Below are 41180 nucleotides of genomic sequence, written 5' to 3'. Positions count from 1 at the left end.
GTGGTCAGCACCGCGCATCCGGCGCCCGTCTACACCCCGAGGCATACGGCACCGCCGTCGAGCGCGCCGCCGACGACCGCGCCGCCGATGACGACGCCGCCGCAACCGGCGGTCACCACGACGGTGACGCCGCCTTCGATGGAAACCACCACACCGCCGCCTCCGCCGCCGACAACCACCACTACGACGGTGCCGATGACGACGGAATGGATCCATGTTCCGCTGCTGCCGGTTCCGATTCCGGTTCCGGTTCCGCAGCAGCAGGCTCCCGCGACTCCGCAGTATCCGCAGTACCCGCAGTACCCGCAGTATCCGCAGTACCCGGAGTATCCCCAGTACCCGGGGAACGCGCAGAATCCGTACTTCGGGCCGGGGTATTAGCGTCCTTCCTGCTTACGCGCATCGCCTGCGCGACTAGCCACACGCGCGTAACGTTTATGTCACCAAGTTCGGGCGGGGATCATCCCGTCATGCCCTCGCTGAGGGCGTTGAAAAGGACCTTGGAGGCGTTACGTGGACATCGTGCTTGGGGTGTCGATGGCTCCCAGGACAGTCCGCCTGGTGGCTATCGAGGGCCAAAATGCTGACGGCGTGACCGTCGAACAAGAAGAGTTCGAGGTTGGGGCCGCAGGAAATTCGGCCGATTCGCCGGCCGACGCTCTCGATCAGGTGATCGATGCGATCATCGGCAGCCGCGAAGGCGTGTTGGAGGGCGGTCACCGATTGACCGCCACCGGGGTCACCTGGAGTGATCCTGCCGGCGTCGGCGCGCTGCGGGAGGCGATTGCCGGCCACGAGCTGGACGGCGTGATGTTGGTCGCACCGTTGCTCGCCGCGGCAGTGCTGGCCCAGACCGTGGGTTATGCGCTGGGCTACGAACGCCTCGCGATGCTGTTCGTCGAACCGGCGAATGCGACGCTGGCCGTTGTCGACGTCGCCGACGGCTCCATCGTCGATCTGCACCGGCGCCAGATCGGCGACGGTAGCGCGGGAGGCCTTGCCGCCGAACTGGCGGCGATGGTCTCCGGTCTGGACGCTCGTGGCTCCCGGGCCGACGGGGTGTTCCTGATCGGCTGCGGAACCGACATCGTGGCGCTGAAATCCACGGTCGAGGCCGCCACCCCACTCCCGGTCACCGGCCCCGAAGAGCCGGACATGGCATTGGCCCGCGGCGCGGCGCTGGCCTCGGCGAACGCCCCGCTGTTCGCATCGTCGACCGCCGCCCTGGCCTATGCGCTGGACCCTGGCACCGGGGAGCTGAGTCTCCCCGCGATCAGCCCGACCTACCTGGACGACTGGGACGATGCCGACGTCGGCACCGACGCGCGGGCCTACAGCGCCGTCCCGGACTACGACGAGAGGCCTCCAGGCCGGCCCAGGTCCATGCTGCTCGCGGGTAGCGCCCTGGTCGGCATCGTTGCCGCGATCGGCGGGGTGGTGCTGGTGACGTTGACATCGGATCGCCCGGGGTCCGACGGTCGGCACAATCCGGGCGTCAGCGTCGCCACGCCGGCCGTCCAGCTGCCGGCGGCCCCGCCGAGCAACCCGCCGCAGGCGCAGCTGCCCGCCCCGAGCGCGGCGCCACCTCCGCCGGCGCCCCCGCCGAGCCCGTCCGGGGTGGCCGCCCCGGCGCCGGCACCGTCGACGGTGCAGCAGCCCGCACCGCAGACCGCGGTCACTCCGCCGCCCGCGGCACCGGTCCGTCGTGCCCCCGCCCGGTCGGTGCCGCAGTACGTGCCGCCACCCGTCCAAGAGGCGGCGCCGCAGCACGTGCCGCCGCCCGTCCAAGAGGCGGCGCCCCCGCCGGCCGCGGTGCCCGCGCCCGCACCGGCCGCACCACCACCGCCGCCGCCCGCGGCTCCCCCGCCCGCGGCGCCGCAGCTGCCACAGCAGCCGCCGGTGACGATGTATCTGCACTTCCCGTTCGTCACGGTGCCGATCCCGATCACCCCACCGCCGCCGCCTGGGCAGTAAGCACGTGGCAAACCACCTCCACTGAGCGCACACTGGCAGTTACGAACAAGCGCCAGGGAGGTCGCGTGGGCGAGCACAGTGGATTCGGATTCGATCCAGAAGAGTTCGATCGAATGATCAGGGAAGGCAGCGAGGGGCTGCGCGACATTTTCGAGCGGGTCAGCAAGTTCGTGGTCGCTCCCGGCGCCCGCGCGGGGTGGTCCGCCGTTTTCGATGACCTGTCGCGGCGCCCGCGCGGTGCCCCCGAAACCGCGGGCGAGGCCGGTGAGGGCGTGTGGGCCATCTACACGGTGGACGCCGACGGCGGCGCGCGCGTCGAACAGGTCTATGCGACCGAACTCGACGCGCTGCGGGCGAACAAGGACAACGTCGATCCCAAACGCAAGGTGCGGTTCTTGCCCTACGGCATTGCGGCCAGCGTCCTCGATGACGACGACACCGAGAGCGTCCGCGGCGGCGACGACACCGAAGAGCCTGCATAACAGTCGGTTAGCTCAGCCCTGCTCCACCACGTTGGACCCGCCGGAGTTGCTGATCTTCGGCGCGCCCGAGCGGTAGGTGACTTTATTGTTGAAGCCGGACGCCTCGATGCTGTCGACGGCCTCGACCGTGACCGAATTCTGGACTCCGGACACCGACAGGCGGGTGCAATGGCCGGTGATGGTGACCGTGTTGGATACCCCGCTGACGCGGACGATGTTGTCGTTGCAGGCGATGGTCCGGTTCTCGTTGATACCGGCGACGCTGAGTTCGGAGCCCGGGGGTGCGGCGGGCGAGGTCGACGGCGAGGGTGATGTCCGGCGGGTGGTCGATGGGCCGGGACTTGTCGAAATGTTCGGTGAGCTGAACGTTTTGGAGATGGTCGGCGGCGAGGCGATGACCGACTTCACGCCGGAAAGCTGGTGTGCGGCGAATGCCGCGATGCCACCGGCGAGGGCCAGTACGCCGATCACGACGACGGTGCCGAGGATCCACCAGACGCGGTTACTCGAGGGGCGTTGCTGGGGCAACCCGGGCATCGGTCCGCCGTAGGTCCACGGGGTCGGCGGCCCGGGTGGCGCGCCGGACGTGCCGGGCTGAGAGTACTGGCCGGCGGCCTGCGAGCCGCCCTGCTCTGACGCCCGCGCCGCATCGGCGAGCGGGCGCTCGAGTTCCCGGATCCGGTCTTCCGGGTCTTCGTTTGCTGCCATGCATTGAATATGCCATTCGCTTCTGGCTTTTCGGGCCGTTCGGTAGTTTTTACGATCGTGCCCGATTTGCCGAATCGCCAGGTCCTGTTGCGTCGCCGTCCCTGCGGGCTGGTCCAACCGGAGGACACGGAAGTGGTCACCACGCCGGCGCCGGAACCCGCCGAGGGTGAGGCGCTGTTGCGCACCACCTACGTCGGCATCGACGCCGCCGCCCGCACCTGGCTCGACGACCAGCCCAGCTACCTTCCGCCGGTACAGCTGGGCGAGGTCATCCGCGCGGCCGGCATCGGCGAGGTGGTCGCGTCGCGGTGCGACGCGTACGCCGTCGGCGACGTCGTCACCACGTTGACCGGTTTCCAGGAGTACGCGATCATCCGCGACGACCTGTTCAGCACGCCGATCCCGGGCGAGAACGACCAGCTGGCGATCATGTCCGTCTACGGGCCGACCGGCGCCACCGCCTATTTCGGGATGACCGACATCGGCCGGCCGCAGCCGGGAGAAACGGTGGTGGTGTCGGCGGCCGCGGGCGCCACCGGATCGGTCGCCGGCCAGATCGCAAAGATCGCCGGCGCCCGGGTGGTGGGCATCGCAGGCGGTCCGCAGAAATGCCGGGCGGTGGTGGAGGATTTCGGGTTCGACGCGTGCATCGACTACAAAAACGAAGACATCGCGGCGGCGCTGAAAAAGCACTGCCCGCAACGCGTCGACGTCTACTTCGACAACGTGGGCGGGCCCATCCTCAACGCCGTGCTGGGCCGGCTGGCCGCCCGCGCGCGCGTCGTCCTGTGCGGCGTCATCTCCAGCTACCTGACCGGGGAGCATCCCGGGCCGGCCAATTACGTGAACCTGCTGTCGAAGACCGCCCTGATGCAGGGGTTCAACGCGCTCGATCAGTGGGGGCGCTTCGACGAGGCGTTCGCCGCGTTGCGCCAGTGGGAGGCCGAGGGCCGACTTCACCACCGGCAGACCATTTTTGAGGGCATCGAGTCGTGTGTCGATGCCCTCAACGGCCTGTTCACCGGCGTCAACGTCGGCAAGACCCTGGTCAGGCTGAGCGAACCCAGTCGCCGCTAGGCGCGTGGATGGGGATGACGATGGTCTTGCCGTGCAGGTGGCCGCTGTCGGAATCGGCGTGCACGGCCGCGGCCTGGTCCAGCGGGAGGCGGTTGGCGACCTCGATGCGTAGCTGCCCCTGTTCGACGCGAGTGACCAGCTCGGCAAGCTGGGCGGCGTCGCTCCGGACGAAGACCCGCTGGCTGCGGACCCCCCGGCCCGGGTTCTGCGGCCCGAAAACCATGGTGCCGACGTGGAAACCGCCGTCGGCGACCACGCCAATCAGGGCTTCGGTTTGCTGGTCGGTGGTGGTAACGAGGTTGAGCACCACATCGAACGGTGCACCTTCCACGTCGATCGGCGAATGCGTGTAGTCGATGTAGTCCACGATTCGATCCGCACCCAAGCCGCGCAGCCGCTCGGCGTCGCGTTCCTTGGCCGTCGCGGTGACGACCGCCCCGGCCCGCTTGGCCAGCTGAACCGCGTAGCCACCGACCGCCCCGGAGGCGCCGTTGATCAGGATCGTCTGTCCGGCGGTGAGATCCGCGATCTCGAACAGCGCCTGCCACGCCGTCAGCGCGGCCTCCGGCAGCGCCGCCGCGTCGGCCAGGTCGACCGACCGCGGTGCGGTGGCCAGCGATTCGGCCGGCGCTATGGCGTACTGGGCGGCCGCTCCATCGGCATCCAACGGCAAGAACGCCACCACGGCGTCACCCACGTTCCAGCCGTGCACGCCCTCGCCGATTTCAGCGACGGTTCCGGCGACGTCGACACCGGGTATGTGCGGGAAGCCGATCTCGTACACCTGCGCCAAATAACCGCCACGGATGCCGGCATCGACCGGATTGAACGAGGTGGCGGCGACCTTTACCAGCACCTGGTGCCGGCCTGGCACAGGTCGTGGGGCCTCCTCGTACCGTAGAACGTCGCTACCGCCGTATTCGTGGTATCGCACAGCCTTCATGATGTCCTCCTCAGTTATTTGCTTCAATTTCGAAGCAGTTATATGGCCTGCAACCCGCTTCGATGTCGAAGCAATTCCAGGGCGCCCTGTGATCGTCGTCATACCGCTGAGTGCCGGACGATCGCCGGCGTCAACGCCCGATGCTGCACGGGTGACGTCCGCGGAAATCGGGCGCAGAGGTCTTAGGGGATGAGCAGGAGCGCGGTCGTGACGAGCATGACGGCCGCGGTGCCGCCGTGAACTCCCCAAGCAACCGACTTGGAGCCGCCATTGCGCAGCACGATGTTCGCGTCGACGAGCGGAATGATGGTGGCGGCCAACATCACCCAGCCGACGAGGTAGGTCGCACCCGCGATCATCAGGATGATGACGAAAAACCCCGTGGCGATGTCGCGTACGCCCTTGACGCTCAGGTAGGCGCCGGAGCCCGGCTCGTTCAAATCGGCCGGCACACCGTAGCCGGCGGCGGCGACGCGCGGCGCGACGAGGAAGCGTGCGCCGATGAAAATGATGGCCGCGGCGAGCAATCCGGCGAGGACGTAGCCGACGGTGGTGGTGATCGTCATGTCGAGCGCTCTCTAGGTGTCGTTAACGAATCGGTGAAAACGGAGCCGGGTCAACGAGTATCGATTCCACGTCGATGATGTCGTCGACGTCGAAGCCGGCCATGTCGGCGCGGAATTCCGCGCTGGCCATCACCCGTCGCGTCAGTTGTTCCGGGTCGACACCTTCTGGATAGCCGACCAGCGCGACGAGCCGAGTGGCGGTGGCGCCCTCGTCCTGCTCGGTCCACACACCGTGGGTGGTGACCCCGAACGCCCGGAAGGTGTCCAGGTGACGGGCCCAGTGGACCGTCGCATACTGCCGGAGGGCTTCCGATGATCGGAGGGTGTAGATCCTGAGCTGAAGCATCAAAGTCCTTCGAGTTGAATTCGGCCGGGGAATCTGTGGGGATGCGTCAGATCATCAACACCGCGCAGAGGACGACCACTGCCAGACCCTGCAGTGCCGCGCGGGCGTCGATGACCGAGTCCCACTTCGCTTGCAGCGCACGTCCATTCGGGAGCGCTTGACCCGCATCGGCGGCAGTCGTCAGTTGCCTGTTGATGGGCGCGCTTATCCGGGTGTAGAGCACGAGCCAGATCACCAGCAGAACCAGCGCGACGCCCGCCGCGATCGCCTGCGCCCAGTGCGCGGTGAGCGCGGCCAGTGCCGCGCTCACCGCGGTAGCCACTATCCCGAGCGCTCCGGGCACCGGCATGCGCCGGTCTCCGTATCGGTGTACGCGTCCCATGACCGCGACCAGAGCATCGTTGTCAACCGACGCCAGCGCCGGCCGCATGGCAATCGCGCAGAACACGTCGGTGCCGTAAACCACCGCGGTGCCCAGGACCGCGACCAGTGCGGCGGCGCGGGTGATGAGGTCCGAAAACATGTCGTGACTCCCCTCGTTCGCAGGTGTTAGCAACGCTAACCCCCGCTGGTAGCGGTGTCAATAGCAGCGCTATTTTTCCTAGCTGTGATACGTTGGGGTATGTCCATGGAGGATCGCCGCGAACGCGATCGGGCCGCCCGCCGGCGGCTGATCATCGGGACTGCCCGCCGGCTGGCCGAGACCGAAGGCTGGGATGCCGTCACCACCCGTCGGCTGTCCACCGAAATCGAATACAGCCAACCCGTCTTGTACAAGCACTTCGCCGGCATGGAACAAATCGCGGACGCCGTGGCGCTCGACGGGTTCGCCGAACTCGCCGAAGTGATCCGGGCCGCCCACTCCGACGCCGGCGCCGCCGGCGACACCCTGACCCGGATCGGCCGCGCCTATTTGGACTTTGCCCGCGACAACCCTGCGGTCTACGACGCAATGTTCACCCGCGCGACCAGTCTGCAATTTGCGGCGCAGGACACGCCTTCTCAGCTCTCGGCGGCCTTCGCCGCGTTGCAGCAAGGGGTCGGCATGGTCGCCGGCGAACAGGACGCCGACACGCTCACCGAGGTGTTCTGGGCCGCGCTGCACGGGCTGGTCACACTCGGCCGTACCGGCCGGCTGCGCGCCTCGCACGACTTGGACCGGCTCCAACTGCTTGTCGACGAGTTCACCGGCACCCGACGAACCGGCCGCTAGACGATGTTCTCGAGGCGGAAGTATCGCTCCCGTTAGGCATCGTGTCTACCAATGACGAAGTCTCGCATATTGTTTCGAGTACGCGGCATCATCCGCGCGGGCGTTGTCGCGGCCGCTTTGGCTCGGTCGTCGCGCGCTTCCACTGCGAAGCAATCGGGGCCGAACCGGGAACTCGCTGCGATGTCGAAGCATTAGGATGGCCGCATGGTCAAAGGCCTCAAGCCTGCGCAAATGCGCACGTACTTCGCCCTGACGGAGGCGGCCAGCTTGCTGCAGTACGCCGTACGAGAGCAGTTGCAGGCCGAGGGTGACCTCAGCTACGTCCAGTTCGAGGTCTTGGCCAAACTGGTCGACGCCGACCGGCCGCTGACGATGACCGAACTGGCCGACGGTGTGGTCTACAGCCGCAGCGGCCTTACCCATCAGGCCGGACTTTTGGAAAATGCAGGCCTGATCACCCGCGAAGGCAGTACCCATGACAAGCGCGCCACGGTAGTCGAGATCACCAAGGCGGGCCGAGCCCGCGTCGACAAAGTCCTTCCCGGTCACATTCAGATCGTGCGCGAGCTGTTGTACGGCTCGCTTTCCGACCAGGACGTGAACACCCTGGGCGACCTCATGGCTCGTATCCGCGACCACATGCGTGGCCGGCCACCCCGCTCGGCCGCGCCGCGTAACCGTCGCAAAGCTGCGATCAGAACAGCGCGCCTATGATGGCCGGCTCGCACTCATAACCGTTGTGCGGGCTGCTCTTTCGACGCAGCCTGCTGCCGGCGGTCTACGCCGCGCCGAGCGTCCGGTGCAGCGCCTTGCGCGCCTCCGTTAGCGCCTCCAGCACCTTGGTCCGGGTCTCGGCGAGCTGCCGCTTCTGCTCGTCGGTGCCCGCCCACGCGATGGTGCGCGCCAACCCGGCGATCTCGAAGAACTCCTTGCGGATCTTCACGACATCGCCGAACTTGGCAGCGCGCCCCAGGAAGGCGTGCGCGGTCTCGCTGCTGATTCCGCGCCAGGCCAACAGGTTTCGTCCCAGCTCGGTCAGCGTCGCCACGCCGCCGTCGACGGTGACCACGCCGTGGCCGGCGAGAATGCCGATCGCCAGCTCGGCCACGTCCTGCGGCGGGGTGAACGCGCCGCCGGTCGCGTCGGACACCCGCTGCACCACTTGAGCGGCGTCGGCCGGCCCGTCCAACAGCAATGCCGCGGTGACGAATGCCGCGCGCTTGAGGCCGTGACGACCCCTCTTGCCGAAGGGTCCGAAGCCGGGACCACCCGCACCCGGGCCACCAAAGCCGGGACCACCCGCACCCGGGCCACCAAAGCCCGGGCGGCCGAAACCGGGTCCACCAAAGCCCGGAGCGCCGAAACCGGGTCCACCGAAGCCGCCGAAGAATCCATGAGACATGGTCGTTTTCCTTTCTCAATCCATCAACCTCCTTGATACCAGCGCTCTGGAGTATGTCAACGTGGTTGATGGTTAGCGCGGGAAATCCCAGGAAATCGCGGTCGCTGCTGCTATCGTCGCTTGCTTGTGCCAGCGGAATGGCAGCGACGGACCGGCGCGCGGGTCGTGACCGGGAATGCCGCGCGCGGATCCCGATCGCGGGATGCGGGCCACCCCACCGCGTGGTTTCATAACACCGTTTGCGAGAGTTGCCTGGGGAGATCTCGCCGAGCTTGACGAGCCGGCTTTGAACGATTGGTGGTTTAGATGGATCGTCGCAGCATGATGTTGATGTCGGGCCTCGGCATGATCGGGGCTGCGATGCGCTTGCCGGGTGCCTGGGCCACTCCGTCGGCGCCCGCAGCGCCGCCGTCAGCCGGGGGTGGACCGTTCATCTTCGCCGACGAGTTCGACGGCCCGGCCGGTTCGGCTCCCGACCCGGGCAAATGGACCATCCAGACCTGGCAGGACGACGTCTTCCCGCCGGTCGCGGGCATATACCGCGACGACCGACGAAATGTGTTCCAAGACGGCAACTCCAACCTGGTCTTGCGCGCCACCCAGGAGGGGGACACCTACTACGGCGCCAAACTGCGGGGCAACTTCCGCAGCATGATCAACCAGACCTGGGAAGCTCGGATAAAGCTGAACTGCTTGGACCCGGGCCTGTGGTCCGCATTCTGGGGTGTCAACGAGGATCCGCTGCCCGACGGCGAGGTTGACCTCTTCGAGTGGTACGGCAATGGTTCGTGGCCTCCGGGAACGACGGTGCACGCCGCATCGAACGGCAAGACCTGGGAAGGCAAGTCGATCCCCGGAATGGTCGACGGCAACTGGCACACCTGGCGAATGCACTGGGGCGAGGAAGGGTTTGAATTCGCCCGGGACGGGGCGCAGTACTTCAGCGTTCCGAACAAACCCATCCACGTCCACGGCGGCGCTCCCGACGACTTCCGGTGGCCGTTCAACAACCCCGGCTACTGGATGACGCCCATGTTCACCCTCGCCGTCGGTGGTGTCGGCGCCGGCGATCCCGCCGCGGCGACCTATCCAGCCGACATGCTCGTCGACTGGATCCACATCTGGTGACTATCGCTCCGCTTTGAGCACCTGAACCAGGTTGAACTGCCAGCGCTCGACCAGTCGGAAGCCCAGGTCACGCGGCACCGCGAAGGCGGTCGATGCCCAATAGACCGGGCCCGGCGGCAAGGCCGGGCCCTGCTCGTGCGCCGGCTGGGACGGGTCGGCCTGAGTGATGATCCAGACGACGCCGCACTGGCTCAACGGTCTGGCCACCACCTCGGGGATCAGATTGGTGTCGAACACGTCGTTGCGGTCGGTCGCCCGCTGCCAGAGCGTGAGATCGATCAGCTTGCGGTAGGCATCGGGGCGCGCCGCCAGCAGTGGGCGCATGGGAGCCGGCATGAACGTCACGGTGTCGTTCACCAACAGGCAATCGCCCGGCGCCGCGTTCGCGCTGATCAGATCGGCGACCTGGCTGTAGTCCATACCGTATTTGGCATACGGGTTGCGCTGCACCCGAACATAATTCGGCGCGGCGGCCACTGCGAACAGGCCGACGAGCGCCGTGGCCACCCACGGTTTGGCGGTCACCGCGCCACTGCAGACGCCCAGTATCAGCGCCACCGCGGGCGCGGTGAAGCACAGGTAGCGCGGCGTATAGATCGGGTGAACCAGCGCCGAATACGTCACGATCGCGGCGGTCGGTGCCGCGAGCCACCCCGTCGCGAGCACCAGCAGTTGGCGCTGCGACCCTGTCAGACGCGCGGACCCGCTGAGCCACAACGCGATTGCCGCGCCGATCAGCAGCGTAGACAGCACTGCGAACGGGGGGCATCGCTCGAAGTACTGCTGCATCAGCACGTCTTCGATGGTGCGGTGACCGATGGGTGCGACCCAACTGATCTGGTGCGCCTGGCCGGCGACCGTCATCAGGAACGGCGACAGCGCGGCCACCGCAGCGGCCGACGCGATCGCGAAGCCCAGCAGCGTCATTCGGCTCCGGTGGTACACGCCGACGAATACGGCATATGCCACCAGCAGCAGCGCGAGGTAGGCGTCGAGCCCGATCGAGCCGGCCAGCGCGACGGCATACGACACCCACAGCCACACGCTGTCACGGCGCGCGGCGCAAATGAGCAGGACGGTCAGCCACGCGGCGGCCATCATCGACATCGCATAAGGGCGAGCCTCGATGCCCGCCCACGTGGCCCGGGGCAGGATCGCGCAGAATGCACCGGAGGCCACCGCGACGCCGCGGGACGAGAACTGCTTCCCCAGCACCACGACGCCGGCGGCGGCGCCGCCCACCGCCAGGGCGCTGGGCGAGCGCGAGAAGAACTCGGTGGGCGGGAAGACCTGAAACCAGCCGTGCATGAGGACGTAGTACAAACCGTGGACGGCGTCGACATTGCCCAGCATGTGCCACAGCTGGGCCAGTGACCGGCTATACGCGGCCGAAATGGTTGCGGCCTCGTCGTACCAGAACGACGGCCGGGCGGCACCGGCCAGGCTCACCGCGGCGGCCACAACCGCGACGACCAACGGGTCCAGCACGGCCGGCGCGGCCATTCGGCGACCGCCCGGTGCGCCGCGGCGACCCCGTGCTTCTTCGGTGGTTTCGATGCTCACCGAACCGCCCGGGACGTCGCGGTTCGGCTGAGCACACCGCTATGTTGCCAGAGGCCAACCGGGCCGATCAGGGGACTCAACCGAGCGACCATTCGAACGTATGATCGATCAATGGGTTCGCTCGCATCGATCGGGTACAACGGCCAACCGGTCCGCAGCCCGTTCCGGGTGGTGCGTCCGGCGATCGCGGTCCTGGTCGACCTCACGGTTCTGTTCCCGCGCGAGCCGCACCGCTCGGGGCGGTATCAGCCCAATGGTCTGCAGCTGCACAAGGTCGTCGAGGGGTGGCTGAGCTGCTGGGGTCTGTGCGAGCAGGGCGACTGGTGGGGGCTGGTGACCTATCCCGTCGCGTACGGATCCAAACGCAGAACCGTGACGCACTGGGTGCCCGCGTGGACCCTGCGCCGCAAAGGCTGACCGGACGTCAACCGCCGCGTGGGCGTGACGCCAGTGCGATGATTGCTGCCCGTGGACGCAACTTGGGCCTCGGTGCTGAGCAAACTCGTCGCGTTGGCGGCGGTCATCGCGCTGTCACCGATCACGGTCATTCCCGCTGTGCTGGTACTGCATGCGCCCCGCCCGCGTCCGTCCAGTCTCGCCTTCCTGGGCGGCTGGCTGCTGGGCCTGGTCGCCCTCACGGCCGCTTTCGTCAGCGGCTCGGAGCTGCTCAGTGGCTTTCACGCGACCCCACCGAAATGGGCATCCTGGGTGCGACTGGCCTTCGGTGCGGCGCTGATCGCCCTGGCCGCCTACCACTGGTTCACCAGGCATCGCCAACGCGACATGCCGCGTTGGATGCGTTCGTTCGCCACGCTCTCCCCGGCACGTGCCGGGCTGATGGGGGCGGTGCTGGTGCCGGTGCGGCCCGAGGTATTGATCCTGTGCGCGGCCGCCGGCCTGGCCGTCGGCAACAGCAGCCTGAGCGCCGGAGCCCAGCTGATCGCGGCCGCGATCTTCGTCGTGCTCTCGGCATCGACGGTCGCCATCCCGATATTGGCTTACGTGGGCGCCGGTGATCGCCTCGACGATGCCCTGGAACGTCTCAAGGCCTGGATGGAGGCGAACCACGACGCGATGATGGCCGTCATCCTGTTCCTGATCGGGTTGATAGTGCTCTACAACGGAATTCGCGCCCTGGCCTGACCCGGTTCGGGGCGAGTACGGCGCGTTTCGGCGCCGCACCGGCACCGCAATGGCAGGATGCCGCCCATGGCAGGAAGCTGGGGGACGGTGCTGACGGGGCTCGTTCCGCTTGGACTGGTCATCTCGCTCTCACCGCTCACGGTCATTCCGGCGGTGTTGGTGCTGCAGGCGCCGCGGCCGCGGCCGAGCAGCCTGGCGTTTTTGGCGGGCTGGGTGCTGAGCCTGTCCGCGCTGACGGCGCTTTCCGTCGCGGCCTCTGGCCTGCTGGGTGGCCTGGACAAGGCGCCTCCGCGGTGGTCATCGTGGCTGCGCGTGGTGTTGGGGTCGGCGCTGATCGTGTACGGCACCTACCGATGGCTGAACCGGCACGGTCAAGCCGAATCCCCGGCCTGGATGCGCTCGTTCGCCAGCATCACACCGGCCCGCGCCGGGATCATCGGGGCGGTGCTGGCCGTGGTGCGTCCGGATGTAGCGCTCATCTGCGTCCCCGCGGGATTGGGCATCGGCACCAGCGGGCTCGGCCTCGCCGGCGACTGGGCGGCCGCCGCGTTCTTCGTGGCCATCGCCGCCTCCAGTGTGGCGATCCCGATATTGGCGTACGTGGCGGCCGGTAGCCGACTCGACGACACGCTGGCGCGGCTCAAGGACTGGATGGACCGCAACAACGGCGCCCTACTCGCGGCGGTCTTCGTGGTGATCGGTGCGATGGTGCTCTACCACGGGATTCACGCCCTATAGCCACCGTCGGCCAGGCCCGCGTCCTGTTCGAACCTGTTCACCGCGCCAAAGACCAACTCGCGGAACAACTCCCGACCGTAGCCGACCAGCATGCCCAGGTAGCCGCGGTCTGCCCATTGCGCGGCGTGGCGCTCTTCGTGATGCAACACCCGGTCCAGGTCCAGGCGGCTCGCGCGGGGTATGCCGCTGCCGTCGAGATACCAGGCATACCCAGAGGCGACGACTTGGCGAAGCTGCCCGCCGGGGTCGGCGGGCCTACCCGTGTTCATCATGAAGATGTCACCCCAGGTGGTGCCGCCGCGCTGGCTGAACAGCCGCTGAATCCAGTTGCCGCCCAGACCCATGAGCATGCCGTTGGGGGTCGCGACCAGGCGCCCCCCGTTGCGGTGTACGAAGGGGACGTCGCGGCTGTAGCTCCAGCGGTTTGCGTTCTGCCGGGACATGATTCGCCCCACCTCGACGGCACTGTAGGGAGCTGCCGGAAAGTCGGTCGGCGGCCGGTCCGGCTTACCGTAGCCGGTATCCGCGTTGAGGATGTAGGTCATCAGTGCGGCGTCGCGGGCCCGGGCGCCGTCGGCGTACGCCGGGATCAGGAAGAACGACTTGCCGTGCGGGTCGTTGAGCTCGGCCATGCCCTCGAGGGCTTCGAAGCGCGCGGCGGTGACGCCGTGCCGGCGGGCGATCTCGGCGACGGCGTGCGCCGCCACGCCGCGGCGTTCGGCGTTGTCCTGCCACCTCATGCAATAGCCCTGTGCGTCCATGTCTTCGGACCAATTTAGGGTGTAGCGAATGAACAGGGGGCGCCGCCAACGCGCACGCGGCATCAACCAGATCACCCGGGGCTTGGGCACGCTGGACCAAGAGCTGTTCGATGCCATCGCCGAGACGGACACCCCGCTACTGGACGCGGTCATGCCGCCACTGACCCGGGCGGCCGACCATTCCAAGCTGTGGGTCGGCATCGGCGCGGCGCTGCTCGCCACCGGCAGGCAAAGCGCGCAGCGCGGCGCGACTCGCGGTTTGATGACGTTGGCCGCCACCAGCCTGGTCACCAACCAGGTCGCCAAGCGGATCCGGCGGCGGCCGCGGCCCAGCTATGACTTGGTGCCCTTGGTCAGGCAGGTCCGCCGACGCCCGACGTCGAACTCGCTTCCGTCCGGGCACGCCGCCAGCGCCGCGGCGTTCGCCATCGGGGTGGGCCTGGAGAACCCACCGCTGGGCTTCGGGCTGGCGCTGCTGGCCGGGCTGGTGGGTCTCTCTCGGGTGGCGACCGGCGCGCACTACCCGGGCGACGTCATCGCCGGATTCGGCATCGGCTCCGGCTTGGCCGTGTTGGGCGGCCGGCTCGTCCCGCCGATCATCGAAACAGCCCTTCCGAGAACCGAACCGCTCCGTGTCGCCGCGCCGGAGCGGCCTGACGGCGCCGGCGTGGTCTTGGTCATCAATCCGGAGTCGGGCAGCGGGACCGGCGCCCGGGTCGTCGACGCGGTGCGCGCGGAACTGCCCAGGGTCGACATTCGCGAACTGGGCCCCGACGACGACCCGGTGCAGGTGTTACGCAGCGCGGCCGAGCGCGCCGAGGTGCTGGCTGTGGGCGGCGGTGACGGCACCGTCGCGGCCGCCGCGGGGGTGGCTATCGACGCGGGACTCCCCCTGGCGGTCTTTCCCGCCGGAACATTCAACCACTTCGCCAAGGACATCGGCTGTGACAGCGTGGCCAAGACGGTAGACGCGATCCGGCGCGGCCACGTGGCGTGCGTGGACTTGGTGTGCCTCAACGAAACTCAGATGATCCTCAACACCGCCAGCATCGGCGCCTACCCGACCTTCGTGCAGCAGCGCGAGAAAGTCGAGAAGCGCATCGGCAAGCCGCTGGCGGGTTTCTACGCCATGCTGCACACGCTGCGCAAAGACCAGCCAGTGCGCATCAGCTATGACAACAAGACCCTGCTGACATCGCTGTTCTTCCTGGGCAATTCGCTGTACCTGCCGACCGGTTTCGCGCCGGCCCGGCGAACCCGCATGGACGACGGCTTGATCGATGTCCGCATCCTCGAGACCGGCCCCCGCTGGGCGAGGGCCAGAATTCTGACCGCGCTCGTCTTGGGGCGCCTGGAGCGCAGCCCGCTTTATCACGAATTGCAGGTGCCGGAATTCAGCTTCAGCGCCGTCGACGGTCCCACGGTCATCGCCTGCGACGGCGAGGTAGGCGACGAATACGACAAGGCAAGCTTCAGCGCGAAGTATCGGATCCTTCCGGTGTTTCGTCCGCTTCCCGACGGCCAGTGACTCCCTCGGTCAGGTCGCGCACCCGTGCATAGTGCGCGGGAACCTCGGGCGCGGGGTCGGCGGTGTATTCGTTGGTGGGCGGCGGATCCCACGCGGGGGGATGGGGCGATCCGTTCAACGCCCAGGCCGCCTGCCGCGCCGCGCCCAACGCGACGTATTGCGCCGGCGTGGGTGCGAGCACCGGCATGCCGAACACCGCGGGCGCGATCTCGCGCAGCGCCCGTGATTGCGCCCCACCCCCGACCAGCAGGATGCGGCGCGCTACGACACCGTGCGCGGCCAGGTGCGCGATACCGTCAGCGAGTGAGCACAGCAGTCCCTCCACCGCGGCCCGGGCCAGATTGGCCGGAGTCGCGTTGGAGACCCGCAGACCGTGCAATGCTCCAGTTGCGTTGGGCCGGTCGGGAGTTCGCTCGCCTTCCAGGTAGGGAACCAGCACCAGGCCCGCGCTGCCGGGAGGCGCCGACAGCGCGAGCCGGGAGAGCTCGTCGCGGCCGACTCGCAGCATCGCGGCGGCGGCCTCCAGCACTCGCGCGCCGTTGAGGGTGCACACCAGCGGGAGATAGCGCCCGGTGCCGTCGGCGAATCCGGCGACGAATCCCGCGTCGTCGCGGACCGGGTCCGCGGTGGCCGCGGCCACCACTCCTGAGGTCCCGATGGAGACGATCACATCGCCCTCTTCGGCACCCAGGCCCAGCGCCGCGGCGGCATTGTCGCCGAGTCCGGCGCCGAATGTGCTTGTGCCGCTGTCGGTTCGACCCGAAGGGCTCAGCACTGTCGGCAGCCGGGGGCGGCGGTCGCGCAGTGCCAGCTCTAGCAGATCGAAGCGGTAAGCGCCCGTTGCGGCGTCGTAGTAACCGGTGCCGCTGGCGTCGCTGCGATCGGTGGTCAGCGCCGCGATATCGGACTCGCCGCGCAGCCGCCAGGTCAGCCAATCGTGCGGTAGGCAGACCGCAGCGGTGCGGTCGGCGTGCTGTGGCTCGTGGTCGGCCAGCCAGCGCAGTTTCGCCACCGTGATGGCGGCCAGTGGCACGACCCCGACGGCCTGGGCCCACGCCCGCGCGCCACCGAACTCGCCGACGAGTGCGCGTGCGGCGTCGGCCGATCGCACGTCGTTCCACAGCAACGCGGGGCGCACCACCCGTCCCGTCCCGTCCAGACACACCATGCCGTGCTGCTGGGCACCGACGGCGACCGCCTCGACGCCATCGAGGCCACCCGCGTCGGCGATGGCCTCGTGGGCGGCGATTTCCCATGCCGTCGGGTCGATTTCGGTACCCTCGGGGTGACTGGCGTGTCCCTCGCGCACCACCCGGCCGGTGGCGCCATCACAGACCAGTACTTTGCAGGATTGTGTCGATGAGTCGATGCCGGCGACCAGGGTCATGATTGGCCGGCACCGATCAGTGCCCGCAGCGTTGCGCGTGCGCCGTTGCGGTGCAGCGAGTCCAACGCCCACAGGTAGGACTCGCGGAAGCGCTCGTGGTCGACGAGATCGCCGAATATCGAACGGTTGGCCAGGAATGCGACCGGGTCGTCGCGCTGCGTGCGGGCGATCGGAACGAGAGAGTCGGCGAGCCGGTCCACCACCTCGATCGGCTGGCCCTGCTCGTCGACTCCCTCGGCGTAGCGTGCCCAGCTCGCGACGATCGCCGCGGAAAGCCGCACCGCACCGCCGGAGCGCAGGTTGTCGCGTACCACGGGCAACAACCACTTCGGGATGCGATCCGAGGACTCGGCGCACAACCTGGCCACGGTGTCGCGGATGTAGGCGTTGGCGAAGCGCGGCAAGAGGCCGTCCCGGAACTCGTCCAGCCCCGGGATGCGCTGCAGCGTCGGCATCGCCTCCGAATTCATATAGCGCGCAAGGAACTCGGCGATCAGCGGATCCTGTGCGGCCTCGTGCACCAGCCGGTATCCGGCGAGGTAGGCGAAGTAGCACAGGCCCTGGTGCGAGGCGTTGAGCAACCGCAACTTCATCGCCTCGTAGGGTGCTACGTCGTCGACGAGTTGCACGCCTGCTCGATCCAGCGGTGGCCGCCCGGCGGCGAAGTTGTCTTCGACCACCCACATGGCGAAGGGCTCGGCGATCACGGGCCAGGCGTCGCCGACACCGAATTCGGAGTCCAGTCGCTCGAGCACATCGGGCGTGGTCACCGGCGTGATCCGATCCACCATCGAGTTCGGAAAGGTGGTATTCGTGCGCATCCATTGCGCGAGTTCGGGATTGATCCCTTCGGCGTACGAAGTGAAGACGCGTCGCGCCATGTCTCCGTTGCCCGCGATGTTGTCGCAGGAGACGATCGTGGGGGAGGGCAGGTCTCGCTTGCGACGCCGGTTGCACGCCTCGGCCACCAACCCGAATACCGCGCTCAGCGGTGGCTGATAGCCGCCCTCGGTGATGGTGAGCGAGATGATCCGGGTGGCAGGATCGGCGAGCAGATCGATCACGGAGTCCGGATCGTCGGGCGCATAACGGTAGTCGATGATGGAGCCGATGACCCGCGGTTGCCGGGTGCCATCGGGGTGTTCGAGGATCAGCGTGTAGAGCTGGTCCTGGCCGCGCAACGCCTCACGCATCAGCCGGTCGCGCGGCAGCACACCGATCCCGCAGATCCCGAAGTCCCGGGCGAGTCCGTCGCTGAGCAGCCGATCGATGTACATGGCCTGGTGGGAACGATGGAACCCACCGACACCGAAATGCGCTATGCCGACGCCGATTTGGCTGCGGTCATATGTCGGGACCGGGATCTTGAGGCCGGCCAGGTTCCGTGCGTTCAGCTTCACTCGAATGTCACCATAGCGCGGACCGCCGAGCGCGGGGGCTGATCCGCCTCAGGCGTTAGGGCACAGATCGCGCAGGGCGAAGATCACCACGTCCGCGGCCTGTCGGCCGTTGATGCCGCCGGTGCCCTGGTCGGCGTCCGAGCGTTGCAGCGCCAAACCCTCCAGCTGTTGCGGAGAAGCGCCCCACGAAAGTTGTTGGCAGAGGTCCGCACCCATCTGCAACAGCTCCGCGTCGCCGCCGTTCACGGCGTGGATACCGGCGTTGTGCAGGTCGTTGATGAAGGCGTCCTGATCGGCCCGTGCCGGGCCGGCGCAAAGGACCCCGGCGAGTGCGAGCGGGCCGGTCGCCAGGGCCGCGCCCACGAGCCGGCCGAAATGCCTGCGTGCCGCCATCAACCTTCTCCTTGTCTGCGCCCGATGCGGATGATGCACTTTTACACAAGAGTGCGAAGATCCGCTGCGCAAGCAATTCGGGATAGTGAACGGCCGGCCAACAACGGGCGGCGCCGCCGGTGGACCGGCGTGCGAACAATGGACCGCTCTCGCGGCCCGCCGGACTGCGGGAGCGTCAGATCGGCGTTAGACGTTGGGGCAAAGATCGCGCTCCGCGTAGCCGACGATGTCGTTGGCCTGCTGCGGACTGAGCCCGCCGGCCCCTTGCCGTTCGCTGGAACGTTGCAGCGCCAAGCCAACGAGCTGGGATTCGGGAGCGCCCCACGACAGCTGCTGGCATACGTTCAGGCCTGCCTGCAGCAGCGCGGCGTCACCGCCTGCGACGGCGTGGATCCCGTCTCTGTGCATGTCGTTGATGAAAGCGGTCTCGTCGGCCTGCGCTGGGCCGGCCAAGACGATGCTGGCCAGAAGCGGGCCGCCGAGTAGGGCTGAACCGATGAGCCCGGTGGTGAGACGATGCGAGCACATAGCCTCTTCTCCTCTTTGCGTCAACCGTTCTAATCTCGATGTTAACTTTTATGTAACCTCCAGCGCGATAACTGTTCATCAACAATTTCCTGTGAGGGCCCTGCGCGAGAATGAGCTCCGTGGGCTCCGGAGCCCCCTGGCAACCTTGATCCTCGCGTTTCGTGGCGTTTCGCCGCCGCCAGTAATGTTTGGCTCGATTTGCCGAGCTGAGAGGAGGGCGCCGTGGAGCTGGGTCTTGGCGGCAGGGTGGCGGTGGTGACGGGGGCCAGCAAAGGCATCGGGTTGGCGGTGACCCGGCGTTTCGTGCAGGAGGGTGTCCGGGTGATCGCCGGATCGCGCAGCGTCAGCGCCGACCTGGCCGAACTGGTCGATGCGGGAGCCGTCGAGGCCGTCGCCGTCGACCTCGCCGAGCCTGGCGGCCCCGCGCAGTTGGTCGCTGCGGCGGGGGAGCGGGTGGACATCCTGGTCAATAACGTCGGCTTCGCGGCGCCGCGACTGGACGGATTTCTCGCGATCACCGACGAGATGTGGCAGCAGACCCTCGACCTGAATTTCATGGCCGCCGTGCGGGCGATCCGCGCCGCGATTCCCGCGATGATGTCCCACGGCAAGGGAGTGATCGTCAACGTCGGATCGGTCAACGCGCGGCTGCCGCTGCCGATGGTCGTGGATTACAGCGCGGCGAAAGCGGCTTTCAACAACCTCGCAAAGGGGCTGTCCAAAGAGTTCGGGCCGCACAACATCCGCGTCAACACCGTTGACCCCGGGCCGGTCGCCACCGACTTCTGGCTGGGCAGCGACGGGGTTGCGGCCAAATTGGGTGGCGCCGATAAGTCTCCCGAGCAGGTGACCGAGGAATTCGCGTCGGGAACGGTCAGCGGCCGATTCACCAGGCCCGACGAGGTCGCCGATCTGGTCGTCATGCTGGCCAGCGATCGGTGTGCCAACATGATGGGCGCCGGAGTCACAGTCGACGGCGGTATGGTCCCCACCCTGTGATCGGTTGTGCCGATATTTGGGCGAAAATCATTCAGTAAGCCTAGGGCGCAAGCGCATTCGCACAGGTCGATCGGTGTCTGCGGAGTGTGTTTCGATTCGTGACACCGTTGTGACGTCACCATTTGGAAACGGCGCGGTGCGGCGTGGTGCGTGTCGCGCGTCTGCTGCCGACAATTGGCGCGGTCGCGAAAGTGACCTCGGTACGGCTAGGCGGGCCTGCTGCACCACTGCGGAAATTGCTGGGCGTGATTGAAGGAGAGTTGACGCTGATGGCGATCGTCGATCGGTTCAACATCAAAGTAGTTGCCGGCGTTGGGTTGTGCGGAGCTGCTATCGCGTTGAGCCCCGACTCGGCGGCCGCCCCGCTGATCACGGGTGGCAACGCGTGCATCGAGGGGCAGGCGGGCGAGGCGGCGCCGGCCGCCGGTGGTCCGGTCGCAGCGGCTGGACCGGTGGCTGCGGGTGCGCCGGCTGCCGGGGGCATGTGTGCGGCGCCCATGATTGACATGTCCGGCGTGCCGATGGCAGTGCCAGGCCCGGTGCCGATCGGTGCTCCGGTGCCGATCGTGCCGCCGCTACCCCTTGCGCCACCGATCCCGGTAGTGCCGCCGGTGCCGGTGGTGCCGGCCGGTGCGCCGCTGATTGCGCTCGGTGGGCCGGCGGCCGCCGGTGCTCCCCTGGATGCGGCCGCCCCGATCATTGACATGTCCGGTGTGAAGGACGCGCCGACCGGTGCGGCACCCGCCGGCGGACCGGTGCCTGGTCAGCCGGTTCCTGCCGGTCCCTCGGGCGCGAGCTGAGGCCAATTCGCTTTCGGATTGAACGCGCCGGGCCCGCTGGTTTCCTACCAGCGGGCCCGTTCGGTTGCGTAATCAACATACGCCCACCGTCCGGGGTGTCAGCGGGCCTGCACGACTGAAACGTCGTGCAGGTCAGCATGATTAAGCACCGCACCTGGCTTGGGCCTGGGGCAGAGCTTCCTAATTGTAAGAAGAGTCCTGGACGATCACCGGGTCGCCGACGTTGACGTGGTCGTAGTACCACTCGGCGTCATCCGGACTCAGGCTGATGCAGCCGTGGCTGATGTTCTCGAGGCCCAGCGAGGAAACGGCCCACGGAGCTGAATGCACGAACAGGCCGCGGTTGGTAATGCGAACGGCGTAATTCACCGTGAGTAGGTAACCGTTGGGATCATCGACGGGAATGCCGACGCTGCTCGAATCCATGGTCACCGCAGGCTCTTTGGACAAGACGGTGTACGTGCCGACAGGGGTGGGATATTCCGGCCTGCCCATCGAGGCGGGCATCACGCCTTGCTCGCCGAAGTGCGGGCGGTGGTGCGGCGCCGGCAGTGAGGTCGGCGGTCCCGCCTCGATCCCGTCGATGCTCACGGTGAAGGTGTGGTCGGAGATGTTGGCGACGCCGACCACGGCTGGGCCCGTTTTGATCTCGGTGGACACGCCGCCCACGGTCAGCGCAATCGTGCTGTGTGCCGGCCAGTATCTGTCCGGAACCCACTGGACGACATCGTTGCCGAGCCAGTCGAACTTGCCGGTCATCGCGGGCGTTGATTTGACGTCAATGTAATGCTCGGCGACCTGCCGATTGGTCACGGGGGCGGTGAATCTCACCGTCACGGGGTGTGCCACGCCGACCACCTCGTCGCGCGCCGGCAGCACCGACGCGATCGCGAGCGCGTGCGCCTGGTTCGACGCCGCGAGGCTTACGTCGGCCGGGGTCACGACAACGCTCGCAGCGGCTCCGATCACCGCAAGGACACACCGAACACCCGTCCGCATGGCTCCAGTTCCTTTTGAATGGCCTAGTTGTCATAGGGATGATAAATGTGCGTTGATCTGCGAAAGTAAAAGGGCGCGTTGATGTTTGGCCACGCAATGGTCACGTTTTGACCAAGGGTGTTCAGTCCGGCGGACGGCAGTGAATCGGGATCGTGTCGTGACCCTTACGTGTCTGGCGACGCCCGCGATTTCGGAGCCTCGTGCACGACGGCGACGAACGCGATAGCAAATACCGTCGTGGACAGCGGACCAATATGGCGAAACCCTGGCGCGGGCCGATGCCGGGTCGAATACTGAGTGGATGAGTAGGCCTGTACCGCCCGTGCTGACGGTTCAATCGGACTGGTCACGGCGCAGTTTTGCCGCCGGTAACGATGTCGTCGTGGGAAGCGACCTGCGTGCCGACATGCGCGTGGCCCATCCGCAGATCGCCCGCGCACATCTGCTGTTGCGTTTCGATCACGGCAAATGGATGGCGATCGACAACGGGTCCCCGACGGGGATGTTCGTCAATGGCAACCGGGTTTCGGTCGTCGACATCCGTGACGGCCAGAGCCTCAACGTCGGAAGTCCCGACGGGCCACGATTGAGCTTCGTGCTCGAAAGCCACGACAGGACGGTGGGCCAGCTGCCGCCAACGGTCGAGGGGATGCAGGCCCTCGCACGCCCCGGCGCCCCGAGGCCGCCTCGTCCGGAGCACCCACAGCAGCCCGGAGGCGCGTCGCCCCGAATAGCACGACCCCAACCCGCCCCGCTCCGTTACGCCCGGTCCGGCCCGCCGCCACCGGCCTCGCAACAGGCCAGCGGCCCGCGGCGCGCCGTCGGCTATCCGAGCCAACCGTTGCCGCCGCGCGGACCCCAACCGGCACCGGCACCCGAACGACCCGCTCAGCCGGCGGCAAAAGGCCAGCCGCTGACCGAGATCGGAGCCGAAGCACTCGAAGCCGCGCAGTTCGACAGCACCAACCTGCGGCGTGCTGTGCAGCGGTCTCGATCGACGCTCGCTGCACCCCCAACGGGCGCAATAGTGATCGGTCGTGCCGAAGACAGCGACGTCGTCATCTCGGATGTCTTGGCCTCGCGCCACCACGCCTATCTGGTCTCGAGCCCGACCGGCATGGAGATCCACGACGCGCACAGCATCAACGGCACTTTCGTCAACGGCACCCGAATCTTGTCGGCGCCGCTGACCGAGGGCGACGTGGTCACGATCGGCAACGTCGACCTGGTGTTCAACGGTGAGATGTTGCTGCGCCGCGCCCAAGCCGCCACCCGCACCGGCGGGTTGGAGGTGCGCGAGGTCGACTTCGAAGTCGACAACAAACGGCTGATCCAGAAGGTGTCACTGACGGCCAGACCCGGCACGTTGACCGCGCTCATCGGTGGGTCCGGCGCCGGAAAGAGCACATTGTCGCGCCTGATCGCCGGCGCCACCTGTCCCACTTCCGGCTCAATCACCTTCGAGGGCCACGACATTCACGCCAGTTTCGCGTCGCTGCGCAGCAGGATCGGGATGGTGCCGCAAGACGACGTCGTGCACCGCCAGCTGACGGTGACCCAGGCGCTGAATTATGCCGCCGAGTTACGGCTGCCGCCCGACACCAGCAAACAGGACCGCGCGCAGGTCGTCGCGCAGGTTATCGAGGAACTCGGGTTGACCAAGCACGCCGACACCCGGGTCGACAAGCTATCCGGTGGGCAGCGCAAGCGAGCTTCGGTGGCGCTCGAACTGCTCACCGGACCGTCGCTGCTGATCCTCGACGAGCCGACTTCTGGCCTGGATCCGGCGCTGGACCTACAGGTCATGACCATGCTGCGGCAGCTGGCCGACGCCGGCCGCGTAGTGCTGGTGGTGACGCACTCGCTGAGCTACCTCGACCTCTGCGACCAGGTGTTGCTGATGGCGCCCGGCGGCAAGACGGCGTATTGCGGCCCGCCCGACGAAATCGAAGCGACCATGGGAACCACCAACTGGGCCAAGATCTTTGGCATGGTGGGCGCGGACCCCGACGCAGCCAACCGTCGCTTCCTGGCCCAACTCAAACCACCCCCGGCCGGAGCCGAGGCGGAGAAGCCGGCAGATCTGGGTGCCCCGGCGCGCTCCAGCACGCGTCGTCAGTTCGCCACGATCGCGCGGCGCCAGATTCGGTTGATCTTCGCCGACCGTGCCTATTTCATATTTCTGGCGCTGTTGCCGTTTGTGATGGGCGCGCTGGCGCTCACCGTTCCGGGATCGACGGGATTCCGCGTCGCCGACCCAAACGGTGACGGCTCCGATGAGCCCGGCTCGGTGCTGATGTTGCTCACCATGGCCGCCGTCTTCATGGGTACCGCGCTGACGATCCGCGACCTCATCGGCGAGCGCCCCATCTTCCGTCGGGAACAAGCGGTCGGCCTGTCCACCAAGGCCTATCTGCTCGCGAAGATTGCCGTGTTCTCTGTGTTCGCCGTGGTTCAGTCGGCGATCGCGACGACCATCACGATTTTGGGCAAAGGGGCACCGACGCGGCCGGCCCTGCTCCTCGGCAGCGCAACCCTCGAGCTGTACGTCGCCACCGCCGCGATGTGCGTCACCGCGGCGATGATCGGCTTGGTGCTGTCTTCCCTCGCCCGCTCCAACGAGCAGATCATGCCGCTGTTGGTCGTTTCCCTCATGTTGCAGTTGGTGCTGTGCGGCGGGATGATCCCGGTTACCGACCGGCTGGGTCTAGACCAGTTGTCGTGGGCCGTGCCCTCGCGCTGGGGATTCGCGGCGCAGGCCTCGACGGTTGACTTGTGGACGATCGAGCCCGGACCGCTCGCCCCGAAAGACAGCCACTTCAAACACACGGCGCAAGCCTGGCTGTTCGACGTGGGCATGCTTGGGGTGTTGACGGTCGTGTACGCGGGGATCGTCGGTTGGCGCAGCCGGCTCAAGCGGCATTGACCTACGGAGGCCGCACGGCTAGATGAAGTCGAGCGCCTCGACCGTGGCGACAGGGCCTTCGTGGGTAGGCCGGTTCGCGCCACCGATGCAGTAGACGGTGTTGCCCACCGTCGCGACCACCTCGGCGTGGCGCGGGGTGGGCATCGGACGCAACGTGCTCCACGTTCCGTCAGCGATGTCGTACATCTCGGCCACTCCCACCACCTGCGTCGGTTCCTCACCGCCGACCGCCAGGATCCGGCCTTCGATGAATGTGGCGCCGTAGCTGCCACGAGGTGTCGGCATGTCGACCAGTTTGGTCCAAGTCCCGGCCTGCGGGTCGTATCGTTCGAACGCCGCGGAGTTCTTGTCGGCCGACAGGAATCTCCCACCGACCGCGTAGATGTAAGTGCCGTCGGACACTGCAGCCAGGTGTTCGCGCGGGGTCGGCATGTTGGCCGCGTCGTGCCACGAGTTGCCGTCGAAGACCTCGGTTTGCGGGACGAGCTGCTTGGCGTTCTGCCCGCCGACGACTACGAGTTTGTCACCCGCCACTGCGGCTGCCAGCGCCGCGCGGGCGTGGGTGAGGTTGGGCAACTCGGCCCACTTGCCGTCGCGCAGCGCGAACACCTTGGCGGACGCCTGGGCTAGGTCGTTGCTGGTGCCGCCGAGCACCACCACCTGGCCGCGATAGGTTGCCGCCGCGGCGTGATGCAGTGGGATGGGCAATGGAGGTTGCGGTTGCCAGATGCCGGTGCGCGGGTCATAGCTCTCGACCGTCTGCAGCGCGACTCCGTCGCGCAAGCCACCCACGATCCAGATCTTGTCGTCGAGCACGGTCCACGCCGTCATCAATCTCGCCGTCGGCGCGTCGGGCAGGGAACGCCATTGCGCGGCCGGTTGCATTCGGCGCGGCGGTAGTTGCAGCGTCTCCGCCGAGGAGGTCGCCTGGCCGTCACCGACGTCACTCGACCCGCCGATCGAGTACACGGCTTGCCCCACCGCTGCGACCGCCATGCCGTGCCGCGCTGTCGCCATGTCCGGCAAGCCGCCCCACGTATTCGTCGTCAGATCGAGCACCGACACGCTCTTGAGGACTTGGCCCGCCGACTGGCCCCCGACCGCGACCAGGCGCCGGTCGGCTATTGCGACACCGAGGTCTCCACGCGGTTGGGGAAGATCGGGCAATCGCGTCCAGCTTTTCGCGCCAGGATCATAGGCCTCGACCGTCGCCAGGTCGGTGGTCCCGTTGGTGCCGCCCACCGCGTACACCAGCTTCCCGTCCGAAGCTGCGGCGAGCATCTGCCGGGGAGTCGGGATCGGAGTGCCCAGGGTCCAGGAATTGCCGTCGAATATCTCGACTGTGTTCAGCAGCGCGCCATTCGAGTCGACGCCGCCAGCGACGATGATGCGTCCGTCCACCACTGCGGCCGCCGCTGCCGCCCTGGGCTGCAACATATGGGGGAGTTCCACCCAATGGCTGTTGACTACCCGCCAAACCTGGTCGCTGGCAACCTTTTGCGGACCCGCGGCCCGCCAGCCCCCGAGCACGATCGGGTTGCCCTGCCACGTCACCGCCATCGCGTGTTGAACCGGAACCGGTAGATCGTCGCCGCTTTTCCAGCTGTCGATGACCGGGTCGTAGCCTTCGTGGTTCGCCACGAGCGCGTGGTTGCTGCCCATCCCGCCGAAGATCCAGATGGTGCCGTCGGCTTGCGTGGTCGCCGCCGCTTGGCGCGCGATGCGGGCATTGGTGATCGGCTGCCATTTCACCGGTTGGCCACCCGGTTGATTCGCAACCGCGCCATGATGCTTGTTGCCGTGCGTAAGCAGCACGTAGACACCGATACCCAGCACCAGCACCGCCACCACGATTCCCACGGCGATCAGCGGCGCCGTCGCGCGATTGCGCCTCTTGCCCGACGAGCCCATCCACGCCACTGCCCCGGCGGCCAGCCCGCGACGCGCGACCGCGGGTGGGTCCGGAGACGTGTACGGGGCGATCGCCTCGGTCATACCGGTGGGCTCGGCAATCGCTTGGGTCGGCTCAGATGTGTTTGGTGTGGCCGGAGTTGGTCCGCGGGTGTCGACGAATGGAGCGCGCCGACCGGAGTGTGGTGCACCGGTGGGCCGTGCCGGCGGCGCTGTACTTTTGCGATCGCCGAGCGGATTGATCAGCGAGGTGGCGCTTTCGGAGTCGGCACTGCGTGGGCCGGGTTTGGCGATCCTTGGCGGTCTTTGGGTCGGCGCGCCCGCTTTACCGCCGGGTCCGGTCGGCGACAGGGCCCGCGTTTTCGGCAGACCCGCTGCGGCGCCTATCGCGCGGCCCGAACCCGCACTGGCGGCAGTGATGGCCATCGCATCGGGCTTGAGGCCGTTACGGCGCTGACTCTCCTGCAGCCCGCGACCAAAATCCGCCGCTGACGCCGGGCGTTCGTCCAAGTCCAGCGCCATCGCCATTTCGATCGCGGAGCACACCGTGTCCGGGATTCCGTTCTGCCGCAAGTCCGGGATTGGCGTGCTATTGATCCGCGTGTAGTGGGCTAGCAGGTCTTCATTGCCGCGACGCTCGTATGCCGCGTTGCCGGCGATGAGCGCATAGATCGTGGCGCCGAGCGAGTAAACGTCGCTTGCGACCGTCGCGGGCTCGCCTGCCATCACCTCGGGTGCCAGGTAATCGATTGTGCCGGAGAAGAATCCAGCCGCCGTCTCGTAGCCGCCGGGGACGTGTGCGGTTCCGAAATCGGTCAATTGCGGTTCGCCGTAGTCATTGACGAGAACGTTCGCCGGCTTGATATCACGGTGCAAGGTGCCGCTTAAGTGCGCGGTTTCCAGAGCTCCGCACAATTTCACGCCGATCCGCACGGCTTCCGGCCAGGCGATGGGCCCCTCTCGCTGCACCCGTAGACCCAGCGAACCCGCGGGGCAGTACGACATCACGATGTAGGGGCGGCCGCCGGGGGTGACGCCGACCCGCAGGATATTGACGATGTTCGGATGCCCGGAGACCGCGCCCATCGCGTAGCCCTCGCGGAGAAAACGTTCCCGGCCGACGTCGTCGCTGAATGGCGGTAGCACCTTGACCGCAACGTTTCGTCCCAGTGCCGTCTCGCGACAGCAATACACCACTCCGGCGGCGCCTCGGTCGATCTGGCGCGCGTTGTCGAACCCGGCAGCGGCTAACTCCGCCACAACCTCGCTCCGTCCCGACGCCGGGGCGTGAGCCTTGGGTCTTTCAGCCATTATCTGGCCTCGACTTCCCGGGGATTTACGAACCGGGTCAAGCGTAGCGAATATCCGCTCGTCGTCCGTACAGTTCCGGCACGATCATCGAAAGGACAAGCGAAGCTACGATTTGTCCCGCTGGTGTCCTCCCAAACGCAGGGACGGTCGTCGCCCCGACCGCACGGGAGCCGGCGCACAGCTCGCGCACGTCGCCCACCGACGCATGCTCGAACATGCGGGTAGGGCGGCGGTGGGCCGCGAAACGATCACGGAGCGGGCATTGCGCTTGTCGAAGGGCGCGACCACGACACGGCCTCGGGATGTTCCTCGAGCAGAGCCCCGCGCTGACGCTCGGTCATCCGGCCGTGGCGGATGCGCGGCTTGACCAACGCCGCGAACTCGCCGACGCCTCGTCCGGGGTGCGGTTGCATTTGGCCGGAACCCAGGTGGACCGCGAATCCCGTGTGCCTCAATCAAAGATGTCTGGCTGCGCCGCCACAACCTTCGCAATCTCGGTGAGCTTCACATTGAGCTTTTGCGAAGAAGCTCGCAGGATGTCGAACGCTTCATGAGCCGAGATATTTCGCCTTCCCATGAGGATGCCCTTCGCCTGGCCGATAACGTCGCGGCTATCTATCGCCTGATGCAGTTGTGCCTCACGCAGGGTTGCGGAGGTCACCGCTTCCGTGGTGGCCAGGCCCAGGGAAGCGTGGGTCGCTAGCAGCAAGATCGCGTCTTTGTCGACGGCTTCGAGCCCGTCGGCAGAATTTGAGTACAGGTTCAACGCTCCGGATAGCCGTGGCGGAACGGGCGTCGGAAGCAGTGAGAGCGAAAGAACAGCTTCTACACCCAGTTTGCGTGCAGCTTGTGTGAAACCGGGCCAAGGCGAATCGGCGTGACCGTCCACAGGCCACGCCGCGAAGCCCGGACCGGGGTTAAGAGCTGCCGTTACACATGGACCTTCGCAGAGCTCGTACTGACACTCGTCGAGTAACTGAGCCACCGAATGCGTAGCGATAGGCGTGTGAAACCTCCCGTCGGGACTGCGGAGTGTCACGCTCACGACGTCGGCCTGAGGAGCGAACCTGACCGTGGCATCAACAACCTGTTCGAGCACATCCTGAACGGTGGGCGCATCGAGCAACGCAGCGGTCAGCGCCGCGAACTGACGACCCAGAGGACCCAACGGGAACCCGTGATCGCGTGTGGGGCACACCCCTTGTCGCGTGGCCTTATCTGCGTCGGCAACGAATCGCTGCCGGTCGCGAAACCAATTGTCGTCAATCAAAGTCATCCGGCTCGTTCTACTTCCTGCGATGAAAGCCCGCGAGGCATCGCCTCAGACCTCTCGCTGACGGAGCGGTGGCTAACGAAACGCCGCTGCTGGCGGATAAGACGCCGCTGCTGCTATACGACGGTAGAACACAAACGTCTCGTTCACGGTCCCACTACGTGCAGTCTTCGCCATGTGGCCGTAGGCAGAGCCTACTCCTCCAAACGTCGCTGGGCCGAATATTGCGACAACGGAAACGAAAGCGGCCCAAACGGTGGCGGTTTGCGCCTACTGTCACTTTGCTGGCGATCAATCCCGCGTCATCGACTTCACTGCTCGAAGATTCCCGGGACCGGCAACTGCGTCGACAACGCGCGTAGTCGTCACATGCTTTGGGTCGTCGAGAGGCCCACTCGCACGTGTAACGCGTGTCCATGTTCCAGAGTCATCAGCTGTCAAATGTATTGCGGACGAAGATATCTCGAGAATGAGCGCTACGCGGAGTCGACGACCCCTTTGCGGATTTCGCCGACGGATTTGGCGTCCCGCGTGTGAGGCTGCTTTTCGTGAACGAAAAGGCCGCAACCCCTGGCTATTGCGGATGGTCGCGCGGTGGGATCGGCGTACCCTTTCATGAAGCGGTCGCCGAGGGCGCTTCATTCCTGGGCGCGCCAACGGTTTATCCGTTCCTGAGGCGTCCTCGGTGCCGGGGTAAGCGGCTTGTTGCCTAAGGATTAACGGGCATCCGTCGTCGACAGCGGTTGGCGTTCGACTGAGCGTCCGAGGACGACCTTCGCCGTGATGAGGCCCAGCTTGGCCATTCCCAGGTATGTCGAGGGGTTGAACAACGTCGGCCACACTGTGCGAGTTTTGTGTTCGCCGACCGGCCGGTCGGTAAAACGATCGCGCAGCCATCTCAGCGTCATGGGCGCCGACAGTGGATGCAACAGCAGATGACCACAGAACCGATCGCGGTGATAGGTGACCGCTGCGCCCATGCGCTCGTACTCGGCCACCAGTGCATCGATGTCGTCGACGCTGATGATTTCGTCGTGCACCGCCTGGATGACCAGCACGGGAGGCTTGGGCCTGGACTTGCCGAGCTTGGTCTCGTCGAAAATGTGACGCACCTCGGGTAGATCCCACAATTCCTCGGCCGTCATGTCGACGTAGGACCCGATGTCGACGTTGCGGAGCTGCCAAACTGCCTGGGCCGTCGTCATCGTCTGCAACTTGTCGAGCAACGCCTTGCCTTCGTCAGTCGCGTGCTCATCGACGACCCGTTGCGCGCCCGGGAAGACTTGCGTCAATGCGGAGATCATCAGCCCGGCAAGACCGGCAAAGAAGCTGCGATTGAGGCGGTGCGCCACACTGCCCGGATCGCCGACGGGCGAACCGAGAACGGCGCCAACAAAATTGAGTTCCGGTGCATACCGCTCACATAGTTCGGCCGCCCACGCCGACGCCAGTCCTCCCCCCGAATACCCCCACACACCCACCGGGGCAGACGGTGACAAATCCAAGCGTTCGCACCGCATCGCGGCCCGCAGCCCATCCAAAATCCGGTAGCCGGGCTCGACCGGAGCACCCCACATGCCATGACAACCTTCGTGGTCGGGTACGCAAACCGCCCAGCCTTCGGCCAGCGCGGCTGTCACCAACAAGTACTCGGCTTGGACGAACGCACCGATCGGTCGCGCGCCGCGACGCATGGCATACGAGGGAAAACAGCGCGACGCCACCGCGTCGATGGCGCATTGATAGGACAGGACCGGGTAATCGACGCCTGACTCGCGCTGGGCCGGGACGAACACGGTCGTCACGGCGACCTCCGGTTCTTCGTGCAGATTCGTGGTGCGGTACAGCAACTGAGTGGCTTTGACTCGCTGGTTGATCAGACCGAGAAATCCGATCTCCACATCACGGGAGCGCAGCACCGTGCCCGGTTCGGCGTGCTCGTAGCCGTTTGGCGCTCGGTAGAACGGATCATCGTCGGGTGTAATCGGATGATCACCGCGCCGGAGCTCGTCGTGCGGAATGTTCGCGACTTGCACTGACGTGGCGGAATCGTTATTCATTGGTACGGCGCCCCCTCGGTGTGGCAAACGGGGGCGCGCCCACGCCGCCCCGGTTGTGCAAATGCATTACCCGCGGTACCGGGTTCCGAAACGGACCGACCCTATACCACCGTAAATCCGGATTAGTCAACGCATTGTCAGTAAATCCGTAATATCGCGTCATGAGGCCTCTCGCGATAACACCAGGCGAGCACCGTTCCTTGAGCCTCGCGGGCGCCGCCCTGCTCGCCGGCGCATTGGTGGTTGGCCCGGCGGCGACGCCCTCTCCGGTAGCGGTGTTAATTCCGGCCGCATCGGCGGCATGCCCCGATGTCGAAGTGGTTTTCGCTCGCGGTCGCGAGGAGCCGCCGGGAGTGGGCGCAGTCGGGGACGCATTCGTCAATTCACTGCGCGCCAAGACGCGTATGTCGGTTGGCGTCTATGGGGTTAACTACCCTGCCAACATAACCACCGTCAGTGGTGCGAACGACATGAGTGCCCATGTCCAATCGATGGCGGGAAGTTGCCCCAACACCCGGATTGTTCTCGGCGGCTATTCGCTGGGTGCCGAGGTGGCTGATCTCGTGACGGGGGGTCGTGCGGCATTCGGGTTCACCAACCCACTGCCGCCGGGTATGGATCAGCACATCGCGGCGGTCGCGTTGTTCGGTAATGGCACCCGGCGGCTCGCCCCCGCCTTCGCCGGTAAGACGATCGATCAGTGCGCAGCCGGCGATCCCATCTGCGGGGGCGGCAGGAATTGGCCGTCGCATCTGCAGCCCTCATACATCGACTCGGGACTGGTGGATCAGGCCGCCGGTTTCGTCGCCGGCAAGCTGTAGGCGCCGGGGGACATCCCGCGCAATGAAGAAGCTGTTGGTCACGAGCGGCCTGTGTTCAGTCGACCGAGCGAGTGCCGCGGATGGGTATGACCACTGCGTGCGCTAACCGAGGGTTAGGGTCGGCTCGTGCGCCGGACCATCGATTGGGATGGCGACGCGGTCACGATCATTGACCAGACCGCGCTGCCCACCGACTATCGCGTTGTCAGCTTGCGCACCGTCGACGAGCTGATCGACGCGATCCGCCGCCTGGCCGTGCGCGGCGCCCCGGCGCTCGGGGCGGCGGGGGCGCTCGGCGTTGTGCTGGCGGCCCGCGAGGGAGGCGACCTCCAGGCTGCGGCCCAACGAGTCGCGAAGGCACGACCCACCGCTGTCAACCTCAGTTGGGGAGTCGCGCGCGCTCTCGAGAAAGTCGATGAGGGCGCCGAAGCCCTGCTCGCCGAAGCACTCGCAATCCTCGACGAGGACGAACGCCTCAACCGCGCCGCATCCGCCCACGCCGCAGAGATCGTCCTTGCACTATGCGACCGCCGCCCGCTGCGACTGCTCAGCCACTGCAACGCCGGTCACCTCGCCACCGTGGCCTGGGGCAGTGCCCTTGGAGTCGTCTGGCACCTTCACGAGCGAGGACTGGTCGAGTCGGTGCTGGTCGATGAGACACGTCCACTGCTGCAGGGCTCCCGGCTCACGGCATGGGAGCTGGCGCAGGCGGGCGTGCCCTACCGGGTGCAGCCCGACGGCGCCGCGCCGACGGCGATGGCGCGCGGGCTCGTCGACTGTGTACTCGTCGGCGCCGACCGGATCGCGGCCAACGGCGACGTCGCCAACAAGATCGGTACCTACGGCCTGGCCATCGCGGCGCATCATCACAGCGTGCCGCTCGTCGTGGTCGCGCCTTCGTCCACGATCGACAAGTCGCTCGCCACCGGCGCCGAGATCGCCATCGAGGAACGCGCCCCCGACGAACTCCGGACATTCGCCGGCACCGCGATCACCCCGCCGGACGCGGACGTTTTCAACCCGGCCTTCGACGTGACCCCGGTTGAGCTGATCACCGCCGTCGTCACCGAGCACGGCCGCTACCGGCCGCAGGATGTCCAGCGTTAACGGTGGATGTGCCGAACAACATGCAAACCCGTGCATTCGGCGGGTAGCCATCGGCGAGGCTCGGAGTGTGCCACTTCGTGACCCGCGATTCAGGCTGTGTTGATGCCGAGCACCCGCTGCTCGAAGATGTCAGCGCCGCGGGCTACCCCGCCCGTGGCCAAGAAACCCTCCGCTACCCGTTTCGCGCCGTCGGTCATCGCCATCGCCTTTCGCACCTGCGCCCGTAGTCGCGGCGGCGAAAGCTTCTTGGCCGGCAGGCGGGTCCCGCATCGGGCTACCTCGACACGTCGCGCGACCTCGAACTGGTCACGCCCGTAGGGCACGGCACACACCGGTACGCCATGGGCAAGCGCCTTTTGGGTCGCGCCCATGCCACCGTGCGTCACCGCGCACACGGCACGCTCAAGGAGCGCACCGTGCGGGACGAACTGGCACACCGTCGCATTGGGCGACGTTTCAATTCCGTCTGATTGCCCCGCCGGCATGGTCGCGACCACGTGCACCGGCTCATCGGCCAACGCGGTCAACGCGGTTTGAACAAGGTCGCGGTCGTTTTGTTTCTCCGAGGATGTGGTGACGAGCACGATCGGCCGGTCGACCGCGGCCAGCCAATCGGGGTCCGCGTTTGGACCGGGCTCAAGCACGCAGGGTCCGATCATTTGCACCGCATCGCCCCAGTCCGTTTGTGGGTATTGGAACGGCTTGCCGCTGGCGACCAGTAACAGGGATGACCGGCGCAAGAACTCGTCGATTGACGCGACCGGCCGTGCTTTGACCGTCGCGCGAATTCTGTTGATCGGCGGCAGCATTACCCCTTCGACTCGGCCCACCACAGCTGTCCGCACGGCTGCATCGCGCACCCGGCCGACCGCGCCGGACATCGGCTTGAGGCCCAGCCCGAACGGTGGCACTCCCGCCGATCGCAACGGCGGGGTGTACGGGGAGAAACACGCCCATGGGATGGAACCCGCGTCGGCTGCGGACTGAGCACCCCAGCAGTTCACATCGACAAGTAATGCGTCAGGGCGTGCATGGGCCACCGTCTCGGCCAGGTCGGCGACTTCGTGCGTGGCGCGGTGGCCGAAAACTTCGACCGATAGTTTCAGCGACGCAACAGGATTGGTGGCCTTCCAGTCGTCGAGCTCGACCTGCTCGATACGCGGGTCGATCGCCTCGGTGGTGAATCCGAGTCGTTGGCCGATCTCGATACCGGTGGAAAGCGTGCGCAGATGAACGGTGTGGCCGCGACGGTGCAGCTCGGATAACAGTGCGCTCATCGGCAATAGGTGACCAAGCGCAGGTGAGGTGTAAGCAAGTATTGTCGCCATCTTCTTTCGCTGTCACTCAGGCTATTTGGTTGACCATTTGGCGCGCCTCATCCAGCCGTCCACGGGCGTCGAGCTTCTCACACAGCTCAAGGTACCGGGCTGCGAGCTCGGCAAATCCCTCCGAGTCGCCCTCCGTCTTCGCCACCAGCGCCTTCGATTTCAGCCACCACAGATCCAGTGCCGGAATGCCGGGCCGACGTTCCTGCCATTGATCGACGATTCGGTGCGCCTGGGCGAGGTCGTCGGCAGATCCCCGTTCGATGAGTAGGCCGACCAGTGCCTCACCGGCGCAACCGACGAAGACGCGCGAGCCGCCAGCCATGTGTGACGCGAACGTGGCATGAAGTTCATCGATCGCTTCGTCAATTCGCCCCTGGCCGGCAGCGTCGATCGCCAGGTCGGCAGTGACGGCCGGAAGCGTGATGGTCAGGCTGTTGTGCTGGCGAATGTTCTTGTGGGCCTTACGAAGCACATCGATCGCCTCGCTGCGCGCCGCATCGTCCCCGCGCAGTAGCACTTTGCCGCAGGCAAATTCGGCGAGGATGATTCCGCTCATAGCGCCAAACGATTCAGCCCGCAGCAACCCCTCGCGCACGTGGTCGAGCGTCTCATGAGCCTCATCCACACCGAGCGCCGTCGTCACAACGAGGTAGATCAGAATCGACGAGTAGCGGATCGATTGGCGCGCGTGGGCGAACTGAAGTTGCTCTCGCAGACGCTGTCTGCCCTGCTCGTAATTGCCGGCGCACGTCTCGATGACGGCAAGAAGAGTGTTCGCCGAAATAAGTTCGTCTTCAGGTGCATCTGGAGCTAGTGCGCGTATCACATCGACAACCTTGAGCGCGGCATCGAATTCGCAATTTGCGAACCGGACAAAACCCAGCGCATTGAGGATAATGCTTCTGGTCTCGGCATCGCAGTCAATGCGGCTGACCACATCGTCGAGCTCCGATGCCAGGGCGGCGGCCTCGGGAACGCGGTTGTCGTTGACGGCGAAAGAAAAGATGAGTCCGGCTGTCCCAAGCGCTAGGGACGTCAGATCACCCGTTTGCGTTGTCAGGTCACGAAACTCGCGGTAGCGCTGGTCGATGTCTGCACCACTGCCTACGAAGACCGTCGTCGAGATCAGCATCGTCCGTGGCGCGATTCGCAGCGCCATGGCTTCGTCGTGATCATCGGGCAATCCGTCTGCGATGCGTCGCGCGATCTCCCACTGTGCACGTGCAGCGAGGAGATCACGAGGCCGCAGCCATTGCGCCGCGCGCAGGTACCAGCGGCAGGATTGGGCGAGTTGCCCGGCCGCTGCGAGATGTGTGGCGATCAGGGCTGCGTTCTCGTCGGCGGCGCTGGGGTCGCGTGCCTCAATCGCGGCGGCCACCTTGCGATGCGTTTGCTCGCGGCTTGCGCTTAACTGCGATTCGTAAGCCACCGCGCGGATCAGCGGATGCCGGAAGGCGTACTCGGCGCTCGGGGTGAACCGCACCTGATCGATGAGCTCCGCGCTGAGCAGTTCATCGACCACCACATCGACACCCAGCGTGGCCAGCAGCTCCGCCTCAAAGCGAGCGCCGATCACCGACGCCGCGTTCAACGTCTTCTTGGCTGCGGTGTCGAGCCGGTCGATGCGCGCCTCGATGGCCGCTTGCACCGTTGCTGGCACGCTCACCTCAGCTACATCCGTCCGGCAGACATACTTCCCGTGCTGACCAGTCAGCACCCCGCGCTGGATCAAGTCGCGCACCATCTCCTCGGCGAAAAATGGGTTGCCTGCGGCCCGCTCGGTGATGGCGGCCGCCAGGTCGCCGACCGAAGGATGTGAACCCAGCAGCTCACCGATCAGTGCTGCGATGTCCGAATGGATCAGTGGGGCAAGCGCTATCGTCTGGGCGCCGAGCACCCGCGTCAATGCTCCCTCATATTCGGTGCGAGCGGTGATCAGCACTGTCGACTTGGTCTGCGGGATAACCGTAAAAAAGTCGGCGAGCATCGACTCGCTAACCGCATCGACCCAGTGCGCATCCTCGACGATGTAGACCACGGGCTCGGTCCGGGCCAGCGACACAGCGTTGATTAGCGCGGTCAACCGACGCCGCCGCGCGTCCGGGTCGATCTGGGGTAGCGGCACGTCGGGGTCGGCGATGCCGAGCAGATCATCAAGCAACAGCAGATCTCGCGGATCGGCACGCGTAGCTTGTTCGCGGACTCGGGCCCGGGCGGCTCCGCCCTCAAGCTCAGTAATGCCGAAGCTCGCCCGCAGCAGGCGTGCCACCACCTGAAAAGGTATATCGCGGGCATGGGATTCGCAGAATGTCCAAAACACGTCGACCCCACGAGCGGTTGCCAGAGCGGCGGTGTCACGGGCCGTCCGGCTCTTGCCAATGCCCGGCGGCCCCACCACATTCACCACACCGCCTCGACCACTCACCGCCCGGTCGACAATGGCCTCCACAGCGCACATCTCCCAACGCCGACCGACCAAGCGGGACTCGGTGCCGCCGGCCACGCCATGACGCGGCTGAATCGCCAGCAGCCGGCGCGCTGGAACCGGGTCGGCCCTGCCCTTGATCGACACCAGTTCGGTGTCTGCGAGCACCGCAGCTTGCTCGACCAAACGACCGGTGGCCTCGCTGAGCATCACTCCACCCGGCAGGGCAACCGACTCCATCCGCTGCGCTAACCCCACCTGCTCCCCGATCGCGGCGTAACCCGATACGCCCGAACCGATTTCGCCGGCAACCACTCGGCCTGAATTCAGACCCACCCGCAACCGCAGATCTACGCCGTCACGGCGTCGCACCTCAACCGCCAAACGGTTCGTCTCCTCTTGGATGGCCAGCGCCGCCAGGCACGCCCGGATCGCATGGTCCTCCATTGCGACCGGTGCCCCGAATAATGCCATCAGGCCGTCACCGGTGAATTTTGCCATTGCGCCGCCGTACCGGCGCACCACTGCTGCGCCACGACCGACAAGCTCGGCCATGATCTCGCGCAACCGCTCGGCACCTACCGCCGCGGCGATATCCATCGAGTGCACCACATCGGCGAACAAGACGGTGACCTGTTTGTACTCGGCCGGTGTGGCGGCGACGGCCGCGCCGCACTCGTTGCAGAATTTCGAGTTCGGCGGCAGCTCAGCGCTGCACGACCTACACACGAGGGCTGCCGCCGTCATGTCAAGCGACCAGCCTATGGTTCTTCACGGCACTATCCTGTCATCGCTGATCTGACATGTGTCGTATATGGAACCATTCAATCTGGTCCGACGCGATCACGCTCGGAACCAGACGATCAGCCATCCCGAGTCAACGCTTGTGATGACTGCGGAGTCGGCTGCAATCGGCGATTCGAGTCCCAATGTTGGAACCGCACATGTTGTAGGCGACGGACTGAGCCGGTTGCGGTGACTCCGACACCGGAGCCGAACAGTTCGAACAATCGCAGAGTGGAGCCGATGACGGGAATCGAACCCGCGTATTCAGCTTGGGAAGTATTTTCTGCATGCGAACGCACGTGCGATCAGCCCTGGTCGGTGGGTTGGTGAACAGATCTGATTGCAGTGGTCATATGCGACTTCGGTGCGGCTAGCGCTCTAGTCGGGTACGGGTACGGTACGGGCGCAGTACGCCTGCTGATACGGGACCGACACGGGACCGCGGAACACGTTCTTACAAATCCGCCAAGTGTCGGTTCGAGTCCGACTGGGGCTGATTTTGTGCTGGCTAGAGGAGGCTTGAACCCTGACCGGCGGTCGCGGAAAGGGCTGTTCGTGTACGACATGTACGCGGGCAGCGAGCGTAGAACTCGCTAGCAAACTCCGGCGCCTGGCCGACGTTATTAATCGACAGCACCGGGCGTACCAGAACCACGTCGAAGGTAGCTGCGTAGCTCAATGCGATTCACAAAGGTGTGTGAACCGCCGCAGAAAACACCCTTCTGCGTGCCAGTTCCGTCGAGCGATGAAACACCATCGCGGTGCGCGAAAAGTTGATCCGGAGGCGTCGGCTAGCCAGCGGCCCCGTGCGCGACCGCCACGGTGCTGCCGTTTTCGGCATGGAGTTCGAGGAGCGGATAGAGAGACGGCGCGGGAGCCAGGTCAAGGGGCGTGAGCTCGAAGGCCCGCGATAGGTCACTTACGCGGGCGGACTCAACCTGACGCGTGAGGATGAGAGCGTGCAAGAACCAGCTCGAAAACGAGGATGGCACCGCGAGTCGCGTCTTGACGTCGTAAGGTCCGTCCTTCGGCCCGTCCAGAATGCCGAGGTTCCTCATCGTTGCCAGGCTCTTCGACGCGGCGGCGTCGATGAACTCTCGCTCGCCGAACCTGGACCGCGCAAAAATCCTGACCGCTCGGCGCTCGACCACACCCTCAAGGTCGATCTGGCGTCCGACGGTTGTCGCAATACTTCCAAAAAATGGGTACGTGGCTAGCAACGCGCCGTAGTGCAATGCCCGTCGGTCGATGAACTCGTCCTGGTGCTCGATTGCCCACGCGATCATCTCTCGCGCATTCTGTGGCGGTACTACCCACACGCGAGTCAGCACCTTCTTTGTCTTGTTCTCTGCCTCTTGCGCGGTCACGACGTCGCGGAGTGCGACGCTCAACAGCCTGCGGGCCTGAGGATCCTCCCGGTGCTTCGTCCCTATGCTGAGTGCTAGATCGAGCAGATCCAGGTTGAGCGCCCGATCGAGAATCATGCCGATGCTTCCGCCGGCGCTCATGCCGTAACCCTCGCGAGCGGAACGATGACCTCATCGAGACTGAGCCCACCGTGGCTGACGCTGATGCGGTTGTTGGTAAACGCGGTACGTCCGGGCGCGAACAGGAGCGGTTCGGCGGTCGAGGGAAGTCCCGGGATGTCGTCCCACACCACACCCTGCGCACCGGATACCTCGCGCAGTGTCCTGTTGGGATAGCGGATCAGCCGCTTGCCGGCCGCCTCAATTGCAACGCCTTCCGAGACGGCGCCCGTGCCAATGCATTCGAGGTTGCCGTGATCGGCGGTAATCCAGGTTTCTATGCCTTCAGCGTTGGCCCGAGCTACGAGATCGACCAGGAAGCCGTTGTCAGCCCACACGTCGAGGTTGGCCAGCAGCTGTACGTCACCGAAGAGCTCGGACGTGTGCATCAGATCATCCACCGCGTTGACAACGACTCCGGTGACGACAGCGTCGTCGAATTCGAGCCGGTCATGGGGCAGGCGACCGTGGCGCCGGTGGTATGTAACTCGTGTATCTGGGATGCCCTCATTCGACCAATGATCACCCCAACGGCGACGCTCCGCGTGGGTTGTCCACAGGGTGTCGGGAAACGCTACCGGCAGCTCGCCAGCGAAGATGGCCTGCCTCGAAACCGTCGTGTACGTCGGCACCAACGCGATCGTCGAGCCAGACTCGAGCGCCTTCAAGGGGAGTCGGTCGAGTAGATGACGCCATTGCGCATGTCCGAGACCGTCGACCACGATCAGCATCACACGCTCGGCGAGACCTTCTCGTAGGCGGCGGGAGAGGAAGGGAGCTATGCGGTGCACGCCGGCCGGCCAAACGGCTGCGCTTGTCAGCTGCACTCCATACCGGTTGCGAAGCCAAGGGACGAAAGCCTCATCTAATGCAGCCCAAGTCGCCCACGCCGCGTCTCGCAACTCAGTCGATGCGTACGCAATGAGCCTTCGGATGTCACCCCACCACTCGGCGACGGTGTGCCAGCCGGCGATGTCGGTCGGTGGGTTGGATGGCGCCGCTTCGAGGAGCTCCCGTGCCCGTTCCTCCTCGGATGGTCGCCGGATGCCGATGTTGACCCAGTTGTCCACCGATGCTGAGGAGTTTGCTGGCTCAAGGAGTCCAGCGACGAAGAGGGTGGTCATCTCGGGTTCTAGCCCGGCCAGTACACCACCCCACTCGTTGGCGTCACCTGCGACGAATTGGTTCCAGATTTGTTGGAGTGCAGCACAATCGGGTGGATTGTCAAGCAATCCGGTTAGGGCTGGGTGAGTGACCCATCTCCGTACCAGGCGCGCCAGCTTCGGGGAGGGATTCGATCGGATGGCGATCCGCGCTGCGACGCGTACCTGTTCTGGGAGTGAGGCAGCACCTTCAGTTAATCGGACGCCGGTGACGGCGTGAAGGAGCGCCTCAGCGGCGTGTGCTGCATCCGCAGCGACGGCCGAGGCGGCTCGCTCTTGCTCATCTTCGGTCAGCTCCTGCAGCACTCCACGGATATCTGCCGGTCCTGGCAATCGGATCGTAGCGATTGTGACGCTTGCTCGTTCGATATCCCACGGAATGTCGTCAGCCGTCACCGGCGGGCGAAGTATGAGCACTAGCCGTGGAGTCTCGTAAGGTCTTCGGCGGCCATGCCGTTCGTACAT

37 protein-coding genes are annotated in these 41180 nt (G+C 66.2%); 16 read left to right on the top strand and 21 right to left on the bottom strand.

What is annotated here, in order from left to right; genetic code table 11:
- Positions 1 to 195 precede the first annotated feature (195 nt).
- From A5686_RS28475 to A5686_RS21035, 3 genes are all read left to right on the top strand, one after another.
- A complete protein-coding gene (locus A5686_RS28475) occupies positions 196 to 381 on the top strand; it encodes a hypothetical protein (protein ID WP_067938259.1) in 186 nt (61 codons plus the stop codon).
- A 132-nt stretch (positions 382 to 513) separates the two neighbouring features.
- Positions 514 to 1974 (top strand): hypothetical protein, encoded by a 1461-nt coding sequence (locus tag A5686_RS21040; RefSeq protein ID WP_067938257.1) that lies wholly within the window; start codon positions 514 to 516, stop codon positions 1972 to 1974.
- Between the two features lie 113 nt (positions 1975 to 2087).
- Complete coding sequence (locus A5686_RS21035) at positions 2088 to 2456, top strand: hypothetical protein (RefSeq protein ID WP_369829733.1); 369 nt, start codon at positions 2088 to 2090, stop codon at positions 2454 to 2456.
- A 12-nt stretch (positions 2457 to 2468) separates the two neighbouring features.
- Here A5686_RS21035 and A5686_RS21030 read toward each other — a convergent pair whose 3' ends face one another.
- Positions 2469 to 3164 (bottom strand): DUF3060 domain-containing protein, encoded by a 696-nt coding sequence (locus A5686_RS21030; RefSeq protein WP_067938253.1) that lies wholly within the window; start codon positions 3162 to 3164, stop codon positions 2469 to 2471.
- A gap of 57 nt (positions 3165 to 3221) precedes the next feature.
- Here A5686_RS21030 and A5686_RS21025 point away from each other — a divergent pair, with 57 nt between their 5' ends.
- On the top strand, positions 3222 to 4241 hold the full coding sequence (locus A5686_RS21025; protein WP_067938269.1) for an NADP-dependent oxidoreductase: 1020 nt from the start codon (positions 3222 to 3224) through the stop codon (positions 4239 to 4241).
- Here the strand turns inward: A5686_RS21025 and A5686_RS21020 are convergent.
- The 4 genes from A5686_RS21020 to A5686_RS21005 all read right to left on the bottom strand — a co-directional run bounded on the left by A5686_RS21020 (position 4213) and on the right by A5686_RS21005 (position 6619).
- A complete protein-coding gene (locus A5686_RS21020; RefSeq protein ID WP_067938251.1) occupies positions 4213 to 5184 on the bottom strand; it encodes an NADP-dependent oxidoreductase in 972 nt (323 codons plus the stop codon). The genes A5686_RS21025 and A5686_RS21020 overlap by 29 nt on opposite strands.
- Before the next feature lie 182 nt (positions 5185 to 5366).
- Positions 5367 to 5750: a DUF4267 domain-containing protein gene (locus A5686_RS21015; RefSeq protein ID WP_067938248.1), complete on the bottom strand. Its 384-nt coding sequence runs from the start codon at positions 5748 to 5750 to the stop codon at positions 5367 to 5369.
- A gap of 22 nt (positions 5751 to 5772) precedes the next feature.
- Positions 5773 to 6096 carry an NIPSNAP family protein gene (locus tag A5686_RS21010; protein ID WP_067938247.1) on the bottom strand — a complete coding sequence of 108 codons (324 nt, stop codon included), beginning with the start codon at positions 6094 to 6096 and terminating at the stop codon, positions 5773 to 5775.
- 46 nt (positions 6097 to 6142) lie between these two features.
- Positions 6143 to 6619: a DUF1772 domain-containing protein gene (locus A5686_RS21005; protein WP_067938246.1), complete on the bottom strand. Its 477-nt coding sequence runs from the start codon at positions 6617 to 6619 to the stop codon at positions 6143 to 6145.
- A gap of 99 nt (positions 6620 to 6718) precedes the next feature.
- Here A5686_RS21005 and A5686_RS21000 point away from each other — a divergent pair, with 99 nt between their 5' ends.
- Positions 6719 to 7309 carry a TetR/AcrR family transcriptional regulator gene (locus A5686_RS21000; RefSeq protein WP_067938245.1) on the top strand — a complete coding sequence of 197 codons (591 nt, stop codon included), beginning with the start codon at positions 6719 to 6721 and terminating at the stop codon, positions 7307 to 7309.
- A gap of 204 nt (positions 7310 to 7513) precedes the next feature.
- On the top strand, positions 7514 to 8023 hold the full coding sequence (locus tag A5686_RS20995; protein WP_067938243.1) for a MarR family winged helix-turn-helix transcriptional regulator: 510 nt from the start codon (positions 7514 to 7516) through the stop codon (positions 8021 to 8023).
- 64 nt (positions 8024 to 8087) lie between these two features.
- On the opposite strand, the gene A5686_RS20990 is transcribed toward A5686_RS20995, so the two are convergent.
- Positions 8088 to 8711: a hypothetical protein gene (locus A5686_RS20990; RefSeq protein WP_067938241.1), complete on the bottom strand. Its 624-nt coding sequence runs from the start codon at positions 8709 to 8711 to the stop codon at positions 8088 to 8090.
- A gap of 306 nt (positions 8712 to 9017) precedes the next feature.
- Here A5686_RS20990 and A5686_RS20985 point away from each other — a divergent pair, with 306 nt between their 5' ends.
- On the top strand, positions 9018 to 9839 hold the full coding sequence (locus A5686_RS20985) for a family 16 glycosylhydrolase (protein WP_067938239.1): 822 nt from the start codon (positions 9018 to 9020) through the stop codon (positions 9837 to 9839).
- On the opposite strand, the gene A5686_RS20980 is transcribed toward A5686_RS20985, so the two are convergent.
- Positions 9840 to 11342, bottom strand: a complete 1503-nt coding sequence (locus tag A5686_RS20980; RefSeq protein ID WP_067938267.1) for a glycosyltransferase family 39 protein — start codon at positions 11340 to 11342, stop codon at positions 9840 to 9842. It abuts the gene before it with no gap.
- Positions 11343 to 11513: 171 nt separating this feature from the next.
- Here A5686_RS20980 and A5686_RS20975 point away from each other — a divergent pair, with 171 nt between their 5' ends.
- From A5686_RS20975 to A5686_RS20965, 3 genes are all read left to right on the top strand, one after another.
- Complete coding sequence (locus tag A5686_RS20975; protein ID WP_067938237.1) at positions 11514 to 11819, top strand: hypothetical protein; 306 nt, start codon at positions 11514 to 11516, stop codon at positions 11817 to 11819.
- A 72-nt stretch (positions 11820 to 11891) separates the two neighbouring features.
- Entirely contained in the window at positions 11892 to 12545 is a 654-nt protein-coding gene (locus tag A5686_RS20970) for a GAP family protein (protein ID WP_197520660.1), read from the top strand.
- 66 nt (positions 12546 to 12611) lie between these two features.
- Positions 12612 to 13283, top strand: coding sequence for a GAP family protein (locus A5686_RS20965; RefSeq protein WP_067938265.1), 672 nt, complete (start codon positions 12612 to 12614; stop codon positions 13281 to 13283).
- Here A5686_RS20965 and A5686_RS20960 read toward each other — a convergent pair.
- Positions 13271 to 14044 (bottom strand): hypothetical protein, encoded by a 774-nt coding sequence (locus A5686_RS20960; RefSeq protein ID WP_067938263.1) that lies wholly within the window; start codon positions 14042 to 14044, stop codon positions 13271 to 13273. The two genes, A5686_RS20965 and A5686_RS20960, sit on opposite strands and share 13 nt — an antisense overlap.
- A 28-nt stretch (positions 14045 to 14072) precedes the next feature.
- Here A5686_RS20960 and A5686_RS20955 point away from each other — a divergent pair, with 28 nt between their 5' ends.
- The gene (locus A5686_RS20955; protein ID WP_067938233.1) at positions 14073 to 15572 is read left to right on the top strand and encodes a bifunctional phosphatase PAP2/diacylglycerol kinase family protein; all 1500 of its coding nucleotides are present in this window, start codon (positions 14073 to 14075) and stop codon (positions 15570 to 15572) included.
- Here A5686_RS20955 and A5686_RS20950 read toward each other — a convergent pair.
- The 4 genes from A5686_RS20950 to A5686_RS20935 all read right to left on the bottom strand — a co-directional run bounded on the left by A5686_RS20950 (position 15517) and on the right by A5686_RS20935 (position 19280).
- Positions 15517 to 16959: a xylulokinase gene (locus tag A5686_RS20950; RefSeq protein WP_067938231.1), complete on the bottom strand. Its 1443-nt coding sequence runs from the start codon at positions 16957 to 16959 to the stop codon at positions 15517 to 15519. The genes A5686_RS20955 and A5686_RS20950 overlap by 56 nt on opposite strands.
- Positions 16956 to 18359 (bottom strand): mannitol dehydrogenase family protein, encoded by a 1404-nt coding sequence (locus A5686_RS20945; RefSeq protein WP_067938230.1) that lies wholly within the window; start codon positions 18357 to 18359, stop codon positions 16956 to 16958. Before A5686_RS20945 ends, A5686_RS20950 begins: the two co-directional genes overlap by 4 nt.
- 48 nt (positions 18360 to 18407) lie before the next feature.
- Entirely contained in the window at positions 18408 to 18752 is a 345-nt protein-coding gene (locus tag A5686_RS20940) for a DUF732 domain-containing protein (protein WP_067938228.1), read from the bottom strand.
- Positions 18753 to 18938: 186 nt separating this feature from the next.
- Positions 18939 to 19280 carry a DUF732 domain-containing protein gene (locus A5686_RS20935; protein ID WP_067938227.1) on the bottom strand — a complete coding sequence of 114 codons (342 nt, stop codon included), beginning with the start codon at positions 19278 to 19280 and terminating at the stop codon, positions 18939 to 18941.
- Positions 19281 to 19502: 222 nt separating this feature from the next.
- On the opposite strand from A5686_RS20935, the gene A5686_RS20930 reads away from it, so the two are divergent.
- Positions 19503 to 20279: an SDR family oxidoreductase gene (locus A5686_RS20930; RefSeq protein WP_067938225.1), complete on the top strand. Its 777-nt coding sequence runs from the start codon at positions 19503 to 19505 to the stop codon at positions 20277 to 20279.
- Between the two features lie 260 nt (positions 20280 to 20539).
- A complete protein-coding gene (locus tag A5686_RS20925) occupies positions 20540 to 21079 on the top strand; it encodes a hypothetical protein (protein WP_067938261.1) in 540 nt (179 codons plus the stop codon).
- A 180-nt stretch (positions 21080 to 21259) separates the two neighbouring features.
- On the opposite strand, the gene A5686_RS20920 is transcribed toward A5686_RS20925, so the two are convergent.
- Positions 21260 to 22078 (bottom strand): L,D-transpeptidase family protein, encoded by an 819-nt coding sequence (locus A5686_RS20920; protein WP_067938224.1) that lies wholly within the window; start codon positions 22076 to 22078, stop codon positions 21260 to 21262.
- 301 nt (positions 22079 to 22379) lie between these two features.
- Here A5686_RS20920 and A5686_RS20915 point away from each other — a divergent pair, with 301 nt between their 5' ends.
- Positions 22380 to 25004: an ATP-binding cassette domain-containing protein gene (locus A5686_RS20915; protein ID WP_067938222.1), complete on the top strand. Its 2625-nt coding sequence runs from the start codon at positions 22380 to 22382 to the stop codon at positions 25002 to 25004.
- Positions 25005 to 25022: 18 nt separating this feature from the next.
- Here A5686_RS20915 and A5686_RS20910 read toward each other — a convergent pair whose 3' ends face one another.
- The 4 genes from A5686_RS20910 to A5686_RS20900 all read right to left on the bottom strand — a co-directional run bounded on the left by A5686_RS20910 (position 25023) and on the right by A5686_RS20900 (position 31559).
- The gene (locus A5686_RS20910) at positions 25023 to 28226 is read right to left on the bottom strand and encodes a serine/threonine-protein kinase (protein ID WP_067938220.1); all 3204 of its coding nucleotides are present in this window, start codon (positions 28224 to 28226) and stop codon (positions 25023 to 25025) included.
- A gap of 248 nt (positions 28227 to 28474) precedes the next feature.
- Positions 28475 to 28639 (bottom strand): hypothetical protein, encoded by a 165-nt coding sequence (locus A5686_RS28470; protein ID WP_156750163.1) that lies wholly within the window; start codon positions 28637 to 28639, stop codon positions 28475 to 28477.
- Positions 28640 to 28677: 38 nt separating this feature from the next.
- Positions 28678 to 29502: a GAF and ANTAR domain-containing protein gene (locus A5686_RS20905; protein WP_067938218.1), complete on the bottom strand. Its 825-nt coding sequence runs from the start codon at positions 29500 to 29502 to the stop codon at positions 28678 to 28680.
- A gap of 713 nt (positions 29503 to 30215) precedes the next feature.
- Positions 30216 to 31559 (bottom strand): lipase family protein, encoded by a 1344-nt coding sequence (locus A5686_RS20900; RefSeq protein ID WP_067938216.1) that lies wholly within the window; start codon positions 31557 to 31559, stop codon positions 30216 to 30218.
- A gap of 161 nt (positions 31560 to 31720) precedes the next feature.
- Here A5686_RS20900 and A5686_RS20895 point away from each other — a divergent pair, with 161 nt between their 5' ends.
- Together A5686_RS20895 and mtnA are read left to right on the top strand one after the other, a co-directional pair.
- A complete protein-coding gene (locus A5686_RS20895; RefSeq protein ID WP_067938214.1) occupies positions 31721 to 32380 on the top strand; it encodes a cutinase family protein in 660 nt (219 codons plus the stop codon).
- 126 nt (positions 32381 to 32506) lie between these two features.
- A complete protein-coding gene (gene mtnA, locus A5686_RS20890; protein WP_067938212.1) occupies positions 32507 to 33487 on the top strand; it encodes an S-methyl-5-thioribose-1-phosphate isomerase in 981 nt (326 codons plus the stop codon).
- Positions 33488 to 33576: 89 nt separating this feature from the next.
- Here mtnA and A5686_RS20885 read toward each other — a convergent pair whose 3' ends face one another.
- The 4 genes from A5686_RS20885 to pglZ form a co-directional block, all read right to left on the bottom strand.
- Positions 33577 to 34815, bottom strand: a complete 1239-nt coding sequence (locus A5686_RS20885) for a glycosyltransferase (protein ID WP_067938210.1) — start codon at positions 34813 to 34815, stop codon at positions 33577 to 33579.
- Between the two features lie 16 nt (positions 34816 to 34831).
- Positions 34832 to 37987, bottom strand: a complete 3156-nt coding sequence (locus A5686_RS20880; RefSeq protein WP_067938209.1) for an adenylate/guanylate cyclase domain-containing protein — start codon at positions 37985 to 37987, stop codon at positions 34832 to 34834.
- Positions 37988 to 38817: 830 nt separating this feature from the next.
- Positions 38818 to 39534 (bottom strand): hypothetical protein, encoded by a 717-nt coding sequence (locus A5686_RS20875; RefSeq protein ID WP_067938206.1) that lies wholly within the window; start codon positions 39532 to 39534, stop codon positions 38818 to 38820.
- Positions 39531 to 41111 carry a BREX-3 system phosphatase PglZ gene (gene pglZ / locus A5686_RS20870; RefSeq protein WP_197520658.1) on the bottom strand — a complete coding sequence of 527 codons (1581 nt, stop codon included), beginning with the start codon at positions 41109 to 41111 and terminating at the stop codon, positions 39531 to 39533. Before pglZ ends, A5686_RS20875 begins: the two co-directional genes overlap by 4 nt.
- Positions 41112 to 41180: the final 69 nt, after the last annotated feature.

Origin of the sequence: Mycobacterium sp. E2479 (genome assembly GCF_001667925.1) — a bacterium.
Lineage (GTDB): Bacteria > Actinomycetota > Actinomycetes > Mycobacteriales > Mycobacteriaceae > Mycobacterium.
Note: the sequence above shows the minus strand (reverse complement) of the source record. Positions and strands in the feature narration are given on the sequence as shown.

Coding starts and splice junctions, on each gene's coding strand:
- A5686_RS28475 (WP_067938259.1), top strand. CDS start 196: ATGACGACGGAATGGATCCATGTTCCGCTGCTGCCGGTTCCGATTCCG.
- A5686_RS21035 (WP_369829733.1), top strand. CDS start 2,088: ATGATCAGGGAAGGCAGCGAGGGGCTGCGCGACATTTTCGAGCGGGTC.
- A5686_RS21030 (WP_067938253.1), bottom strand. CDS start 3,164: ATGGCAGCAAACGAAGACCCGGAAGACCGGATCCGGGAACTCGAGCGC.
- A5686_RS21020 (WP_067938251.1), bottom strand. CDS start 5,184: ATGAAGGCTGTGCGATACCACGAATACGGCGGTAGCGACGTTCTACGG.
- A5686_RS21015 (WP_067938248.1), bottom strand. CDS start 5,750: ATGACGATCACCACCACCGTCGGCTACGTCCTCGCCGGATTGCTCGCC.
- A5686_RS21010 (WP_067938247.1), bottom strand. CDS start 6,096: ATGCTTCAGCTCAGGATCTACACCCTCCGATCATCGGAAGCCCTCCGG.
- A5686_RS21005 (WP_067938246.1), bottom strand. CDS start 6,619: ATGTTTTCGGACCTCATCACCCGCGCCGCCGCACTGGTCGCGGTCCTG.
- A5686_RS21000 (WP_067938245.1), top strand. CDS start 6,719: ATGTCCATGGAGGATCGCCGCGAACGCGATCGGGCCGCCCGCCGGCGG.
- A5686_RS20995 (WP_067938243.1), top strand. CDS start 7,514: ATGGTCAAAGGCCTCAAGCCTGCGCAAATGCGCACGTACTTCGCCCTG.
- A5686_RS20990 (WP_067938241.1), bottom strand. CDS start 8,711: ATGTCTCATGGATTCTTCGGCGGCTTCGGTGGACCCGGTTTCGGCGCT.
- A5686_RS20985 (WP_067938239.1), top strand. CDS start 9,018: ATGGATCGTCGCAGCATGATGTTGATGTCGGGCCTCGGCATGATCGGG.
- A5686_RS20980 (WP_067938267.1), bottom strand. CDS start 11,342: ATGGCCGCGCCGGCCGTGCTGGACCCGTTGGTCGTCGCGGTTGTGGCC.
- A5686_RS20975 (WP_067938237.1), top strand. CDS start 11,514: ATGGGTTCGCTCGCATCGATCGGGTACAACGGCCAACCGGTCCGCAGC.
- A5686_RS20965 (WP_067938265.1), top strand. CDS start 12,612: ATGGCAGGAAGCTGGGGGACGGTGCTGACGGGGCTCGTTCCGCTTGGA.
- A5686_RS20960 (WP_067938263.1), bottom strand. CDS start 14,044: ATGGACGCACAGGGCTATTGCATGAGGTGGCAGGACAACGCCGAACGC.
- A5686_RS20955 (WP_067938233.1), top strand. CDS start 14,073: ATGAACAGGGGGCGCCGCCAACGCGCACGCGGCATCAACCAGATCACC.
- A5686_RS20950 (WP_067938231.1), bottom strand. CDS start 16,959: ATGACCCTGGTCGCCGGCATCGACTCATCGACACAATCCTGCAAAGTA.
- A5686_RS20940 (WP_067938228.1), bottom strand. CDS start 18,752: ATGGCGGCACGCAGGCATTTCGGCCGGCTCGTGGGCGCGGCCCTGGCG.
- A5686_RS20935 (WP_067938227.1), bottom strand. CDS start 19,280: ATGTGCTCGCATCGTCTCACCACCGGGCTCATCGGTTCAGCCCTACTC.
- A5686_RS20920 (WP_067938224.1), bottom strand. CDS start 22,078: ATGCGGACGGGTGTTCGGTGTGTCCTTGCGGTGATCGGAGCCGCTGCG.
- A5686_RS20915 (WP_067938222.1), top strand. CDS start 22,380: ATGAGTAGGCCTGTACCGCCCGTGCTGACGGTTCAATCGGACTGGTCA.
- A5686_RS20910 (WP_067938220.1), bottom strand. CDS start 28,226: ATGGCTGAAAGACCCAAGGCTCACGCCCCGGCGTCGGGACGGAGCGAG.
- A5686_RS28470 (WP_156750163.1), bottom strand. CDS start 28,639: ATGCAACCGCACCCCGGACGAGGCGTCGGCGAGTTCGCGGCGTTGGTC.
- A5686_RS20905 (WP_067938218.1), bottom strand. CDS start 29,502: ATGACTTTGATTGACGACAATTGGTTTCGCGACCGGCAGCGATTCGTT.
- A5686_RS20900 (WP_067938216.1), bottom strand. CDS start 31,559: ATGAATAACGATTCCGCCACGTCAGTGCAAGTCGCGAACATTCCGCAC.
- A5686_RS20895 (WP_067938214.1), top strand. CDS start 31,721: ATGAGGCCTCTCGCGATAACACCAGGCGAGCACCGTTCCTTGAGCCTC.
- A5686_RS20885 (WP_067938210.1), bottom strand. CDS start 34,815: ATGGCGACAATACTTGCTTACACCTCACCTGCGCTTGGTCACCTATTG.
- A5686_RS20880 (WP_067938209.1), bottom strand. CDS start 37,987: ATGACGGCGGCAGCCCTCGTGTGTAGGTCGTGCAGCGCTGAGCTGCCG.
- A5686_RS20875 (WP_067938206.1), bottom strand. CDS start 39,534: ATGAGCGCCGGCGGAAGCATCGGCATGATTCTCGATCGGGCGCTCAAC.